The organism is Streptomyces sp. NPDC059668, assembly GCF_042734135.1.
Lineage (GTDB): Bacteria > Actinomycetota > Actinomycetes > Streptomycetales > Streptomycetaceae > Streptomyces.
The window spans coordinates 57,874-108,364 of the sequence record NZ_JBHWEL010000014.1 but is presented as its reverse complement, the minus strand read 5'-3'; the positions used below and the strand labels follow the sequence as shown (position 1 = coordinate 108,364).

Below are 50,491 nucleotides of genomic sequence, written 5' to 3'. Positions count from 1 at the left end.
GGGGGGGGGGGGGGGCGGGCCCCGGGGGGGGGCGGCCCCCCCCCCCCCCCGGCGGGCGCCGGGGGGGGGGGCGCCGCGACGGGGGGGGGGCCCGGGGGGGGGGCCGCCGGCCCCCCCGCACCAGGCCGGGTCGGATGCGCGGTCACCGTCACGCCGGGGTTGGACGCCCGACCATCGCCACGCCGCCACCGCTGCGCCGGGGTTGGACGTGCGGCCATCGTCACGCCGCCGTCACGCCGCGGTCGGACGCGCGGCTATCCCCACGCCGCCACCGCCACGCCGGGGTTGGACGCGCGGCAATCGCCACGCCGCCGTCGGACGCGCGACTATCCCCACGCCGCCATCGCCACGCCGGGGTCGGACACGCGGCTACCCCTACGCCGCCGCCGCCACGCCGGGGTCGGACACGCGGCTACCCCTACGCCGCCGCCGTCACGCCGCGGTCGGACGCGCGGCCATCCCCACGCCGCCGCCACGCCGGGGTCGGACACGCGGCTACCCCTACGCCGCCGCCACGCCGCGGTCGGACGCGCGGCCATCCCCACGCCGCCACCGCCACGCCGCGGTCGGACGCGCCGGCGTCGGACACGCCCGGCGCGGGCTCGCGCGGCGTCACGCGCACGGCGTCCGGGGGCAGCGGGCGGGGCGGAACCCGTCCGGGCGGGGCCGGCGGCATCCGGTGCTCCGCAGGCAGGGTGCTCGGTCCGGCCGGCCGCCGCGCACGCCGTGCTCAACGCTCCCCGTGCCATGAACGCCACAGGGCCGCGTACGCGCCGTCGGACGCCACCAGGTCGTCGTGTGTGCCGAGTTCGGTCAGCAGGCCGTCCTCCATCACGGCGACCCGGTCCGCGTCGTGCGCGGTGTGCAGCCGGTGCGCGATGGCGACGACCGTCCGCCCTTCGAGCACGGCGGCGAGCGCGCGCTCGGTGTGCCGGGCCGTCGCCGGGTCGAGCAGCGCCGTGGCCTCGTCGAGGATCAGCGTGTGGGGGTCGGCCAGCACCACGCGGGCCAGGGCCAGTTGCTGGGCCCGCGAACCGTCCGCGACGTGTCCCCCGGCGCCCAGCCCGGTGTCCAGTCCCTCCGGCAGCTCCCGCGCCCAGTCGTCGGCGCCGACGGCCGCGAGCGCCGCCCACAGGTCGGGGTCCTCGGCGGCCGGCGCGGCGATCAGCAGGTTGTCGCGGACCGTCCCGAGGAAGACATGGTGCTCCTGGGTGACCAGGACGACCTGGCGCCGCAGCCGCTCCGGGTCGAGTCCGGCGATCGGCACCCCGCCGACCGTCACGCTGCCCGAACCCGGTGCGTCGATGCCCGCGAGCAGCCGGCTCAGAGTGGTCTTCCCGGCACCGGAGGGGCCGACCACCGCCAGCCGCTCCCCGGGCCGCACGGTCAGGTCGACCCCGCGCAGCACCTCGCCGCCTCGGCCGTAGGAGTAGCGGACGCCGGTCACGTCGATCCGGTCGTCCACCGGGGCGGGGGAGCCGGCCGGGACGGCCCTGGGCGCCCGGCCGAGGCCCTCCACCCGGGCGAAGGACGCGCCACTGCTCTGCAACTGCTCCACCTGGATCAGGATCTGGTCGAGCGGTTCGCCGAGCTGGCGCAGATACAGCGCGGCGGCCACCACCGCGCCCAGGCTCATCGCACCGTGCGCGTGCAGGACACCGCCCAGCAGCAGCACGCCGGCCACGGGGACGACGTACGACACCTCGACCGCGGGGAAGAACACCGTGCGCAGGCCGAGGGTGTACAGCCGGGTGCGGCGGGAGGTCTCCAGCGCGTCGCGGCTCGCGGCGACCCGCCGGCCCTCCAGCCCGAAGGCCTCGACCGTGCGGGCCCCGTCGGCGGTGGCCGCGAGGACCTCGGCGACCTCCGAGGTGGCCGCCCCCTCCGCGAGATAGGCGGCGCGCGCCCGGCGCAGATACCAGCGGGTGGCGAACCAGATGCCGGCCAGGCCGAACACCCCGCAGCCGCCGAGCACCGGACTGATCACGAAGACCGCGCCGAGCATGAACAGCACCTGCGCCGAGGAGATGAGCAGTGCGGGTCCGGCGTCGCGCAGGGTGGTGCCGACCAGGGCGACATCGGCGGTCCCCCGGGCCGTCAGATCACCGGTGCCGGCCCGCTCCACGACCGAGGCGGGCAGCGCCAGGGCCCGCTCCACGAACTCCTCACGCACCCGCGCGAGGGCCCGCTCCCCGAAACGGTGCCCCCGCAGGCGGGCGGCGCGCGTCAGCAGCAACTGGGCGAGCGCGCACACCAGGATGACCAGCGCCAGGCGGTCCACCACCGCCACCCCCACACCACCGCCGGCCCGGGCGCCGGCGGCGACGTCGTCGATGATGCGGCCGAGCAGCCACGGCCCGACCAGTCCGGCCGCGGCGGCCAGCACATTGAGCGCGAGGACCCCGGCGAAGGCCCGGCCGTCCGCCCGCACCAGCCGGAGCGCGGCCCGTCGTACCTCGGCCGGCCCGGCGACGGGCAGTTGCGCACTCATCGCACGGCCTCCTGGGCGTCGTGGGTTCCCTGGGCGCCGGTCTCCGTGTCGCGGGCCACCAGCGCGCGGTATCCCGGCTCCCCGTCGAGGAGTTCGCGATGGGTGCCGCTCGCCGCGACGTGGCCGTCGACCAGGTAGTGCACGGTGTCGACATGGTCGAGCAGCAGCGGCGAGGTGCTGGTGACGACGGTCGTACGGCCCGAGCGCGCCGCGCGCAGCCGGCTCGCGACGGCCGCCTCGGTGTGGGCGTCGAGCGCCGAGGTGGGCTCGACCGCGAGCAGCACCTCGGGATCGGCGAGCAGCGCCCGCGCCAGCCGGACGCGCTGGCGCTGCCCGCCGGAGAGACTGCGGCCCTGTGCGTCGACGGCCGAGTCGAGCCCGTCCGGAAGCCCGAGGACGATGTCGTCCGCGACGGCCGCGTGCAGACAGCGGACGACGGCCGCGTCGTCGGGGTCCCCGCGGCCCGAGACCAGCTCGCGCAGGGTGCCCGCGAACAGGTCGGCCTCGTGGTCGGCGACCAGGATCCGGGCTCTGACCTGCGCGAGGTCGAAGGCGTCGAGGCGTACGCCGTCCCAGGTCGCCGCCGACCGGGTGTACCGGCCGAGCCGGTCGACGACGGCCGCCGAGTCCGCCGGGCGCCCGCCGACCAGCGCGGTCAGTCTCCCCGGCGTCACCTCGACACCGGACTCCGGGTCGCGCAGCACGGCCGGGGACAGGGGGCCGTCCAGGGCGTCGGGGTCGGGGGACGCCAAGGGCTCGAGGGCCAGGAACCGCACGACCCGGCGGGCGGCCACCAGGCCCCGGCTGAGCTGGTAGCCGCACTCGACGAAGGACGCCACCGGGATGATCAGCACCGCGACATAGCCGTACACGGACACCAGCTCGCCCACCGAGATCTCGCCCTGGACCGCCAGCCGGGCGGCGAGCCAGGTCACGACGGCCAGGAACACCGTCGGCAGCCCGGCACCGAGCGCCTGCACCCAGCTGGTCACCGCCGCGACCCGGTAGCCCTGCGCGCGCAGCTCCTGCGAGTCCCGGCGGAAGGCGTCCGCGTACAGTCCCTTGCCGCCCAGGCCGTTGAGGACGCGCAGGCCCCCCGCGAGGTCGCCGATCCGGGCGGTCAGCACGGCCTGCCGCTCCCGGTAACCGGCCTCCACTCCTTGCAGCCGTCCCAGCAGCGGACCGACCAGCACGGCGAGCACCGGTACTCCGAGCAGCACCACCGCGGCCAGCGACGCCGAGACCGACAGCAGCAGGCCGGCCACCACGGCGTACGCGACGACCGCGCCGACGCCGGGGCCGACGACGGTCAGGGACTGGCTGATCGTCTGGACGTCACCGACGCCGATCGTGACGACCTCACCGGCGCCGGTCTGCCGGGAGAGGGCGGCACCCAGCCGGGTCGCCTGCCCGACCACGACCTTCACCGTGCGGAAGTTGGCGTCCATCCGCAGCCGGGTCATCATGCGGTGCCGCATGATGCTCACCCACGCGTTGAACGCCCCGAGGGCCAGCAGGGCGGCGGACCAGCCCGCGAGCGCGGCCCGGTCGCCCGGCTCCAGCCCGTCGTCTGTCGCGCGGGAGAGCAGATACGGCGCGAGCGCCATGAGGACCATCCAGACGGTGCCCAGCACCGCCCCGGCGACGGCCCGCCCCGGCTGCCGGGTGACCAGCCACCACAGATACCGGCCGCCCCCTCGGGCGTCGGGCGTTCCCGGGTCCTCGTACGCGTCGATCATTCGCCCCCAGCGCTCCCCTGGTGTCGTGTCCGTCTCCCACCGGCTCACCGGCTCACCGGCTCACGGGCCGGCACGTCCGCCGGCCCGCACGTCTACCGGCCCGCACGTCCGCCGGTCCGCTCGTCCGCCGGTCCGCTCGTCCGTCGTGACCGTTAGACGAGGCTGTCCCGCCACGCCCGGTGCAGGTCCGCGAACCGGCCGGTGGACGCGACGAGTTCGGCCGGCGTGCCGTCCTCGACGATCCGCCCGTGCTCCATCACCAGCACCCGGTCGGCGATCTCCACCGTCGACAGGCGGTGCGCGATGACCACAGCCGTCCGTCCGCGCAGGACCGTCAGCATGGCGCGCTGCACGGCCCGCTCGCCGGGGACGTCCAGCGAGCTGGTCGCCTCGTCGAGGATGAGGACGGCCGGATCGGCGAGCAACGCTCTCGCGAAGGCGACGAGTTGGCGTTGACCGGCGGAGATGCGGCCGCCGCGCTTGCGGACGTCCGTGTCGTAGCCCTCGGGCAGCGCGCTGATGAAGTCGTGGGCGCCGATCGCCTTCGCGGCCCGCTCGATCTCCTCCCGGCTCGCGTCGGAGCGGCCGATGGCGATGTTCTCGGCGACCGTGCCGGAGAACAGGAAGGCCTCCTGGGTCACCATCACCACCCCGCGCCGCAGTTCCGGCACGGACAGCTCGCGCAGGTCGACGCCGTCGAGCAGCACCCGGCCGTCCGAGGGGTCGTAGAAACGGGCCAGCAGCTTGGCGAGCGTCGACTTGCCCGCGCCCGTCGAGCCGACGACGGCCACCGTCTGCCCCGCCGGGAGGGTGAGCGAGAAGGCGGGCAGCACCTCGCCGCCGGTGCGGTAGGCGAAGCGGACGGCCTCGAAGTCGACCGTACGGCCCGGTTGCCCGGAGACGGGGGCGGGCAGTCGCCGCGGGGCGGCGGGCTCCGGCACGGACGGCGTCTGGGCCAGCAGACCCGCGATCTTCTCCAGTGAGGCCGCCGCGGACTGATACGAGTTGAGGAACATGCCCAGCCGGTCGATCGGGTCGTAGAGGCGGCGCAGATACAGGACCGCCGCGGCCAGCACGCCCAGCGCCAGCGACCCCGAAGCCACCCGGTAGGCGCCCCACAGCACGATCGCCGCGACCGCCGTGTTGGCGACCAGGCGCGAGCCGACGACGTAGCGGGCCATCTCCAGCAGGGCGTCGCCGTTCGTGTGCTCGTGGCGCTCGTTCAGGACCCGGAACTCCGCGTCGTTGACGTCCTCGCGGCGGAACGCCCGTACCGGCCTGATGCCGTTCATCGTCTCCGCGAACTTCACGATGACGGCGGCGATCGCGGTCGAGCGGAGCCGGTAGATGCGGCCCGCCCGGCGCCGGTAGACGCGCACGAGGAGGTAGAGCGGCGCGAACGAGGCCACCGCGACCGCGCCGAGACCCAGGTCCAGCCAGAGCAGCATCGCCGAGATGTAGACGAAGGACAGGATGACCGTGATCAGTTCCTGTAGGCCCTCGCTGAGCAGTTCGCGCAGCGACTCGACGTCCGTGGTGGAGCGGGAGATCAGCCGGCCCGAGGTGTAGCGCTCGTGGAAGTCGATGCTGAGTGCCTGCGCGTGCCGGAAGATCCGGCCGCGCAGATCCAGCAGCACGTCCTGGTTGACGCGGGCGGACGCGCCGATGAAGGCGTACTGGAGGCCGCCGGCGATCAGCGCGCACAGCAGGTAGGCGACCCCCACCGCGACCAGCGGACCGTGGTCGCCCCGGCGCAGCGCCGGTACGGCCCGGTCGATGGCGTAGGCGACGAGCAGCGGTCCGGCCTGGACGGCGGCCTGCTGGAGCAGGAGCAGGACGGCCGTCACCACGACGCGGGCCCGCAGCGGGGCGAGCAGGGAGCGCAGCAGGGTGGCGGTGGCGCCCGGGGGAGTGGGCAGGGTGTCCCGGTCGAAGGGGTCCTGATGCCGCTCCGCCTTCGGCGCCGGGGCCCTCCGGCCGGGTTCCTCGCGGGAGTTCCCGTCGGGTTCCCGGTCCGGCGCGGTGGTCGTGGGCGCCGTCATCGCTCGGTCTCCTCGTCGCCGGACATCAGATGGGCGTACTCGGCGTTCGTACGCAGCAGTTCGTGGTGGGTGCCGACCGCGGTGATGCGGCCCCCGGAGAGCAGCGCGACACGGTCGGCGAGCAGGACCGTGGACGGGCGGTGCGCCACGATCAGCGCGGTCGTCTCGGCCAGGACGCGGCGCAGCGCGGCCTCCACCGCGGCCTCGGTGTGGACGTCCAGCGCCGACAGGGGGTCGTCGAGGACGAGGAACCGGGGGCGGCCGACCACCGCTCTCGCGAGGGCGAGGCGCTGGCGCTGTCCGCCGGACAGGCTCAGGCCCTGTTCGCCGACCTGTGTCGCCGTGCCCTGCGGGAGAGCGTGCGCGAAGTCGGCCTGTGCGACGGCCAGGGCCCGGTCCAGGTCGGTGTCGTCGGCGGTGTCGGCCGCGCCCATCAGCACGTTCTCCCCGACGCTGGCCGAGAAGAGGGTGGGCTCCTCGAAGGCCACCGCCACCCGTGCGCGGAGCTCCTCGCGCGGCATCGCGGTGATGTCCTCGCCGTCCAGCGTGATCCGGCCGGACGTCACCTCGTGCAGGCGGGGGACGAGGGCGGTGAGGGTGGTCTTGCCGGTACCGGTCGCGCCGACCAGGGCCATGGACTCGCCCGACCGGATGTGCAGGTCGATCCGTTCGAGTACGGGGGGCGTGTCGGCGGGGGCGTCCGGGTAGCGGAACCGGACGCCGTGGAACCGGAGCCCGTCGTCGCCCGTACCCTTGGCCGCGCCCGCGAGGGCATCCGCGTCCGCGCCGGCGGCCGGACCCGCGGTGGACACGGCGGTCCCCGGGGACTCCGGCCGCGCGTCCATCACCTCGAAGTAACGCTCCGTGGCCGTCGCCGCCTCCTGGCTCATCGCGAGGAGGAAGCCGATGGAGTCGACGGGCCAGCGCAGCGCGAGGGCCGTGGAGAGGAAGGCCACCAGGGTGCCCGCGGAGAGGCGGTCGTCGGCGACCTGCGTCGTGCCGAGGACGAGGGCGGCGCCGATGGCGAGTTCGGGCAGGGTGACGATGACGGCCCAGATGGAGGCCAGCAGCCGGGCCTTGGCCAACTCCGTGCCGCGCAGGGTGCGGGACAGCTCACGGAAGGCGTGGGCCTGGCTGCGGTGACGCCCGAACCCCTTGATGATGCGGATGCCGAGCACGCTCTCCTCGACGACCGTGGTCAGGTCGCCCACCTGGTCCTGGGCGCGTCGCGCGACCTGGGAGTACCGCCGCTCGAAGATCCAGCAGACGACCATGACGGGCAGCGCGGGAGCGAGCAGCACCAGCCCCAGCGTCCACTCCTGGTCGAGCATGATGAGGACGCCGAGCAGGATCGTCACGCCGTTGACCAGCAGGAACGTCAAGGGGAAGGCGAGGAACTGACGCAGCAGCATCAGATCGGTGGTGCCCCGGGACAACAGCTGACCGGAGGCCCAGCGGTCGTGGAAGGCGACCGGGAGACGCTGCAGATGCCGGTACAGATCGGCCCGCATGTCCGCCTCGACCCCCGCCAGCGGCCGCGCCACCAGCCACCGCCGCAGCCCGAACAGGACGGCCTCGGCGATCCCGAGCAGCAGCAGGTACAGCGCGCCGAGCCAGATTCCCGCAGTGTCGTGATCGGTCACGGGACCGTCCACCATCCACTTCAGGACGAGCGGGATCACCAGCCCCGTACAGGACGCCACGACCGCGACGGCGGCCGCGCCGAACAGCCGCGCCCGCACCGGCCGTACGTAGGGCCACAGGCGCAGCAGGCTGCCGACGGTCGAATGTTCCCTGGTGTCGGCACGGTCCGTGGTCACTGCATCTGAAGTCGACATCAGGAGGGAGCCTACGGACCGGCACTGACAGTGCCCACCGAGTTTTGGCCGGAGCCGGATCGTTCCACGGGGCGCGTGGGGTCGTAGCGCCGCATCGGCCGGTCGGCTGATGCCCCTTCGAGCGCGATGGGCGATGTGGCGGGCCCCCTCCCGCCGGGATGCTCGGGGCATGTCAGTCATCGAAGTCAGCGCACTGCGCAAGTCCTACGGCGGCAGGGACGTCGTCGACGGTGTCTCCTTCGCCGTCGAGGAGGGCGAGATCTTCGGGATCCTCGGCCCCAACGGTGCCGGCAAGACCACCACCGTCGAGTGCGTCGAGGGTCTGCGGATCCCCGACGCGGGCCGCGTCCGGGTCACCGGGCTCGACCCCGTCGCCGACCACGAGGCCGTCAGCCGTGTCCTGGGCGCCCAGCTCCAGGAGAGCGAACTGCAGGCCAAGCTCACCGTGCGCGAGGCGCTGGAGCTGTACGCCGCCTTCTACCCGCGCCCCGCCGACTGGCGTCCGCTCGCCGAACGTCTCGGCCTGTCCGAGCGGCTCGACACCCGGTTCGGGAAACTCAGCGGGGGCCAGAAGCAGCGCCTGTTCATCGCGCTCGCGCTGGTCGGCGACCCGAGGGTGGTGGTGCTCGACGAGCTGACCACCGGGCTGGACCCGCGGGCTCGTCGGGACACCTGGGAACTCATCGAGGACGTCCGCGCCCGCGGTGTCACGGTCCTGCTCGTCACCCACTTCATGGAGGAGGCGGAGCGGCTGTGCGACCGGATCGCGGTCGTCGACCGGGGGCGCGTGGCCGCGCTCGACACCCCCGCCGGACTGATCCGGCGCGCGAAGCGTTCCACCGTCATCGGATTCACCCCCTCGGCGCCGCTCGACGAGCGTGAGATCGCCGCCCTGCCCCACCTCGCCTCCGTCGTGCGCCAGGACGGCCGGATCACGCTCGGCGGCACCGACGAGACCGTCGACGCCGTCCTCACGCTGCTCGCCCGCCACCACATCACCGCCCATCAACTCCGCGTCACCGACGCCACGTTGGACGACGCCTTCCTCGATCTGACGGGAACGGAATCATGAACGCGACGGACGCGATGAAAACGACTGACGCGATGAACGCGACGAACGCGACGAACGCGACGTACGCGACGTACGCGACGGACACGGCGGGCGCGACGGCCTCCAGGCGTACGACGGCCGTGGCGGTGCTGCGGGCCGAGGCCCGCCTCTTCCGCCGCGAACCGGGCTCCCTCTTCTGGGTGATGGCCTTCCCCACCCTGCTCCTGGTGATCCTCGGCTCGATCCCCTCCTTCCGGACGGCGGACGACTCGCTGGGCGGCATCCGGCTGGTCGACGCGTACGTCCCGGTGACCGTGCTGATCGCGATGCTCATGGCGGGGGCGCAGGCCATGCCCCCGGTGATCACCGGCTATCGCGAACGCGGTGTCCTGCGGCGGATGTCGACCACCCCTGTCCGACCCGCCGCCCTCCTGTCGGCACAGATGGGCCTGCACGCGGCGGCGGCCCTGCTCTCCGCGCTGCTGTCGCTCGCGGTCGGCCGCCTCGCCTTCGACGTCACCCTGCCGCGCCAGGAACTCGGCTACGCCGTCGCCCTGCTGCTCGCCGTCGCGAGCTCCCTCGCCCTCGGCGCCGTCGTCTCGGCGTTCTCCGGCACCTCGAAGATCGCGAACGCCGTGGGCTCCGCGGTCTTCTTCCCGATGATGTTCTGCGCGGGGGTCTGGCTGCCGGTGCAGTCCATGCCCCACGCGCTCGCCCGGGTCGTCGAGGCCACCCCGTTCGGCGCCGCGGCACGGGCGCTGGGGCAGGCGGCGGCGGGTGACTGGCCGGGCTGGTCCCACCTCGGGGTCCTCGCGGCATGGACCGTGCTGCTGTCGGGCGCCGCCGCGCGCTGGTTCCGCTGGGAGTAGGGGAGGAGGGGCCGTGCAGACTGGGGACATGGACGCCGCGGACCGGCAGATCGAACGATGGCAGGACCAGTTCCACACCTGGGGTCCCTACGGGCTGCTCGTCGTGGGCACCCTCCTCGCGGTCACGACCAGCGACCTCACCGGGGGACCGGGCCCGTGGTGCGCGGCGGGGGCGCTGGTCGCCGCCGCGCTGGTGCTCCAGGTGTGGCACGGCCCGCGGCGCGGCCGCCGTACGCCGTCCCGCCGCGGGACCGTCTACTACGTCCTGCGCTGGGCGATCGCCTTCGGCCTCACCTGGCTGAACCCGTTCTTCGCCTTCTACGCCGTCGCCGGGTACTTCGACGCCGACGAGGTGCTCCCCGGAACGCGTCGGCAGCGGCTCGGCCTGTTCGCCACCTCCATCATGGTGGCGGGCTCGCAGTCCGGCGGCATGCCGATCCACGGCGTGACCCAGTGGGCGGTGTTCGCCGGACTCCTGGTCGCCAACAACGCGCTGCTGATGATCGGCACCCGGATCGCCCTCCAGGAGGAGCGGCGCTCCCGGGAACGCGCCGTCACCATCACCGAACTCGAGCACACCAACACCGCGTTGCAGCGGGCCCTCGACGAGAACGCCGCCCTGCACGCCCAACTCCTGGTGCAGGCGAGGGAGGCGGGCGTCGCCGACGAACGGCGCAGGCTGGCGGCCGAGATCCACGACACCATCGCCCAGGGCCTGACCGGCATCATCGCCCAGCTCCAGGTCGTCGCGAACACCCCCGACCCCGCGGCGGCGCGCGAACACCTCGGCCGCGCCTCGGACCTGGCCCGGCAGAGCCTCGGCGAGGCCCGCCGCTCCGTGCACAACCTCGCCCCGGTCGCCCTGGAGCACGACGGACTCCCGGAGGCGCTGGACAAGACCGTCGCGGAATGGGGCCGGCGCACCGGCGTCCGTTCGGAGTTCACGCTCACCGGCACGGCCGAGCACCTGCACGGGGAGGTGTCGGCGACGCTGCTGCGGATCGCCCAGGAGGCCCTGTCGAACGCGTCGCGCCACGCCCGTGCCGCCCGCCTCGGCGTCACCCTCTCCTTCATGGGCGACGAGGTGACCCTGGACGTACGCGACGACGGCCGCGGCTTCGACCCGGTGGCCGTCCCCGAGCGCACCGGCGGCGGCGGGTTCGGCCTCGACGGCATGCGGGCCCGCGCCGAGCGCATCGCCGGCTCGCTCACCGTCGAGTCGGAGCCCGGGCAGGGTACGGCGGTGTCGGCTCGCGTACCGTTGGTGCGCCATGAGCGATGACGCGATCACCCTTCTCATCGTCGACGACCATCCCGTCGTACGGGACGGGCTGCGCGGCATGTTCGAGTCCGCGCCGGGGTTCACGGTCCTCGGCGAGGCGGCCGACGGAGTGGCGGCGCTCGCCCTGGCGCAGGCCCTCGACCCGGACGTCGTCCTGATGGACCTGCGCATGCCGGGCGGCAACGGCGTCGCGGCCATCGCGGAGCTCACCCGCCGCGGCGCCCGTGCCCGGATCCTCGTGCTGACCACGTACGACACCGACTCCGACACGCTGCCCGCGATCGAGGCGGGCGCGACGGGCTATCTGCTCAAGGACGCCCCGCGGGACGAGCTCTTCACCGCTGTGCGCGCGGCGGCCGAGGGCCGCACGGTGCTCTCCCCGGCGGTGGCCTCCCGGCTGGTCTCGGCCGTACGCACCCCCACGGCCTCGCAGGACTCCCTCTCGGGCCGTGAGCGCGAGGTACTGGCCCTGGTCGCCAAGGGCACGTCGAACCGCGAGATCGCCCGTGCCCTGTTCATCAGCGAGGCCACGGTCAAGACCCACCTCACCCACCTGTACGCCAAACTGGGCGTCAACGACCGGGCGGCCGCGGTGGCGGTGGGCTACGAGCGGGGCATCCTCGGCTGACGGCCGCCCCGCGGTCCCCTTTGGCCCCCCGGGGTCCCCCGAGATCCCCTTTGGTCCCCCGAGGTCCCCGGCGGCACCCGGCCCGCTCACGCCGCCCGCCTGACACCACCGGCCCGCGTCACACCACCGGCCCGCGTCACTCGGCCACCCGCAGCAGCAGCACTGCCCGGGCCGGCACCGTGATCGTCACCCCCGCCCGGTGGACCACTCCCGGCGACGCGCTCTGGTCCTCCACCGAGGTGTCGACCACGACCTCGTAGCGCTGGGCCCACGGCGGCCCCGGCAGCACGAAGCCCGCCGGCCGGTCCCCGGCGTGCAGCACCGCGAGGAAGCTGTCGTCCACCACCGGCGCTCCCCGCGCGTCCCGCCCCGGTATGTCCCGCCCCGACAGATACATGCCCAGCGTCCCGGCCGGCGCGTACCAGTCGCGTTCGGTCATCTCCGCGCCGCGCGCGGTGAACCACGCCAGGTCCCGCAGCCCGTCCACGGAGTGCGCCCGGCCCGAGAAGAACGCCCGCCGCCGCAGCACCGGATGCCGGTGCCGCAGCGCGATCAGCCGGGACGTCAGGTCGAACAGGGCCCGCCAGCCCGGCTCCTCCAGCAGGCTCCAGTCGACCCAGCTGATCTCGTTGTCCTGGCAGTACGCGTTGTTGCTGCCGCGCTGCGTCCGCCCGAACTCGTCCCCGGCGACCAGCATCGGCACCCCGGTGGACAGCAGCAGCGTGGTCAGCAGGTTCCGCAACTGGCGTCGCCGCAGGGCCCGTACGCGCTCCTCGTCCGTCTCCCCCTCCACCCCGCAGTTCCAGGCCCGGTTGTCGTCCGTGCCGTCCCGGTTCCCCTCCCCGTTGGCCTCGTTGTGCTTGCGTTCGTAGGAGACGAGGTCCCGCAGGGTGAAACCGTCGTGCGCGGTCACGAAGTTCACGGACGCGTACGGCCGCCGTCCGCCCCACGCGTACAGGTCGCTGGACCCCGACAGCCGGTACCCCAGATCCCGTACGTCGGGCAGCGCGCCCCGCCAGAAGTCCCGCACCGCGTTGCGGTACCGGTCGTTCCACTCCGTCCACAGCGGCGGGAAGGCCCCCACCTGGTAGCCGCCCGATCCCACGTCCCACGGCTCCGCGATCAGCTTCACCCGCCGCAGCACCGGGTCCTGCGCGATGACGGCCAGGAACGGCGACAGCATGTCCACGTCGTGCATGGAGCGGGCCAGCGCCGCCGCCAGATCGAAACGGAAGCCGTCCACCCCCATCTCCGTCACCCAGTACCGCAGCGAGTCCGTGATCAGCCGCAGCACATGCGGCTGCACCACGTGCAGCGTGTTCCCGCACCCGGTGTAGTCCGCGTACCGCCGGGCGTCCGACTGGAGCCGGTAGTACCCCCGGTTGTCGATACCGCGCAGCGACAGCATCGGCCCCAGCTCGCCCGCCTCGGCGGTGTGGTTGTAGACCACGTCGAGGATCACCTCGATGCCGGCGGCGTGCAGCGCCCGCACCATCCGCTTGAACTCGCCCACCTGCCCGCCCGTCGTGCCGGAGGCGGCGTAGCCCGCGTGCGGGGCGAAGTAGCCGATCGAGTTGTAGCCCCAGTAGTTCTTCAGCCCCCGGCGCAGCAGATGGTCCTCGTGCGCGAACTGGTGCACCGGCAGCAGCTCCACGGCCGTGACCCCGAGCGCGACCAGGTGCTCGATCGCCGCGGGGTGCGCCAGCCCGGCGTACGTGCCGCGCAGCTCCTCGGGAATCCCCGGGTGCAGGCGGGTGAACCCCCGTACGTGCAGCTCGTAGATGACCGAGTCCGCCCACGGGGTCTTCGGGCGGTGGTCGTCCGACCAGTCGTCGTCGTCCTGGACGACGACGCCCTTCGGGACGTACGGCGCCGAGTCCCGGTCGTCCCGCACGGTGTCCGCGACCTGCTGCTGCGGCCAGTCGCGCACATGTCCGTAGACCTCCGGCGGCAGGCTGAAGTCGCCGTCCACGGCGCGGGCGTACGGGTCCAGGAGCAGCTTCGCCGGGTTCCAGCGGGCGCCGGTCCACGGGTCCCAGCGGCCGTGCACGCGATAGCCGTAGCGGCGGCCGGGCAGCACGCCGGGTACGAAGCCGTGCCAGATCTCGTGGGTCAGCTCGGTGAGCGGGACACGGGTCTCGTGGGCCGTGCCGTCCCGCTCGTCGAAGAGACAGAGCTCGACGGCCTCCGCCCCGCCCGCCCACAGCGCGAAGTTGGTACCGGCGACGCCGTCGGGACCGACCCGGAAGCGTGCCCCGAGCGGGGTCGGCGCACCGGGCCACACGGCCACCGCGGGAGCCGGGCGCCTGGACCCGTTCACCAGGGGCGCGGGCAGCACGCCGTCGGGCAGGCGTTTCTCGCGCACCCCGCTCTCGGGCGCGTGTCCTTCCCGCACACCGCCCTCGGGCGCGCGTCCTTCCCGCGCTTCGCCGTCGGGGGCGCGCCCCTCCTGCACTGCCTCCTGCTCGGCTGCGCTCGACACCGTTCAGCCTCCCGCGGCTCGGTGGGCGGCCCGAAGAGGAGCGCACGGCGTCCCGGCCGCGGCTCCTCGTCGCGTCGTCCTCCCCACTGTTCTGCCCAGAGCTTGGCTCGCACTCACGTTTCCCCGGAGGTGCGCGGTCGTTGGGCCCGCTGTACCGCACTTTCCGAGGGCGATCCCGTGCCCCCGGCCGGAAGGACACGAGGTTCGCGTGAGGCATACGACACTGGGCCCCCGGCGCGCGGGGGCCGCGCTGGCCGCCGCACTGACCTGGGCCGCACTGCTGGCCGGAGCCGCCGGCTGCACCTCGGGCACGATGGACGAGGTGCTCGGCAAGCCGCCCGCCGCCGAGGACGTCATCCAGGTGTCCCCGGCCGACGACAGCAAGGACGTACGACCGCGGGAGGAGCTGAAGGTACGGGTGCCGGACGGCCGGCTGGAGTCCGTGCGGGTCGTCAAGGACCAGGACGCCCAGGAGTCCGCGGTCCCCGGGCACCTCTCCGCCGACGGCCTGGCCTGGCAGCCCGACTCGCCCCGGCTCGCCCTGGGCGCCAGGTACACGGTGGACGCGGTGGCCCTCGACGGGCACGGACGGCGTACGGCGCGGCACACGACGTTCACCACGTTCGTACCCGAGGAACGGTTCATCGGCTACGTGACGCCGGAGAACCGGTCCACCGTCGGCACCGGCATGATCGTCTCACTGGAGTTCAACCGGGAGATCCGCAACCGGGCCGCCGTCGAGCGCGCGATCCACGTGGAGGCCAGCCCCGCCGTCGAGATCCGCCCGCACTGGTTCGGCAAGGACCGCCTCGACTTCCGGCCCGAGAAGTACTGGAAGGCGGGGACCGAGGTGACGGTCGACCTGCGTCTGCGCGACGTGGAGGGAGCGCCGGGCGTGTACGGACTCCAGTCCAGGGCCACCACCTTCACCGTGGGCCGCAGCCAGGTCTCCCTCGTCGACGCCGCCGACCACACCATGGAGGTCCGCCGGGACGGCGACCTCCTCACCACCGTGCCGATCACCGCGGGCTCCCCCGAGACCACGACCTACAACGGGAAGATGGTGGTCATGGAGATGCTGGAGGTGACCCGGATGAACAGCCGCACGGTCGGGTTCGGCGGCGAGTACGACATCCCCGACGTCCCGCACGCGATGCGCCTCACCGACTCCGGGACCTTCCTGCACGGCAACTACTGGTCGGGCGACGTCTTCGGCTCCACCAACGTCAGCCACGGCTGCGTCGGCCTGCGGGACGTGAAGGGCGGCGGCTCCGACACCCCCGCGGGCTGGTTCTTCGACCGCAGCCTCGTCGGCGACGTCGTCGAGGTCGTGCACAGCAAGGACAAGAAGGTCGCCCCCGACAACGGTCTCGGCGGATGGAACATGGACTGGGCGAAGTGGAAGGCCGGCGGCGCGGCGCGGTAGCCGCGGCGGGCGGGCACCGGGGCGCGAGCGGGCGGGGGGACGGACCGGAACCCAGCCCGCCCGCACACGGCCGAAGTTGGGACTGAACAGTGACAATCCCGGGGATCCATGGCTTGTGACCGTGTGATTAATTAGCGCGATACGCGCGGGGACGACGCGCTGGGGTGCGGGCCTGATCAGGCCGTGCGAGGGGAGAACGAACGTGAACGGGCGACCGATATCGGGGGCATCGGTTGGTGCGCGGACCCGGGGGAGCAAGGGAGTCCTGGCGCTGCTGCTGGGTGTGCTGCTGCTGGCCGTGACCGCCTGCGGCGGGGGAGGGAGTTCGGACTCCTCGGGCGAGGGCAAGGGCAAGAGCACCGGCAGCGCCGGGAAGGCGGACACCAAGGCCTCGCAGGCCGTGGTGACCATCGCGCCGAAGGACGGCAGCGACGGGGTGGCCACCAGCGGTGCCCTCAAGGTGACCGCGGCCAAGGGCAAGCTGACCGAGGTGAAGGTCGAGGACACCAAGGGCAAGGCGGTGGACGGGGCGATATCCGGCGCGGGCACCACCTGGACGCCCGCCACGCACCTCGCCGCAGCCACCAAGTACAAGGTCCACGCGGTGGCCAAGGACGCCGACGGCCGTGAGGCGGCCGAGGAGTCCGCGTTCACCACGCTGACCCCGAAGAACACCTTCGTGGGTCTCTTCACGCCCGAGGACGGTTCCACCGTCGGCGTCGGAATGCCCTTCTCGGTCCGCTTCACACGGGGCATCACGCACCCCGCGGACGTCGAGAAGGCGATCACGGTCAAGACCGTGCCGGCCGTGGACGTGCAGGGCCACTGGTTCGGCAACGACCGCCTCGACTTCCGTCCCGAGCAGTACTGGAAGGCCGGCACGAAGGTCACCGTCACGCTCAACCTGGACGGTGTCGAGGGCCGGCCCGGGGTCTACGGCAAGCAGGCCAAGACGGTGGCGTTCACCATCGGCCGCAGCCAGGTCTCCACCGTCGACGCGAAGACCCACAAGATGGTCGTCAAGCGCGACGGCAAGGTCATCAAGACCATCCCGATCACCACGGGCAAGCCGGGCTACGACACCTGGAACGGCCAGATGGTGATCAGCGAGCAGCTCCGGGTGACCCGGATGAACGGCGAGACGGTCGGCTACGGCGGCGAGTACGACATCAAGGACGTGCCGGACGCCCAGCGCCTGACCGACTCCGGCACCTTCATCCACGGCAACTACTGGGGCGGCGACGCCTTCGGCAACTACAACGCCAGCCACGGCTGCGTGGGCCTGCGCGACGTCCGCGGCGGCGGCGACCGCAGCGCGCCCGCCGCCTGGTTCTTCGACCACTCGATCACCGGTGACGTGGTGGTCGTCAAGCGCTCCAACGACCGTACGGTCGCCCCGGACAACGGCCTCAACGGCTGGAACATGTCCTGGGAGAAGTGGACCGCCTGACCGTCCCTCCCGTCCTCGGCACGGGCCCGGTGCGCTGTGACCCAGCACACCGGGCCCGTTGTCGTTAGCGCGCGTTAACCTGCCTGCATGACTGTGCATCTCGAAGTGGCCGAAGGCGTCGGCACCATCCGCCTGGACCGCCCTCCCATGAACGCGCTGGACGTCGCCACGCAGGACCGGCTCAAGGAGCTCGCCGAGGAGGTCACACGGCGTACGGACGTACGCGCGGTGGTCATCCACGGCGGGGAGAAGGTGTTCGCGGCGGGCGCGGACATCAAGGAGATGCAGGCCATGGACCACGCGGCGATGATCGTCAGGTCCCGGGCCCTGCAAGACTCCTTCAGCGCCGTGGCCCGCATCCCCAAGCCCGTCGTCGCGGCCGTCACCGGGTACGCGCTCGGCGGCGGCTGCGAGTTGGCGCTCTGCGCGGACTTCCGCATCGCCGCGGACGACGCCAAGCTCGGGCAGCCGGAGATCCTGCTCGGCCTGATCCCCGGCGCCGGCGGCACACAGCGCCTCTCCCGTCTGATCGGCCCCTCCAAGGCGAAGGACCTCATCTTCACGGGCCGGATGGTGAAGGCCGAAGAGGCGCTCTCGCTCGGGCTGGTTGACCGGATCGTCCCCGCCGCCGACGTGTACACCGAGGCGCACACCTGGGCCGCGAAGCTGGCGCAGGGACCCGCCATCGCGCTCCGCGCGGCCAAGGAGTCGATCGACACGGGCCTGGAGACGGACCTGGAGACCGGACTCGCGGTGGAACGGAACTGGTTCGCGGGCCTGTTCGCGACGGAGGACCGTGAGCGCGGGATGCGCAGCTTCGTCGAGGAGGGTCCGGGCAAGGCGAAGTTCCTCTGACCGAACGCGTCCGGCCGCGCGGAAAATCACCCGTCAAGTTCGGCTGATCCACTTGCAGTTGACTCGGTGTCTTACCCGGTGTCCCCCGAAGGGCTGGATTATGCGGTCCTTAAGGCAGCCTTAAGGCTGCCTTGCGGGGGACCCCCGGCGATTGCCCCCCGCGGCGCGGTCGTAGCAGGTGGGACGGGCTGTGATGTGCTCCGAACTGCCCCTGGCATATGCCGATCGGCTGGTGTGGAACGAGGGCTTCCGGGGGGCGTATTCCTCCGGAACGGCCCCCGGACGTGGCCTGGGCGGCCATGATGGGGGCATGGCGGGGCTGGAGGGTATGGAACAGCCGCGGCGGCACGTGAGTGCGACCGCGGCGCGCTGGTCGCCTGCGGTCGAGGACGAACGGGCGCTGAAGGCGCTCGAGTTGTTCGGCAACCCGACGGAGGCGGAGGTGCCGCTGCCGTCCCGCCCCGAATCCGCGGCCACCGCGCGCCGGCTCACCCAGGTCGTCGTCCTCCGCCAGTGGGGGCTCTCCCCGAAGATGACCGAGGACGCCGTCTTACTCGTCTCCGAACTCGTCGGCAATGCCGTACGGCACACCGGCGCCCGCGTCTTCGGGCTGCGGTTGCGGCGGCGCCGGGGCTGGATCCGGGTCGAGGTGCGCGACCCCTCCCGGGGACTGCCCTGTCTCATGCCGGTCCAGGAGATGGACCTGAGCGGCCGTGGCCTCTTCCTCGTCGACAAGCTCTCCGACCGCTGGGGCGTCGACCTCCTGCCCCGCGGCAAGACGACCTGGTTCGAGATGCGCGTCGCCGACCGCTGACCGTCGCGGAGTTCCGGGCGCCGCGGGCACGGACGCGAGCCCGGTGCCGGTGCCGCGACCCGCACCCCGCCCACCGGTCCAATCGCCCGTTTTCTTACCCTTACGCCCTTAAATGGTGCGGGTGACCACGCCCGCCCGTCCCCCTCAGCACCCCACCGAAGAGAGCGACACGCGTGCCGCGCCGGACCGGCGTGCGGCGCTGCGTTCGGGTGTCGCACTCGCGGCCGGGACCCTCGCCGCCGGGACGCTCAGCGCCGGCTGCGCCACGCCCGGCGCCGCCGCCCACCCGGCCGCCGCGTCCCGCACACCGCCGGCCACGTCCCCGGCCGCGCTCCCCGCCGCACCCGCGCCCCGGCGGTTCCCGCGACAGCCGGCCGAGATCACCCACGGCCCCCGCGACCGGCCCAGGGTCGCCCTCACCTTCCACGGTCAGGGCGACCCGGCCGTCGCGAGGACCCTGCTCGGCGAGGCCGAGAAGAGCGGCGCCCGGGTCACGGTGCTCGCGGTGGGGACCTGGCTGGACGAACACCCGGACCTGGCGAGGCGCATCCTCGACGGCGGCCACGACCTCGGCAACCACACCCTGCGCCACCTCGACATCAACGCGATGTCCGAGGCGGACGCCGACGCGGAGATCCGGGGCTGCGCGGAGCGGCTGCGCCGGCTCACCGGATCCATCGGCACCTGGTTCCGGCCCTCCCGCACCCCCCGCGCCTCCCCGGCCGTCGAACGGCTCGCCCGCGGCGCGGGCTACCCGCACGTCCTCTCCTACGACCTCGACTCGCTCGACTACACCTCGCCGGGCGCCCCCGCCGTCACCCGCCAGGTTCTCGGCGGGATCCGCAACGGATCCGTGGTGAGCCTGCACTTCGGGTACGCGGACACGGTCGCCGCGCTTCCCGCCGTCCTGGAAGAACTCGGCCGTCGCGGTCTGCGCGCGGTCACCACCACGGAGCTGCTGAGCTGATGCACCGCAACCGCAACCACCTCCGGCGCGCCCTGATCGCGGGCGCCGTGCTCGCCGCCCTCGCGGGCTGCAGCGGCGAGCCGAAGGACCACGCGAACCACGCCGCCGGTACCCAGGCCGCCGTCCGTCCGGCCCAGCCGAGGATGCCGGACGGCCTGCCCGGCATGCCTCCCGTGCTGGACCCGAAGGACGTCTACGCCGCGGACCGCGCGAACCAGCTGTCCCCGGTGGTCAAGGACTTCCCGTCCCGCGTCTACGTGCCCAACACCAACTCCAACACGGTCTCCGTCATCGACCCGGCGACGTACAAGGTCATCAAGACGATCCGGGTCGGGGTCCAGCCCCAGCACGTCGTGCCCTCCTGGGACATGAAGACCCTCTGGGTCAACAACGACCGGGGCAACTCCCTCACCCCCATCGACCCGAGGACCGGCAAGGCCGGCAAGTCCGTCGCCGTGCACGACCCCTACAACCTGTACTTCACGCCGAACGGCAAGTACGCGATCGTCATGGCCTCCCTCGACCGCGAGCTGGTCTTCCGCGACGCGCACACCATGGAACGCAGGAAGACCGAACCGGTCAGCTGCTACGGCGTCAACCACGCCGACTTCTCGCCCGACGGCCGCTCCTTCGTCGTGTCGTGCGAGTTCAGCGGTGAGCTGCTCAAGGTCGACACCGAGAAGATGAAGGTCGTCGCACAGCAGAAGCTCCCCTTCCGCGGCGCCATGCCGCAGGACGTGAAGATCTCCCCGGACGGAAAGAAGTACTACGTCGCGGACATGGTGGCCGACGGGGTGTGGGTCCTGGACGCGGCCGGCTTCGGCAAGCCGACGCTGCTGCACACCGGCAAGGGCTGCCACGGTCTGTACGTCAGCCGCGACTCCCGGGAGATGTACATCTCCAACCGGGGCGAGGGGACGATCTCCGTCTTCGACTTCGCCCGGAACAAGCTGACCAAGAAGTGGCGGCTGCCGGGCGGCGGCAGCCCCGACATGGGCGGTGTCTCGGCCGACGGCAAGGTGCTGTGGCTGTCGGGGCGCTACAACTCCGAGGTGTACGCCATCGACACGGGCTCCGGGAAGCAGCTGGCCCGCATCCCGGTCGGCAGCGGCCCGCACGGCCTGGCCGTCTACCCGCAGCCGGGCCGCTACTCGCTCGGCCACACCGGCATCTTCCGCTGACCCGAACCCACCCGAGGGCTGTCCCGTGATCCCCGGCGGGCGCACGACGACAGCTACGGCACCTCGCCGCGTTGTCGGATCGCCCGAGTACACCCAGTACGAGGACGACCCTCCGCCTTGCGATGCGCCGCATCCGACGCCGCGCGCTGATCCGCCGGGGATCACGGGACAGCCCTCAGGCCCCTCGTGAGCAGCGCATCGTCGCCCGCCGGGCGGTAGCCCGCCTCCGCCGCGAACGACCGGGGCGCCCGCCACCGGGAGTTGCTCCTGCCGGCGCGGGGCCCGGGAACCCTGCCCGCGCCCGGCGAGGAGTTCGCGTGGGTGGTCGCCGCACCGCGCGGCCTGCCCGCCCGTTAATCTGACCTCCGTACACACGGCAGTAATGCACTACGAAGGGGCGGATCGGTGGCGGACATCGAGGAAGCACGCAAGCAGTTCGAGCGGATCGATACGGATGGTGACGGTTTCATCACCGCGGCCGAGTTCAAGAGCGCCCTCGCCCAGGGCGGCGACTGGAACGTCACCGAGTCGGTGGCGGAGGCCGTCATCGCCACCCGCGACCTCAACGGCGACAAGGTCCTCTCGTTCGACGAGTTCTGGACCCACCTGAACAAGTGACGTACGCGCGGGGGCGTCCACCGGTGATCCGGCGGGCGCCCCTGTGTCATGCCCCGGGACGATGGATTCAGGCCACCGGTCACCGTGCCGACGAAGCCAGGAGGGTGAAACCACGGGGACGCTCACCCGAGTGCCGTACGTCTCCGGAATACCCTTCCCCGCTCCCGGGTTGATGCTCGCCATCAGGAGCATCAACCTCTGAAGGGCCTGGCACTCATGAAGATCGGCATCATCGGCGCAGGCAACATCGGCGGCAACCTCACCCGGCGGCTGACGGCCCTCGGGCACGACGTCTCCGTCGCGAACTCCCGCGGTCCCGAGACCCTGACCGCGCTCGCCGAGGAGACCGGGGCGACGCCCGTCACGGTCGGGGAGGCGGCGCGCGGTGCCGAGGTGGTCGTGGTCACGGTCCCGCTGAAGTCCGTCCCCGACCTGCCGTCCGGTGTGCTGGACGGGGCGGCGGACGGGGTCGCCGTCATCGACACCGGCAACTACTACCCGCAGCAGCGGGACGGCAGGATCGCCGGGATCGAGGACGGCGGCCTGACGGAGAGCCGCTGGACGTCCCAGCAGATCGGCCACCCCGTCGTGAAGGCGTTCAACGGCACGTTCGCGCAGGACATCCTGGACCGGCACCGCCCGGCGGGCGACCCCGACCGCATGGCCCTGCCGGTGGCCGGCGACGACGAGACCGCCAAGCGGGTCGTACGTGACCTCATCGACGAACTCGGCTTCGACACGGTCGACGCGGGCGGCATCGACGAATCCTGGCGCCAGCAGCCCGGCACCCCGGTGTACGGCCTCCAGAAGGGCCTCGACGCGGTGACCAAGGCACTGGCCGAGGCGTCCGCGGAGCGCCCGGCGGACTTCCGCGGCTGACGTTCCTCGCGTCCTCGGCGCCGGCCGTCCGGCGCCGGGCCGGCCGCGCCCCCCCCCCGCGCGGGCTCGGCCGTGCGACGGACGCGGGGCCGAACCGGCCTTCGCCGCCGGCGACGAGGAGCTCGTGCGCGGACGCGCTCCTCGGACGCGGCGTAGCTCAGCCGGTCTTCGGTCCGCGCGATCCGCGCGACCGGCTGAACCGGCGCATGAGCGGGGCCTCGACCGTGGAGTAGAGGACCCACGACAGCAGGACCGTGACGGCGGCGGTGCCCAGCAGCATCGCGAAGCCGGCCGTGTCGGAGTACATGTGCTGCATGCCCAGCTCCTTGCGCAGCGTGGACAGCGCCGTGTAGTGCAACAGGTAGAAGGCGAAGGAGATCTCGCCCAGCCAGACCATCGTGCGATTGCGGAACAGGGTGAAGCGGCCCTCGATGTCCGCGGTCGCCGTGGCCGCGATCAGCAGCACGATCGGCAGGATCATCGCGGCGCGCTGGCCGTAGAGGTAGGGCACGTGGAAGGTCAGCACATAGCCGCCGGCCAGCAGCAGGCTCGACCAGATCATGCCGATGTTGCGCCAGCGGCCGTGCCGCACCGCGAGCGCCACCAGGATGCCGAGGGCGAAGTCGACCATCCGGACCGGGGGCAGCACGTAGGCGAACCAGTACTGCGAGACCGAGAGGACCTGGCCGCTGGGCACCCGAGGGGTCTTGGGGAACAGGGCGTACGCCAGGGCGGGGGTGGCCACCACCGCGGCGATCGCCCCGGCGATCCAGTACTTCAGGTGACGGGGGTCGATGCGCCGGAAGAAGTGCAGCAGCAGCGGGAAGCACAGGTAGAAGACCGCCTCCACCGCCAGCGACCAACTCGGTGAGTCCACACTGAAGTTGGTGAAGTAGCTGGGCACCCACACCTGGACCATGAAGAGGTTGCCGACGGCGACGCGGGTGGAGGTGTAGGAACCGGCGAAGAGCAGCATGGCGAGGGCCCAGGCGACCACGTAGACCGGGTAGATCTTGACGAACCGGCGCCGCCAGAACGCCGTCGTGGTGTCGCTGTCCCGCGCCGACCAGGTCAGGACGAACCCGCTGAGTACGAAGAAGAACGCCACGCCGAGGCCGCCGGCCTGCCCGAACCAGTCGGCGAGACGGTACTCGGTGCGGTCGTCGGCGAGCAGTCGCAGCGGGGGGATGGGGAGGAAGGCGTGGTGGGCGAAGACGGCGAGCGCGGCGGGGAACCGCAGGCCGGTGAGGGACGGCAGCCGGGCGGGGCGGGGGCGTTCCGGTTCCGCGGCTGCGCCGCCCTCAGCGGCCGGCGCGGAGCCGGTCAGAACTTGATCAGTGGCCATGGGATCTCCGTTGTCGGGCCGTTCTCGGGGAGTCCTGCGGTGTCCGGTCCCGCACGAGGGGGAGGAGACCGGGTCGGTACGGCGCACGGTGGAGGGGCTTGGCCGGCCCGGTCGTGCGCGTCGACGCGCAGCGGCCGAGACCGTCCGTCACCCTGCTCTCCTGCGCTTCTCCGGTGGGGAGTTACACCGCTTTTTGTACAGTCGCGTGCTAGTGGCGCACTCAAGAGCCAGGAGTGGACCGAGCGGACCGTGGTGGCGTCGCGCTCGGCTCGGCCGGTGGGCCGGCCCCACGTCGGATACGCGTGCCGGTGACCCGGCCGATGGCCCGTGCCGCCGTGGTCGCCCCGGCCGGTGTGCGGGGCGGCGGGGACGCACGGGGGCGGGAACCGTCCCCGGGGCGGGGGGGGGGGGGCGGGGCGCGGGGCCGGGCGGGGGGCCCCCCCCCCCGCGCGCGCCGGGGGCCCGCCCCCCCCCCCCCGGGGGCCCGGGGGGGGGCCCCCCCCGGGGCCCGGTGACCTGCGCGTCGGTGACGCACGGGTGCGTGAACCGTCCGCTGTCCGCTGTGCGGGTGCGCTCCCGCGGGAAGTCGTGCGCCGGTGGCCTCCCCGGCCTGCCGACGTGACCGCCCCATGGCCCGACGCGGGAGCGCGGAGGCTCAGTAGCGGACGTCGCTCTGGACGAGCGGCGGATACACGGTGGACGGGTGACCGTCGACGGTGGTGCCCGCGAACTGCAGCATCGTCCGCAGGGCGCCGTGCATCGGCGCCGGGTAGTCCAGCTCCGGAGCCGACACCTCGTCCAGCCGTCGTAGTTGTCCGGCGGTGAGCGTCACCTCCAGGCCGGCGAGGTTGTTCTCCAGATGGTCGACGCGCCGGGCGCCCAGAATGGGGACGACGGTCCCCTCGCGGGCCCGCAGCCAGGCCAGCGACACCGCCGCCGAGGTGGTGCCGAGTTCGTCGGCGACCGCGGCCACCCCGTCGATGACGAGGTACTCGTCCTCGCCGGGGCCGCCGACGAAGGCCGTACGCGCGGAGTCGGTGACCTGGGTGTCCCGCCGGTACTTGCCGGAGAGGAAGCCGTTCCTGAGCGGGCTCCACGGCACCAGCGCCATGCCCTGGTCCCGTGCGAGCGGGGCGAGTTCACCCTCGACGGTGCGGGCCAGCAGCGAGTACTCGACCTGCAACGCGATCAGCGGACTCCAGCCCTTCAGCAACGCCGTCGTCTGGGCCTGGGCGGTCACCCAGGCAGGGGTGTTGGAGAAGCCGATGTAGCGGATCTTGCCGGCGGTCACCAGGTCGTCGAGGACGCGCAGCGTCTCCTCGATCGGGGTGTGCCGGTCCCAGTTGTGCAGCCAGTACAGGTCGAGATGGTCGGTGCGCAGACGGCGGAGGCTCTCGTCGAGCTGGGCGATCACCGACCTGCGGCCCGCTCCGCCCCCGTTGGGATCGCCGGGGAAGAGGTTGGTGAAGAACTTCGACGCCAGCACGACGCGCTCGCGCAGTCCGGGACGCGCGGCGAAGAAGTCGCCGAGGATCTTTTCGGAATGGCCGTTGGTGTAGAAGTTCGCGGTGTCGACGAAGTTCCCGCCCTGGTCGAGGTAGGTCGCCAGGATCTTCTCGGACTCCTCGACGCTGCATCCGGCGCCCCCGGGGTCCTCTCCGAAGGTCATCGCGCCGAGGGCGAACGGGCTGACCCGCAGCCCCGACCGGCCGAGGGTGACGTAGTGGTCGAGCGGCATGGCTGTGCTCCTGTGGGTGTCGCGAAGGGGATCCGTATCTGCTCACCACCATCGAAACGCGAACGGCAGGGGCCGGGGTAGGCCGATCCGCGCGGGTGCTTGCACGATCCTCTTCGCCGCGCCCCGACCGGGCCTGCCCGGCGGTGTCCGGGAGGCTTCCGTGGCGGGTGCGCCCTCCACCGGGCCGCCGGGCGGGGTCCGTCTCGTCAGCTGCCGCTGAGTATCGTGCGTGGCAGTGACGCGCCGCGGTGTTCGTTGCAGTCGGCCGGTGGCTGGTCGCCGGCGACGGGCCACGCCTGGTGGGACTGGAGGGCGACGCTCACCAGGGTCAGGAGCAGATGGATGTCGGCGTCGACTTCGAGCCGTAGGGTCACCCAGCGTGAACCGGGGACCATCCGGACCGCGGTGGCGCCCTTGAGGTGATCCTCGTAGCGGCGGATGGCACGGGCCGTCAGGTGCAGGTCGACCTCGTGATCGGAGTGGAAGTGCACGATCTCGGCCCGGGCCGAGCGCAGTGCCCGCCCCGTGCCGCAGCTCGGCCGGTCCTCCGAGAGGTCCGGCCAGGCCGCCAGTTGCGTCAAGGCACGCAAGGCCAACGTCATGCCTCCATCATGACCAGATCATCGCCCGGCCACCAGGACTTGGGGATGCCGTAACTGAGTTGTGGTCTGCGCGGATCGGGGCATATCGGGGCAGAAGCAAGGGGGATTCGTGGCTGACGGGAAGGGCGGCTCCCCGCTCCGGGCGAAGGAACGGTGACGCCGCCGGCGGCGGAGTGTCAGGCCATCCAGAAGAAGACCGCGGTCATCCGCTTGTCCTCGATGGTGGTGCCCGCGTAGCCGGTCGCGCTGTGCATCAGGTTGGCGTTGTACAGCAGCAGCCGGTTGTAGCGATGCGGCACCCGGACGTCCTCGACGAACGAGTCCGGCGGTACGAAGCGTGTCCCCAGCGCCTCGACGAGATTGTTGTGCGGCGCCGCCACCACGTTGCCGCCGAGGCGGCCGCCGGGCAGGTTCTGCCGGTAGAAGCTCGTCCCGCAGTCCTTGGGCGCGGCCGGGTTGAGATACAGCACCGCGGCGTACCGGCACAGCGCCCGGGAGTCGGTGTGCGGGCGCGGCTCGCCCTCGTCCTTGCCGACCACCTGGATGCAGTTGTGGTTGAGGGTGGCCCCGGAGGCCGTCGCCTGCTGCCACAGCTCCCGAGCTCCGGTGGCCTTCTTCACCAGCCGCTCCACGCGGGCGAGTTCGTCCGGTTCGAGCCCCGGCATCGTGCGCAGGCCCGGCCAGCTCTCCGAGGTGTACGGGTGACCCTTGACCCAGTCGTCCTTCGCGAGACAACGGGCCCGGACGGCTTCCACGTCGGGGAGGACGTCGTCGAGAACCCAGTAGTCCCGGTCGCGGGTCGGTTTCCGGTAGGGGAGTACGGGCAGAGCGGCAGGCCGTGGGGGGTGTGGGGACATGCGGCAGACCCTAGTGGCGGCGCCGGTCACCACTGGCCAAGGAATTGGTCAACAGTCTGTCAACTTCCCTTGGTCGCAAGGGGGTCGAGCGGCCGGCCGGTGTGACGGGCGCGGCGGCGCGCGCCCGTCACACCGGTGGCTCCGTCAGGGACTGCTCAGCCCAGATGATCTTGCCTTCGGGGGTGTACCGGGTGCCCCAGCGCTGGGTGAACTGGGAGATCAGGAACAGCCCGCGGCCGCCCTCGTCGGTCGTCTTCGGATGACGCAGATGCGGAGCGGTGGCACCTCCGTCGGAGACCTCGCAGATCAGGGCGCGCTCGGTGATCAGACGCAGCCGGACCGGGCCCGGGGCGTGCCGGATGGCGTTGGTGACCAGCTCGCTCACCACCAGCTCGGTGGTGAAGGCCAGCTCGTCCAGGCCCCAGGCCCTGAGCTGCCCGGTGGCGGCCTTGCGGGCCTGGGCGACCATCGCCGGATCGTCGGGCAGGTCCCAGGTCGCGACCTGCCCGGTCCCCAGCCGGCGGGTGCGCGCCATCAGCAGGGCCACGTCGTCGTACGGACGGGTCGGGACGAGGTCGTCCACGATGGTCCGGCACAGCCCGTCCAGCGATCCCCGGTATCCCTCCAGCGCGCGGCGCAGACGCTCCCGGCCCGCTTCCGGATCCCGCCCGGTGCGGGGCGTGGCGATGAGCCCGTCCGTGTGGAGGCCGAGCAGGCTGCCCTCCGCGAGGGTGAACTCGGCGGATTCGAAGGGCAGTCCGCCCATGCCCAGCGCGGGACCGCGGGGCAGGTCGGCGAACGAGACCGTGCCGTCGGGGGCGACGATCGCGGGAACCGGATGTCCCGCGCCCGCCATGGTGCACCGGCCGCTCACCGGGTCGTACACGGCGTAGAGGCAACTGGCACCGACGGCCTGCATGCCGCTGGTGAGGGTGTCGGCCCCCGTGCCCTCCTCCCGTGCCGCCCGGCTGACCAGGTCGTCCAGATGCGCGAGCACCTCCTCGGGCGGCAGGTCCAGGTCGGCGAGCGTCTGCACGGCGGCCCGCAGCCGCCCCATGGCGGCGGCACCGTCGATGCCGTGACCGGTGACCTCGCCCACGACCAGCGCCACCCGCGCCCCGGACAGCGGGATCACGTCGAACCAGTCGCCGGCGAGCCCCGTCAGCTCGTCCGCGGGCCGGTAGCAGGCGGACACCTCCACGGCGTTCTGCTCGGGGAAGCGGTGCGGAAGCAGATTGCGCTGCAGGACGAGTGCCGCGTCGCGTTCGCGGGTGTAGCGGCGGGCGTTGTCGAGGCACAGCGCGGCCCGGCCGACGAACTCCTCCGCGAGGCTCAGATCCTCCTCGTCGAAGGGGTCCTGGCGCTGGCGCCGGAAGAACGTGGTGATGCCGAGGGTGACGCCCCGTGCGCGGATGGGCACGATCATCACACTGCTCAGCCCGAGGTCGAGGAAGCGGGCGGCCCGGCGCCCCTCGCCCGCCGTCGCCCACTCCTCGGCCGACGGCACCAGCCGCTGCTCGCGCCACGACCGTCCCTCGGCCAGGCACCGGATCGGGGGAGAGCCCGCCTGGTACGTCGCCACGGCTCCGACGGGCACGGTGGTCTCGGGCACCCCGGCCCGGGTCGACTGCTGACCGGCGCGCCGCAGCGGTACCGCGTCCGTGCCGCCCGGCGGACCGGCGGCCGGTTCGGCTCCCTTGAGGACGGAGTCCAGCAGGTCCACGGTGGCGAAGTCGGCCAGGCCCGGCACGGCCACGTCGGCCAGTTCCTGCGCGGTCTGAAGGACGTCGAGACCGCGGCCGATGTGCTCCCCGGCCCGGTCCAGCAGCGCCAGCCGCCGCCGGGCACGGTAGCGCTCGGTCACGTCGACGACCGTGTAGTACACACCGATCGGATGGCCGTGGTCGTCGTCGAGCCGGACGAACGACAGGGAGTGCGCGGTCTCGCGATGCGGCGCGGACCGCACGCGGCCCACGTGCTCGAACCCGACCACCGGTTCACCGCTCCGCAGCACCTGGCGCATCCTGGCCTCCAGGGCCTCGGCGTCGAGCCCGGGCTGCACGTCGGCGAGTCTGCGACCCAGCCGGCGCTGCGGCGAGCCGCCCCCGAACTGCTCCAGCGCGGTGTTCGACCAGACGAACCGCAGCTCGGTGTCCACGATCGCGATGCCCACCGGGGAACCCGCGTTCATCCGCTCCAGCACGGAGCGGCTCATGTCCCAGCCGGGACCGTCGGCGAGGTCGGCCAGCAATACCACCCACCGCGTCGGCGTACCGTCGTCCCGCACCGGGACGGCCCGCACCATCATCCGGACCGCGTGCCCGTCCCGGTGCCGGGCGGACAGCAGTCCGGCCCAGCCGCGCGCGCCACGGCAGCGCTCGGCGCGCTCCGAGATCCGCGCCGCGTCGTCCGGGAGCAGCAGATCCGCGACGGGACGGCCCACCACCTCGGCGGCGCGGTGTCCCAGCAACCGCTCGGCGTCCGCGGTCCAGCCGGTCACCGTCAAATGGGCGTCGAGCAGAAGTGGCGCGGCGTCCGCCACGTCGAAGCGCCGACGGGGCGGCACTTGTCGTTCCTCGCTCACGGTCACGGTGGCCCTCTCCGCTCCCCGAAGGTGGTCCTACCCCGTATGTGCCCATTCTTCACGTTGTCCGACCGTGCCACGGGGAGCGGCCGGCGGCCGCGGGTCCGGGGGCGGTGCGCCGGGCGCCCGGCAGTGGCCCGGGGCCGGGCTCCGGTGAGCCCGTCGCCGGCCCGGCACAGGCGCCCTTCGCTGAACTCCCGGGCCGACCGTCGCGTATCTCTACACGGGGATGGTGTGAGCTCGCGCGCGGAAGGAGAGCAGTGTGTCGACACCGCCCGAACCGGGGCAGCCTGCCAGGCGACGGGCGATCGAGCCCACCCATGTGCAGCGGCGCCGCCGGACCGAGGCACTGGCGCAACTCCTGAGGGAGGTGCGGGAACAGCAGTACGGGGCCGATCCTGACGGCGACTACGAGGTGGTCGCCGTGGCCGCCACCCCGGCGAAGTCCGTTCCGCCGGCCGCCGGGGAGGAGACGGAGGAACTGCCGCCCGTACCGGGGGGCGAGGACTACGCCCATGACGGTGGACCCGCGGGCGTCGGGTCCGGATCGACGGGCGTCGCGTCCGGATCGGCGGGCGTCGCGCCAGGACCCGCGCGGCGGACCGGGCGCGTACCCGCCGGTGCGCGGGGGAACGGACCCCGGCCCGCGCGGGGACGGCAACCAGGGCCGGGACGACGGCCCACGCGGGGACAGGCACACGAACCCGGACGCAGGCATGCCGACGGTGCCGGTCACCGCCGGGCCGCCATCGCCCTGGGGGTGACGGCGGCGGCCCTGGCCGGCTTCTCCCTCGCGCTCCTGCTGCCCGGCGACCAGGACGGCCGTGCCCGGGCCGGACAGCCCGGAACCAGTCCCTCCGCGACAGTGGCCGCCCCGGCGCCGCCCGGATTCGCCGACCCGGACGGCGCGGGCACCCTCCGCGAGGGGGACAGCGGCCCCGAGGTGGCCGCACTCCAGAAGCGGCTGCTCCGCGTCCCGGACGTGTACACGGGCGGCTCCACCGACGGCAGCTACGACGTCACGCTGACCGCGGCCGTCGCCCGCTTCCAGCTCTGGTACGGCATCCGGGGTGACGAGACCGGCGTCTACGGCGACGACACCCGCACCGCCCTGGAATCGCGTACGAGGCTGTAGACCGTCGGGGCGCCGCGCGAATCCCCCCGCCGGCCGACCGGGGCGCGCGGCGCATCGCGGGCGGGTCGCAGGTGGAGGCGGTCGGCCTGCGAGCCCCGCGTCAGGAGGGCAGGGCGGCGAGCCAGTCGATCAGGATGCGGTTGACGTCCTCGGGCCGTTCCTGCTGGATCCAGTGGCCGCAGTCGTCGAGGAGGTGGGACGAGACCAGACCCGGCAGGGTGGTGGGGAACGCCGCGATCGCGCCGGCCAGCCAGGTCGTGGACGCGTCGAGGGCGCCGCCGATGAACAGCGAGGGCTGGGTGACGGGCGCGCCGTCGTGGTCGGCCAGGTCCTCCCAGTCGCGGTCCATGTTGCGGTAGCGGTTGAGCGCCCCGGTCGTCCCGGTCCGCTCGAACTCCTCCGCGTAGACGTCGAGGGTGGACTCGTCGAGCCAGTGGGGGAGACGTCCGGCGGGAAACCGGTCGCGCAGGGTTCCACCGGGGCTCACGAAGTGCGGGTCCGGGGTACCGGGACCGGGCATGGTGTCGCCGGACAGCGCCGCGTAGAAGCCCGCCAGCCAGCCGCGGACGTCCGGCTCGATCTCGGCCTCGGCCCGGCCGGGCCGCTGGAAGTAGGAGACGTAGAACTCCTCGGGGCCGCCCATCCGAGCGAAGACGTCGCTGGGCCGCGGCCCGCCGCGCGGGGCGTAGGGCACGCTGAGCAGCCCGACCGCGTGGAACACGTCGGGGCGTACCAGCGCGGAGGTGGCGGCGATGGTGGAACCCCAGTCGTGACCGACGACGGTCGCGGACCGCTCACCGAGGGCGTGCACGACGGCGGCGCAGTCCTCCACCAGCTCCAGGACCCGGTACGCGGCCACGCCGTCGGGCCGGGAGGAGCGACCGTAGCCGCGGACGTCGAGGGCGACCGCCCGGTAGCCGGCCGCGGCGAGCGCGGTCAGCTGGTGACGCCAGGAGTACCAGGACTCCGGGAACCCGTGCACCAGCAGGACCAACGGGCCGTCTCCCTGCTCGACCAGATGGATCCGGCCGGCCGGCGAGGACACCAGACGGTGGGTTCGGTCTTCTGCGGACGACTTCGGCACGGATCCTCCCAGGACACTTCGCTTACGGGGGCGACGACCGGGTCCCCGAGGGTCCCGTCCTCCCCGTCTCGGCACTACGGGTGATCATGCGGCGGTCGGCTGGGCGCGGCCCAGCCTTGTTGCCGATCCGGCAAAGCGGGCCCGGCGCCGCAGGCTTCGGGCACCCTGGTGCCGTCAGCCGTCAGCCGTCAGCCGTCAGCCGTCAGCCGTCAGCCGTCAGCCGTCAGCCGTCAGCCGCGGACGGGGCGACCTCCGGGGTCGCCCCGTGGTGCCGCGGACCCTGGTCCTCCGCGCAGGTCGCCGTGCCGAGCGGACGGGTGCGGGGCACGTGGATCACGTGGCCCGCCGGGCGTTCTCCAGGTCCAGCAGCCGCTGCTTGCGTTCCAGACCCGCGGCGTACCCGGCGAGTGCGCCGCCGGCGCCGATCACGCGATGGCAGGGGCGCACGACGAGCAGGGGGTTCGCGCCGATGGCGGTGCCCACGGCACGCACCGCCGCGCGGGACGCCCCGATCCGCGAGGCGATCTCGCCGTAGCTGACCGTCGTGCCGTACGGGACGCTCTCGACGGCCTTCCACACCCGCCGCTGGAAGTCCGTGCCCGCCCCGCCGGCGTACTCGACGGCGAAATCGGTCAGCCTGCCTTCGAAGTAGGCGTTCAACTGCGCGACGATGTCCGTGAACGCGCCGTCGTCCCGCGTCCAGCCTTCCCGCACGGCGGCGCCGGACTTCTGGCCGGGCATGGAGAGCGACACGAGCGCCGTGCCGCCCCTGGCGGTGGCCGACTCCTCGCCCACGAGAAGCAGCTCGCCCAAGGGGCTGTCGATGGTCGTCCAGACCGTCATCGGAGGTGTCCTTTCTACGTGTGGTCCAAGCGGTGCGAGCACCGCTTCACCTGCCATGTTGCCGTGTTCCCGGCACGGCGTCCGGCGGGATTCGGACACCGAGTGCCGCGACGGGACGAACGCCGCCTCCCGCGGGACCGGCCCCGCGGCACGGGCCCCGTGGCACCGGCCCGCCCCGCGTCCCCGCCGCGATGTTCGCCCCGTCGACACCCGTCCTGCCGTCCGCGCTCATCCGCCTCCCCAGGTTCGGGAACAGACTGACGCAGGATCTGGCGACCTCCGGAACGAAGGGCCGATGACATGCATCTCCCCTACCAGCGCGGCCGGTTGCACGACCTCCCCGACGATCCCGCCGCGTACGACACCGTCCTCGCCGCCGTCACCGAGGAGGCGCTGGCCCGCCTCACCCCGGACGGCAGCCTCGAACACCCCGCAGCCGTGAACGACATCGGTGACACCTCGCTCGGCGTCACCTCACTGCTGGCGCTCGCCTGGCGGCGCACCGGGGACCCGCGCCTGCCGGAGGCCGTCCGCCGCAGCCTCGCCTTCCATCTGCGCGAGCGCGTCTTCACGCGGGACAATCCCGGCTACCCCAACCTGAAGGTCCGCGACTCCGGTCTGCCGTACGCCCGTTACGTACTGGAGGCGGGCGCCCACCCCATCGGCGACTGGCCGAGCACGGTGTGGGCGCTGCTCCAGGCGGTCAACACACTGGAACTGGCCGAAGGACTCGTCGACGACGCCCGCCACGGCGAACTGCGGGACGTGGCACACGGATACTGGCGCCGGCTGACCGAGGCGACCTTCTTCAACCCGCAGGAGGCCGGCAACCAGGCCATCGGCTGCGTCGTCGGCGGACTGATGCTCGCCCGCCATCTCCCGGCGGGGGAAGGGGAGTCGGTCCGCTCGCACGCGATGCGTCTGTACACCGACGAGATCCGGGCCCGCCGTGTCCGCGACCGGGGAGCCCTGCTGCCGCCCGAGCACGGCGGAGCGTACGACAACAACTACGGACCGATCTCCCTGTCCTTCCTCGCCCAGGCCCACCGGGTCAGCGGAGAGCCGGTCTTCGCCGAGGACGGCGACGCGCTCGCCCGCTACCTGGACGCACGGCTGACGGTGGGCGGCTTCGACATCGGCGGTCCGCGCTACAGCGAACAGCACTGCGGCTTCGAGGCCGTTCTCGGCCTGCGCCGCTTCAGCGGCCGGATCGGCGCCGACCTCGGCCGCTACCGGGGCGACACCCGCTGGGGACGGCACGCGACCGGACCGGACGGCGCCGTCGACGGCCACTTCGCCTTCATGCTCGTCTGGCAGATCCAGGACACGGCCCGCTGGCACCGCACACCCAGGACGGCACCGGTGCGCCACCAACTGCGCGCCGGCACCGCCTCGGTGGCGTTCGACGACCGGATGACGCCGTCCCTGGTCGAGGCGGCGGGCACCTATCTGCTGCCCGCCGCCGTGAACCGGCAGCACGGCTTCGGCCCGGTCGCCGACGGCTTCCTGCTGAGCCGCCCGACGGGCGAGGTGCGGGTGCGCGACCTGGAGAGCGACGGACTGACGGCCAAGCTCGTCAGCAAGCCCGTCGTCACCCGCGACCACGTCCTGCGCCATGTCAGGTCGCTGTACGTCACGGACGGCACCGGCCTGTGGATGACGGTCGCCGTCGAGCGCCTGGACGGGAACGCGTACCTGCTCGCCGGGATGCCGTACGCCGCCGACGACGGCGACCGGGTCCGCCGGATCGCGGCGGCGGAGGTGGTGTCCGCCGGCCCCCTCCGGCTGACGCACCCGCGGACCGGGGGCGCCGACCGCTTCGACGTCCGCGCCCGGACCACCCAGGAGGAGGCGGCCTTCGCCCTCGCCGCCGATCCGCGGGTCTACGGCAATCCAGACGAGGGCTGGCGCCACCTGGTCGCCTCCAGCGCGTTCGAGGCCGGTCCGGCCCCCGGCGCCCCGGCGGACCTGCACGTCTTCGCCGTGCGCTACGGCTCCCCCGGTCCCTTCGACCCCGTCGTGGAGCACACGCCCGAGGGTCTGACGGTCCGTACCGAGGTGTTCACCGCGCTGATCGGTGATCCGGCGGGCGATGCGCGAGGGGAGCCCGCGGCGCGGATCCGGAGGCGGTGACCCCGGCACCCACGACGAGATCGGCACGGTCCCGCGTCGCGGCGACCAGATCGGCGTTGCGCTGGTCCGTGCCGAGCACCCAGGCGACCGCCGCGTCGTGGTCCTTGCCGAACTCCTCGTGACGGGCGACGAGACGGCGTACGCGTTCGCCCTCGTCGAGCTCGCAGAACCAGACCTCGTCCAGCTGCGCCCGTACGCGCTCCCACACCGCGTCGCGCAGGAGGAGGTAGTTGCCCTCGGTGATGATCAGTCGGGCGGTGCGGAAGACTGGGACGGCACCCGCGATCGGCTGCTCCAGGGTCCTTTCGAAGCCCGGCGCGTAGACGATGCCGTCGTTGCCCTCGTCCTCGGCTCCGTCCTCGCCTTCGTCCCCGTCGCGCAGCCGGCGCAGCAGTGCCGCGTACCCCGCCGCGTCGAAGGTGTCGGGAGCGCCCTTGCGGTCCCGGCGGCCCAGGCGCTCCAGCTCGACGTCCGCGAGATGGAACCCGTCCATGGGCACCTGCGCGACCCAGTGGGAGCCGTCGCCGTTCAGCTCGCGGACCAGACGCTCGGCCAGCGTCGTCTTGCCCGCCCCGGGACTTCCGGTGACGCCGAGGATCGCGCGCCGGTCCGGGCGGACGAGGGCCGCGGCCCGCTCCAGAAGGTCGTCGAAGGTCATGAGCGGCGCCGAGGGCGTACGACCGCCGTGCCGGCGGTCAGATCGACGGTCGTACGGTGCGGAGGCGCCCCGTCCTCCTCGTCGTCCCGCATCACCAGGGCCGACCGCCGTTCCCTGAGCTCGTGCTGCTTGCCCGGCGAGAGGCTCGCGTGCAGTTGCTCGAAGCCGGTGGCGGATATCTGGCCCTGCCGCGCGCCGTTGCGCCACGGCAGGAGGCCGGCCCGTCCCGCGCGCAGCAGCGCCTGGTCGGCGAAGGCCGTGAGGGTCAGGACGAGGACGAGTCCCGGCAAGGTCATGAAGACGGCGAATCCCATGCGACCAGTATCGGGCGCGGAGCCGGAGACGGGCCGACCCGGGCCCACCGGACCTGTGCCGACCCGCGCCGGCCCGGGCGGCGGGTGCGGTCGGCCCGGGTCCGGCCGCACCCCCCGGTACGTCAGTCGCGGGCGACGCCCGGCGCGATGTCCTCGTACCGCTCGGCGGGAGCGGCCGGCGCCGTGGCGCTCCGGGTCGCCTTCGTCGCCCTGGCCGTCTTGGACGACTTGCCGCAGAACGCGGATTCCAGGGTGCCCGCCATGGTGGTCAGCACGGCGGCGTTGTTCGAGGTGTTGGCGAGCGAGGTGACGCTGCGCTTGCCGTCCTTCGAGGTGAAGGCGTACGTGTAGTAGCCCTGCACGGTGCCGGTGTGCCCGTACACGGAGACACCGCACGACAGGTCGCGGCGGCGCAGCCCGAGACCGTAGCCCTGGGTGCTGCTGACGGTGGTCCACTGCTGCATCTGGGCGAGTTGCGCGGCGGACATGAGCCTTCCGGCCATCAGGGCGGAGAAGAACGTGTTGAGGTCCCGCGTGCTGGAGATGACCGCGCCCGCGCTCTGCGCCCAGGACACCGTCTGCTCGGTGGAGTCGACGAGGGCCGCACCGGCCGCGTCCGGGGTGAGATAGCCGTTGGCGTGCGTACCGGGGATGGCGGTGTCGGGGTGCACGTAGAAGGTGTCGGTCAGGCCGAGCGGCCCGAAGATGCGGTTGCGGTACTCCGTGGCCACCGCGTGCCCGGTGAGCTTCTCGATGAGCATGCCCGCGACGACGAAGTTGGTGTTCGAGTACGAGTAGGCGGCCCCAGGCGCGTTGGTGAGCGCGTGCTTCAGGGACAGGCGCACCAGGTCCTGGTAGCTGAAGACCTTGTTGCGGACGGACTCGAAGCCCGGGACCGTCTGCGCGAACATGTCGTTGGTGTAGTCGTAGAGCCCGCTGCGGTGGCTCATCACATGGCGCACCGTGATCCTGTTGTCGGGCAGCAGCCCGGGCAGATACGTGTTCACCGGGGTGTCCAGGTTCAGCCTGCCCTCGTCGACCAGCTGGAGCAGGACCACGGCGGAGAAGCTCTTGGTGACGCTGCCGACGCGGAACCGGTCGGCCGTGGTGATGGGCCGCCCGGTGGCCCGGTCGGCGACCCCCTCGGACAACTCGTGGACGGTGCCCGCGTCGTCGACCCGCACCATCGCACCCGGCGCTCCCTGGGCCAGCGCGGTGTGCAGCACGCTCTGCAGCCCGGCGTCGTCGGGCGCGCCCGACCCCGCCGCCGCGACGCTCGTGACACGTCCGGTGCCCGGGCCGCCCGGCGCCGCGGAGGCCGCCTGCGCGGGGACCGCGACGAGGGACAGCAGTACCGCGCCCAGCGCCGTACCCGTGCCCACCGATCCTGAGACCATCTGATTCTTCTCCCGACTCTCTGCACCGGGTTCGCCCGCCCGTGCGGACGTCCGGCGCGAACCGTGCCGCGGACGCGGCGTCGACACCTTCTTTACGCGCCGGAGGGCCTCCGGGTTGCACGGCACGGAAGGGAATCGGAAGGTACGTCAGAAAGGGTCCGGTCAGGCGCCGAAGAGCTGGGTCCAGTACGTGCCCGCCTCGCCGCCGCCCGCGAACCCGATGCCTATGTGGGTGAAGTCGGGCTTGAGGATGTTGGCGCGGTGTCCCGGGCTGTTCATCCAGCCGCGGACGACCTCGGCGGGGGAGCGCTGGCCACAGGCGATGTTCTCGCCGATGGTCCGGCGCGCGGAGCCCGCCGCGGCGGATCTGTCCCAGGGCCGGCTGCCGTCGGGTGAGGTGTGGGAGTAGAAGGCGCGGGCCACCATGTCGTCGCTGTGCGCCTGGGCCGCCGCGGTGAGCGGCGCGTCGGCGAGGAGCGGTGCCAGGCCCGCGCCGGCCCGCTCGGCATTGGTCAGCGCGACGACCTCGCGCGCCGTCCGTGCCAGGCCGTCGGTGCTGAACGGACGCGCCCACAGCGCCGTCCAGTACAGGTCGCCGGAACGGGGGTCGGCGACGTACGCGAGACCGGCCTGGGTGTACGCGCGGTCGTACAGCGTGGCGCGGGACCGCTCGGAGGTGAGGCAGTACTCGACGAACTCGCCGGGGGTGCGCGGGCCGGAGACGAGGTGCTCTCCTACGGTGAGGTACGCGTATCCCGCGGCCATGACCCGCTGGTAGACCGAGGTCCCGTCGGCGCTCTGGGAACCGAGGAGCCCGCGCGCCGCCATGTCGGAGGCGTGCGCCCGCGCCGCGCCCGCGAGCCGCGCGTCGAGCGACACGGGTGGGGAACCGGCCGCGGCGCGCACGGAGTTCACCAGCTCCAGGAAACCGTCCGGATCGGGCGTGGCGCCCGGCGGGGCGTCGTCCTCGGTGACGTCGACCCCGAAGTCCCGGGCGATTCCGGCCAGTCCCTCCGCGTACCCCTGGCCCAGCGCCCGCAGCTTCCAGTCCGCGCCGCGCCGGTAGATCTCCGCGAGCAACAGCACCGTCTCCCGCTGCGGGCGCGGGGGAGTGAAGCGCGCCAGGGTGCGCCCGCCGGGGCCGGTGACGACCAGGGTGGGGGCGGGCAGCCGGCCCAGCGGTGTGCCGGGATCGGCCGGAGTGACGAGCACGGTCACCCGGCTCGCCCCGGAGCGCAGTCCCGGCGGGTCGACCGTCAGGCTCTCAGCGGTGAGCCGGGCACCCGGCACCGCGGGCTGGTTGTAGAACACGAAGTCGGCGTCGCCGCGCACCTTGCCGGAGTCGTCGGTGATGAGCGCCGAGACGTCGAAGGGGCCCGGCACCCGGATCGTCAGGGTGCCGCCCGGCAGGGGCACGTTGCCCCCGGGAACCAGCTCGCTCATCGTGCCGCCCGTCGACGTGGTGATCCCTGCGGACCTCCGACGCGGGCGTCCACGCCCTGGGCCCGCTCAGTCCTTCAGCCAACGTCCGGTGCGCGCGGGAGGGTTCCCGGGTTCGTCGGCGTCGAGCAGCTCCGGGCGGCGCAACGAGCGCAGGGCCAGCAGGAGTACGCCGATGTCGTCCAGGTAGATCGGGTCGGGCAGCAGGTCGGTGGGGAGCAGCAGATAGGCGACGGCGCCCCAGAAGACCCAGCGGGAGCCGGTCGGGAGCCCGGCGCGCCGCAGATCGCGTCGCGCCCGTACGAGCCGGGCCAGGAGCGCGATCGCGACCGCGAGCGCGACGGCACCCAGGATCGCGACGACGACGACCACTGTCCATGCCGTGGAATCCATGAGTCCGTCCAGAGGTGTCGGCGGGAGGTTCTGTTTCTCTCTGCCGTCTTCCCGTCCACGGCGTTCGTACCGCCCCCGGTTCGGCCAGGTGCCGGGCGAGGACCGCTACGCGCCTTCGGAGGCGCCCTCGGGCAGGTCGCGTCGGCAGAGGACGAAGTCGTCGAAGACGTGCCGGCCCGGCCGGTCGCCCACGGTGTCGACGGCCGCGCGGATGTCGCGCAGCTGGGCCGTCGTCATCTGCAGGGGCGGCTCGTCGGGCTGGTAGGTGGTCCGCACGGGATAGTCCTGGCCCGGTTGCCGGGTCATCTCGATGTGACAGCCCAGCACATGGGTGACCGGCCGGTCGGCGCAGAACTCGATGAGACGGTCGAGGGTGCGGGTGAAGGCCTGCCAGTCCTCGATGTACAGCCGGCCGGGGTAGACGGTGTCACCGGTGAGGAGGAGACCGGTCCAGGGGTCGAAGTACGTCACCGAGGCCGCGTGATGCCCGGGGGTGGCCAGGCACTCCAGGACCCGGCCGCCGAGGTCGACACGGGCGACGCCGTCCGGGTCCCGGTCGAATCCGAAGAACGTCCACGCCTCGTCGAGGGCCGCGTCCACCACGCGGGTGCCGGGGCGGTCGGTGAACTGGCCGTCCCCCGCGACGTGATCGCCGTGCGGGTGGGTGTGCAGCACCAGCAGCTCGTAGTCGTCCCGGGGGTGCGCGGCCTGCCGGTCCCGTATCAGGTCGTCCACCACCCGCCGCAGGGGGAAGTGCGCGGGCGAGGCCGTGGCACCCGTGTCGACGAGCACCGCCCGCGCCTCTCCGAAGAGCAGGAACAGGAAGGGCGCCTCGTAGTCGACGGCCATGTTCTGGCGCAGGATCACCGTGTCCGCGTCGTAGGCGTGCACCTGGAGCTCCGGATCGGTGTTGTGCCTGGCCGACGGCGATCCGTGGATCCACCGCACGTCGAGACCCCGTACCGCCGCGGTCGGCTCCGCCGCGCCGGAGTCCACGGCCCTGGGCCTCTGTGCGTCCACGACGTCTCCCGGTGGTCGTCGCATCCGGGCCGTCGCCCGGACCGGGTGCCTCAATTGCGTGTGGCGCCGCTGTCCATGAGCGCGAGGGTGACCACGCGGACGCTGCGGGCGATATGGCTGAGCTGCAGAACCTCGGCAGCGTACATCTTGATGGTGTGCTCGATCACCGACTCGTGCAGGCCGAGGGCGGGCAGCTCGGAGCGGGCGGTCTGAAGGGCCGTACGGGCGACGCGTATCTCGTGCTGCACCTGGATCTGCGCGTGGCGGGCGAGCAGCACGGGGTGCTTCCTCAGGGTCGGATAGCTCGCGTAGCGGGCCGGCACCAGTTCGCGCAGCCATTTCGTGGCCGATCGCTCCCAGTCGAAGCTGCCGGGGGTCTTGACCTGGCACGGCCAGTCCGAGGTGATCGGTGAATACGTCAGGGCCATGTTCATCGCTTCCGGGTTACGTCGGCGGCAAGGGTGGTCAACGGTTCTGGGGCGGCCCCGGCCAGGGGAGGACCGGGGCCGCCACCGAGGGCTCCCCGTTCGTACGGAGCCCGTCCGATCACCCGGAACCCGTTGCGGGTAGGAGCGGACGGCCCCGGGTGGTCGTAGGACGCGACCTGGAGGCCTCCTGGTCGCGATCCGCGAGCAGTATTTATATATACCGGCAGTTACGCAAGGACATGAAAAAATTCATGCGCGATATGGAGCGATACGTCCGGTGATGCCGCGGTGGGGGGCGGTACGGGAGGGGAGGCGGCCGTGGGGAACGAGGGTGGACGGGCCTCGGGTCCTCCGTGAGCTGCCGTGAGCTGCCGTGAGCTGCCGTGAGCAGCCGTGAGCAGCGATGAGCAGCCGTGAGCAGCGATGAGTCGCCGTGAGGGAACGGCGAAAGGCGGCGAGAAGCCGTGGGTGAGGTCGCGAGAAGTTCAGTCCTTCAGGAAGAACTGGTGCTGCTCGGCGATCTGCTCGTACTCCTCCAGGCGCGCCTGGGTCCGCTCCGGATCGGCGTCGGTCATGGCCTGGAGCAGCGCCGCCGACATCACCGCGGGCGCGGCGTACGAGTCGAAGACGAGCCGGGAGCCGGTGCCGACGGCGAAGGTGATGTCGGCCTCGTCGGCCAGCGGTCCGAGCGCCAGGTCCGTGATCAGGGCGACCTTCAGTCCGGCGCTGCGCGCGACCCGTACCGCGGTGAGCGTCTCCTGCGCGTGCCGGGGCATGCCGAAGGCCAGCAGCCAGGTGCCGCCCGCCTCGCGCGACTGGAGCAGCGCGTCGTACGCGACGCTTCCGCCCCGGGTCACCACCCGTACGTCGGGGTGGATGCGGCGCGCCGCGTAGGCGAAGTACTCGGCCAGTGATCCCGAGATGCGCAGCCCGAGAACCGTCAGCGGTGTCGACCGGGAGAGCGCGCGACCGAGTTCGATCACCTGGTCCGGGTCGGCGAAGTCGCGCCGCAGGTTCTCCAGGTTCTCCATCTCCACGTCCACGGCGGCTTGCAGCTCGTTGCCGCGGTCCTCGGCGGGCGCGCTCGGTGTGCTGCCCAGTGTGGCGAGCGCGATGGCCTGGAGCTTCTCCCGCAACGCGGGGTAACCGCTGAAGCCGACCGCCGTGGCGAAGCGGGTCACGGACGGCTGGCTCACCCCGACGCGTTCCGCGAGATCGGTGATCGACAGGAAGGCGGCCTCGGTGATGTGCTCGATCAGGTACTGGGCGATACGGCGCTGCCCCGGCGAGAGCCGTGGCCCGTCGAACAGTTCCCGGAGCTGGGACGTGGGCGCCGCGCCCGTCTCCGGAGCGGTCTTTCCCGACGTGATCGCGGACGCCTGCGCGCGCGCCTGCTGCGGCGATGGCACCGATGTGCCTCCTTCTTGTCCCACGAGAACTCAACATAGCTCACGGACCGTGCTCGCCAGGGCATGGATGACCACACGCAGTAGCTCACCGCGCGCGGGGAGGGGCGAGGACGCGGCCGGGACCGGGGGTGACCGGCACCGTTCGACGGGGCGGCGGACCGCACCGCGGCGGTATCGCCTTGTGACGAGCGTACGCGGACGTGAACTCGGTCCGGTTCACGCCAAGTTGATGACGGGCCATGGACAGTGCGCGGGGCGGGAGTTGAGGATGAGAATCCCCATCCGTAGGAGTTGTTCATATGCGTAGACGACGCCTGCTGGCCGGCGGTACCGCTCTCGCGGCCGCCGCTTCGCTCCGGTCCGCACTGACGACGCCCGCGCGGGCCGCCGAACCCGTAGGTCCGCCGCGGCCGGGAGCCGCGACGCCGCTGCCTTCGAGGAGCGAGGTCGTCGCCGTCCTGCGACGCGTGGCCGACCACTGGATCGCCGCGCACCCGGACTTCGGCGACAACGGCTGGGCCAACGCCACTTTTTACAGCGGACTGCTCGCCCTCCACCGCCTGACCGGCGACGCCCGCCACCTCACGTACGCCCGCTCCTGGGCCGAGCGGCATGCCTACGGGCTCAACGGCGGTGTGACCACCCGGCACGCCGACAACCACTGCGCCGGGCAGGCCTACCTCGACCTGTACGAGATCGAGCCCGAGGAGCGGAAACTCACCGCGATCGAGACCTCCCTGCACCGCATGGTCCACACCGACCAGCCGGACAAGAACGACGACTGGTGGTGGGACGACGCCCTCCACATGGCGATGCCGCCCTTCGCCCGGCTCGGCGCCCTCCGCCGGGACCCGCAGTACTGGCAGAAGCTGTACTCCCTCTACGACCACACCAAGCGCGCCGAGGGCGGCCCCGGCCTGTACGACGCCGCGACGGGCCTGTGGTACCGCGACGCGCGCTTCCTCCCGGGGGGAATCCTCTCGCCCTCGGGCCGGCCCGTCGTCTGGTCGCGCGGCAACGGATGGGTGGCGGGCGGTCATGTGAAGACACTCAAGGCGCTGCCGTCCACGGAGCGCCACACCGCCGAGTACCGGGACGCCTTGACGCGCCTGGTGCGGGCCGCCGCGAGGGTGCAGCGCGGCGACGGCTTCTGGAACGTCAACCTCGCCGACGCGACCCATCTGCCCGGCCCGGAGACCAGCGGCACGTCCTTCCTCCTGTACGGCACCGCGTACGCGGTCGGCGCCCGACTGGTAGACCGGGACACCTTCCTCCCGGTGGCGGCCCGCGCCTGGAACGGCCTCGTGGCCACGGCCGTGCACCCCGACGGTTTCCTCGGGTACGTCCAGAACGTCGGCGACCGTCCGGAATCCAGCCAGCCGGTCACCTACGACAGCACCGCCGACTTCGGCGTGGGCGCCTTCCTGCTCGCCGGCACCGAACTGGCCCGGCTGACCACGAGCTGACCACCGGCGGAGCGGCACCCCGGAGCGGCATCGCAGGACGGCGCCTTCGGGACGGCACGTTCGGGACGGACGAGCGCACGGGCGACAGCCGAGCGCACCGCCGACGGCCGTCCCGGGGCCGGGGTGCCGCCGCCGCCGTCGGGGGATGACAGACTGATCACATGGACGAGCGTGAATTCGGCAGGTCAGGTCAGAAGGCATCGGTCATCGGTCTCGGTACGTGGCAGCTCGGCGCCGACTGGGGCGACGTGAGCGAAGCGGACGCCAAGGCGGTGCTGGAGACGGCGGCGGAGTCCGGGGTGACCTTCTTCGACACCGCGGACGTGTACGGCGACGGACGCAGCGAGCAGACGATCGCGTCCTTCATGAGCGGCCGCCCCGACCTGCACGTGATGGTCGCGACGAAGATGGGCCGCCGGGTCGAGCAGATCCCGCAGAACTACGTCCTCGACAACTTCCGCGCCTGGAACGACCGCTCCCGGCGCAATCTCGGCGTCGACCGCATCGACCTGGTGCAGCTGCACTGTCCGCCGACCCCCGTCTACTCGTCGGACGAGGTGTTCGACGCGCTGGACACCCTGGTCGAGGAGGAGCGGATCGCCGCGTACGGCGTGAGCGTCGAGACCTGCGACGAGGCGCTCACGGCGATCGCCCGGCCGAACGTGGCGAGCGTTCAGATCATCCTCAACGCGTTCCGGATGAAGCCCCTGCGGCAGGTTCTCCCCGCTGCCCGGGAAGCGGGCGTCGGCATCATCGTCCGTGTTCCGCTGGCCTCCGGCCTGCTCTCCGGCAAGTACACGAAGGACACGGTGTTCGCGGCCGACGACCACCGTACGTACAACCGCCACGGTGAGGCCTTCGACCAGGGCGAGACCTTCTCCGGTGTCGACTTCGTGACCGGCGTCGAGGCCGCGGCCGAGTTCTCCGCCCTCGCTCCGGAAGGCAGCACCCCGGCCCAGCTGGCGCTGCGCTGGATCATCGAGCAGCCCGGCGTCACCACGGTGATCCCGGGCGCGCGTTCACCCGAACAGGCCCACGCCAACGCGGAGGCCGCGAAGCTCCCGCCGCTGTCGCGGCAGACGCTGGACGCGATCGACGAGCTCTACGACCGCCGGATCAAGGAGCAGGTCGAGGGCCGCTGGTAGTAGGCCGCGCGAGCCCCGGCCCCGGACGCCGGCCACCGCCCCGTGGAACGAGGGGCGGAGGCCGGCGTCCGGCATGTCCGGGACCCGGACAGGGCGGGACCGCCTGCGGGCACCTCACCGGACGTCCCTCCCGGGCCTCCCGTTTCCCAGCGCGTCGAGCTGACGGTCGTGCGCCCGGCCGAGCAGCAGGACGGACAGCGTGGCTCCGATCAGCGCGCAGAACATGTCCCACTGGGTGTCCCACACGTCGCCCTGGGTGGCCAGGAAGGCGTCCGCCGAGTGTCCGCCGATCACCGCGGCCGCCCACTCGAACATCTCGAAGAGCGCGCTGAAGGCCAGGCACGCGCACACGGTCAGCGGCGCGAGCCAGCGACTGCCGCGCAGCGGCGAGGTCCGGCTCAGCACCTCCCGCACCAGGATCGCGGGCACGAATCCCTGCATGAGATGACCGAACCGGTCGTACGGATTCCGGGAGAGCCCGAGCCCGTCCCGTACCCAGTCGCCCACCGGTACCTCCGCGTACGTGTAGTGGCCCCCGACCGCGAGGACCAGCGCGTGCGCCGCCAGCAGGCAGCACAGCAGGTTCGTGAGCGGGAAGCGGTGCCGGAGGAACACGGCGAGAGGCAGCCCGAGCAGCACCCACACGGTCTCCAGCAGCCAGGTCGTCCGGTCGTGCGGGTTCCAGGCGGAGACGGCCAGGCCCGCGACGACGAGCGCGACGAGCGCGGCCGGCAGGACCCGTGGCCCGACGCCGTGCTCCGGCAGACCCCCGGACGCCGGGCGGCGGGTGAGCGAGGAGAGGTGAAGTCCGTTCATGGGTGGGCTCCTTGCTCCTGGTCCTGGTCCTTGTCCGCGGTCCGGGTCGCCCCATCGTGCGGGAGCGGGGGAGCGAGGACATGAGTACGCCTACTCACGCGGGACGGCGGAATGTGACGAACATGTTCGTCACGTACTTGTTCGCAACGAACATGTTCGTTACCTTGAGGAGGTGACAGCACACCCCACTCCCCGCCCGAGCCGTCGTGAGCGACCGGCGAAACCCGCCCTGACCAGGGAAGGCATCATCGAGACGGCCGTCGCGCTGATGCGTGCCGAAGGCCTCCGGCGGGTCACCATGCGCCGCCTGGCGCAGGAGCTCGACACCGGCCCGGCCTCGCTCTACGTCTACGTCCGCGACACGGCGGAACTGCACGCGGCCGTTCTCGACGATCTCCTCGGCGCCGTCGACCTCGGCCCGGCCCGCGCGGACGGTGACTGGCGCGACCGGCTCGTCCAGGTGCTGACCTCCTACACGGCCGTGCTGTTCGCGCACCCGGGCCTGGCCCGCTCGGCCCTGGTGTCCCGCCCGTTCGGCGACCGCTATCTGGACCTGCTGGACGCGTTGCTCTCCCTGATGGGCGAGGGCGGCATCCCCCGGGCGCGAGCGGCCTGGGCGGTGGACCTGCTGCTGCAGTACGCCACCGCGACCGCCGCCGAACACGCCCCCGGGGAGAAGGACCCCACCGACGCCGAGGGGGAATGGGCAGCGCTCGCCGCGGCACTTCAGGGCGCCTCGGGCGAACGGCATCCGCACGTCACCGCCGCGGGCCCGGAACTGCTCTCGGGGCCCGGCGAGGCCCGTATGCACTGGGGCTTCCAGGTGCTGATCAGCGGAATCCTGCACACCCCCAGGCACGGGACGTCCGACACGCCCCGGCCGTCCCTCCCGAAGGAGTAGCGACATGTCGATCCATCACCCCATCGCCGTGGTCGGCGCCGGTCTCGGCGGCCTCACACTCGCCCGCGTGCTGCACCGGAGCGGCATCGAGGCCGCGGTCTTCGACCTCGACGCCTCGCCCACCGCCCGGGCACAGGGCGGCATGCTGGACATGCACGAGGAGTCCGGGCAGGCCGCGCTGCGCGCCGCGGGTCTCTACGAAGCGTTCCGGGAGCTCATCCACGCCGGCGGCGAGGCCATGCGCATCCTCGACAAGGCGGCAGGCGTCCACATGGAGACCGACGGCGAGGGCGGCGGGCGGCCGGAGGTCGAACGAGGGGCGCTGCGTGACCTCCTGCTCGGCTCGCTGCCCCCGGGCACCGTCCGCTGGGGCGCCAAGGTCACCGGCGTACGGACCCTCGACGACGGTCGGCACGAGGTGACGCTCGCGGACGGGGAGAAGTTCACCGCCGATGTGCTGATAGGCGCCGACGGGGCCTGGTCGAAGGTCCGCCCGCTGGTCTCGGACGCCACCCCGGTCTACGCCGGTCTCTCCTTCGTCGAGGTCCACCTCCTCGACGCCGACCGCCGGCACCCGGCGGGCGCCGCGCTCGTCGGACACGGCATGATGTTCGCCCTCGGCGACGGCAAGGGCTTCCTCGCGCACCGCGCTCCGGACGGCTCGCTGCACGTCTACGTCGCGCTGCGGACGCCCGCCGACTGGGCCGCCTCCGGCCCGGTCGACTTCACCGAGGCCGAGACCGCGAAGGCGGCCCTGCTGGAGCACTTCCCCGACTGGGACGAGCGGCTGCGCGCGCTGGTCGCCGACGCGGACGGCGAGCTCGTGCCCAGGCCCGTCCACGCGCTGCCGGTCGGCCACCGCTGGGACCGCGTCCCGGGCGTCACCCTGCTCGGTGACGCCGCGCACCTGATGTCCCCCTTCGCGGGCGAGGGCGCGAACCTCGCCATGCTCGACGGTGCCGAACTCGCGACCGCCGTCGCCGCCCACCGGGACGACGTCGAGAAGGCGCTGACGGTGTACGAGGAGGCGCTCTTCGTCCGCAGCGAGGCGGCGGCGGCCGAGTCCGCGGACAACCTCGACCTCTGCTTCCGGCCGGACGCGCCACGCCCCCTGGTCGACCGCATGAACCACTACCTCGGCGAGGACCGGCCCGGGCCCGGGTCCGCGTCCTGACCCGAGTCCGTGCCCGTGCCCGTGCCCGTGCCCGAGACACTGTGACCGGCACCGGCACCGGCACCGGCACCGGCACCGGCACCGGCTCGGCTCACTCGCGCGGTGCCGCGCTCCGCAGTGCCGTGATGCAGGAGCCGATCGCCTGCTGGAGCTCCTCCAGCCGCTGCACCATGTCGTCCTCGTAGATGTCGTCGGCGTCGTCGAAGGTCAGCTCCTCGAAGACCTTCGTGGCCCGCTGCAGGCTGTTGTAGAACTTCGTGCGGCGTTCCTGGACCCGCAGTTCGGGGTCTGCCTCGACGGTCTCGACGACCAGGCCCTTCATCGTGTCGTAGGCCTCGGACGCCCACTCGCCGGTGTCCTCGCCCTCGTCCAGCTCGTCGAGGAGCGACAGATGGCGCTCGGCCTCCGAGCGGAGCTCCGCCGGGGCGTCGAGGGTCTGTCCTGCCGGGGTCCTGATCTGTCCCTTCTCGGCGATCTGGCGGACGTAGCCGATCCGGTCGGCCGCCCGCGTCTCGGTGGCCACCGCCTTCTTCAGTTCGTCGGTACGCGCGATGTCGCGCGCCAACTCGGCCTGTAGCGCCGGGTCTTCCTTCACCCGGTCCAGGAGGGCGGTGCGGGCCGCCTGCGCCGTGGAGGGGTCGGCGAGGATGGCGGCCCGCAGCGCGGTGGGATTCTCGGCGACCTCCAGTGCCTTGGTGGGGCGGATGCCCTCGGCCTGCGCCGCCTCGGCGATGGCGGTCCCCCGTTCGGAGGACGCGCTGGAGCGGGAGACGTAGTACGTCGACCACGCGTCCGCGTCCGGCAGTTCGATCTCCTCGCCCGGGACGAGAACCTCGAAGTGCGGGACGAGACCGTCGTCGGCCGCCCTGTCCCACGCCTTGTAGAAACGCATCACCCGTTCGGGTGAGCAGGCGGCCCGTTCGGCGAACTCCTTCGCGGACACCTTGGGCGTCTCGTCGGCGGACTGCCCGCCGGGACGCACACTGCGCGCCACCTTCAGGGCGAACGCCCAGCCGCCGGTCCGCGCGTAGGCCCCGAAGTCGCGCGCGTCACGCGAGACGGCGTCGTCCGCGTCACGCGACAGGCCGTCCCGCGCGTCACGCGACACGGGTACGTGCGCGTCGGGTCGTACGGCGGATTCTGCGGTCGGGACGAAGGTTGCGGTCACCGGGAACTCTCCAAGGTAAGTGCGGAGTTAAGATCACAGAGAATGAAGCTTTGGCCGTAGGTTGGGCCGGATCAAGCAGACACACAAGCAACAACGGAATCAAGTAAGCCTGAAACGACGCGATGTGACGCTGTTCACCCCGATGTGGCGCAAAGTGATGAATTCCTTACAGTCATCACACGTAGGGGAGGGGGCAGTACATCGTGAGACCGGCGGGAGGATCCACCGTGCGACCGTTCACCCTCAACTACGCCTTGCCCACAGGGCATTCGGCCGCTGTACCCCCGTACCACTTCGACGTGTCCCTCCAACTGAACGTGCTGCCGGACGGCAGGCCCGCCGTCAGCGACCGCGCACTTCTCATGGCGACCGGTACGACGACGTCGACCGCCGGTTCCCAGACGCACTTCGACGACTGACGGCCACTCAGCCCGATGACGGTACTGATTCTCACGGCGGAGCAGGACGTCACCGCCGACATGGTCGTGGCCAGGCTGCACGAACTGGGCGTGCCCATGGTGCGCCTGGACCCCGCCGACGTGCCGGGCAGGGCGGTCCTGTCCGCGGACTACGCGCACGGCGACTTCGACGGCTACCTCTCGGTCAACGGCCATGTGCTCAGCATGGGCGGCCTGCGGTCCGTGTGGGTGCGCCGCCCGGGTGAGCCCGCGGCGCACGCGCCGGAGCCCTCGCCCTGGCTGACCGCGGAGACCCGGCAGGCGTTGTTCGGGATGCTCTACTCCGCCTCGACCCGCTGGATGAACCACCCGCGCCGGGCCGAGCAGGCCCGGCACAAGCCCTGGCAGCTGAGGGTGGCGCACAGCAGCGGGTTCGCGGTGCCGCCGACCGTCATCACGACCGCGCCGCGGGTGGCCAAGCAGTTCGTCGAGGAGTACCGGCAGGTGGTGGTCAAGTCCGCCTCCGGACCGCCGCCCGGCGAACCTCCGGTGGCGCTGCCCACCACCCTGATCGGCCCCGACGCGGACTTCTCCGGTGTCGCGGCCGGACCCGCGCTGCTCCAGCAGTACATTCCCAAGCGCGCCGACATCCGGCTCACCTGCATCGGCGACCGTCTCTTCGGCGCGCGCAAGACCGCGGTGGCGGGGCAGGTCGACGGGCGCTTCGGCGAGACCGGGCACGTGTGGGAGCCCGTCGCGGTGCCGGGGCGCATCGCCCGTTCGGTCCAGGAGTACACGGCCTACACCGAACTCGCCTACGCGGCCTTCGACTTCGCGGAGGACGAGGAAGGGGTGTGGTGGTTCCTGGAGGGCAACCAGGGCGGCCAGTTCGGCTTCATCGAGCTGGAGACCGGCCAGCCCATCTCCGAGGCGGTGGCCCTCTGGCTCTCCCAGCGAAGACCGGCCGACCGGCGCTGACCGCGTCGGCCTCGACCCGCGCGCCGACACGGGGGCGCGGGACCGGGGACCGGGCCGGGGACAGAAGCCGGTTCGGAACCGGCGGCGGGGCTGTCCCGATTCCGGATCACCCGGACGTGTAGGTGAACGTCCGCAGGAACGTGTCCAGCGCCTGCCGGTTGGCGGCCGAGTCCCAGTCGTCCGCCGGGGTCGTCCACCGCAGGGAGAACCCGCGCCGGTCGCCCACGAGGAAGCCGCGCCCGAACGTGCGCTCACGGACCCCGTCCGACGTGGAGAGCCACTCCATGTCCGCGCCCTGGTAGCCGCGATAGTCGACCGGGCGGATGCTCCCCACCCGCTGGTAGCCGATGGAGTCGTCGGGGGCGGGGGGGGGCCGCCCCCGCCGCACGCCCCCCCCGGGGCCGCGGCCCCCGGGGGGGGGGCGGTGGGGCGCGGGGGGGGGGTTGTTAAATA

42 protein-coding genes and 1 pseudogene are annotated in these 50,491 nt (G+C 72.7%); 20 read left to right on the top strand and 23 right to left on the bottom strand.

Annotated features, from left to right (window positions below):
• Positions 1–730: 730 nt before the first annotated feature.
• From ACFV2J_RS13775 to ACFV2J_RS13760, 4 genes are all read right to left on the bottom strand, one after another.
• Positions 731–2,491, bottom strand: a complete 1,761-nt coding sequence (locus ACFV2J_RS13775; protein WP_385085690.1) for an ABC transporter ATP-binding protein — start codon at positions 2,489–2,491, stop codon at positions 731–733.
• Positions 2,488–4,230, bottom strand: coding sequence for an ABC transporter ATP-binding protein (locus ACFV2J_RS13770; protein ID WP_385085688.1), 1,743 nt, complete (start codon positions 4,228–4,230; stop codon positions 2,488–2,490). The genes ACFV2J_RS13775 and ACFV2J_RS13770 overlap by 4 nt, the downstream gene beginning before the upstream one ends.
• Positions 4,231–4,382: 152 nt before the next feature.
• Complete coding sequence (locus tag ACFV2J_RS13765; protein WP_385085686.1) at positions 4,383–6,272, bottom strand: ABC transporter ATP-binding protein; 1,890 nt, start codon at positions 6,270–6,272, stop codon at positions 4,383–4,385.
• Entirely contained in the window at positions 6,269–8,110 is a 1,842-nt protein-coding gene (locus tag ACFV2J_RS13760; RefSeq protein ID WP_385438655.1) for an ABC transporter ATP-binding protein, read from the bottom strand. Before ACFV2J_RS13760 ends, ACFV2J_RS13765 begins: the two co-directional genes overlap by 4 nt.
• A gap of 169 nt (positions 8,111–8,279) precedes the next feature.
• Between ACFV2J_RS13760 and ACFV2J_RS13755 the strand changes: the two genes are divergently transcribed.
• From ACFV2J_RS13755 to ACFV2J_RS13740, 4 genes are read left to right on the top strand one after another with little or no spacing between them, the layout of a single operon-like run.
• Positions 8,280–9,182 carry an ABC transporter ATP-binding protein gene (locus ACFV2J_RS13755; RefSeq protein WP_385085678.1) on the top strand — a complete coding sequence of 301 codons (903 nt, stop codon included), beginning with the start codon at positions 8,280–8,282 and terminating at the stop codon, positions 9,180–9,182.
• 32 nt (positions 9,183–9,214) lie between these two features.
• Positions 9,215–10,030, top strand: coding sequence for an ABC transporter permease (locus ACFV2J_RS13750; protein ID WP_385085694.1), 816 nt, complete (start codon positions 9,215–9,217; stop codon positions 10,028–10,030).
• 28 nt (positions 10,031–10,058) lie between these two features.
• Complete coding sequence (locus tag ACFV2J_RS13745) at positions 10,059–11,312, top strand: sensor histidine kinase (protein ID WP_385438706.1); 1,254 nt, start codon at positions 10,059–10,061, stop codon at positions 11,310–11,312.
• Positions 11,302–11,940 (top strand): response regulator, encoded by a 639-nt coding sequence (locus ACFV2J_RS13740; protein WP_385085676.1) that lies wholly within the window; start codon positions 11,302–11,304, stop codon positions 11,938–11,940. Before ACFV2J_RS13745 ends, ACFV2J_RS13740 begins: the two co-directional genes overlap by 11 nt.
• A 136-nt stretch (positions 11,941–12,076) precedes the next feature.
• On the opposite strand, the gene glgX is transcribed toward ACFV2J_RS13740, so the two are convergent.
• Complete coding sequence (gene glgX, locus ACFV2J_RS13735; protein ID WP_385438651.1) at positions 12,077–14,422, bottom strand: glycogen debranching protein GlgX; 2,346 nt, start codon at positions 14,420–14,422, stop codon at positions 12,077–12,079.
• Positions 14,423–14,630: 208 nt separating this feature from the next.
• Here glgX and ACFV2J_RS13730 point away from each other — a divergent pair, with 208 nt between their 5' ends.
• From ACFV2J_RS13730 to ACFV2J_RS13695, 8 genes and pseudogenes are all read left to right on the top strand, one after another.
• Positions 14,631–15,848 carry an Ig-like domain-containing protein gene (locus ACFV2J_RS13730; RefSeq protein ID WP_385085672.1) on the top strand — a complete coding sequence of 406 codons (1,218 nt, stop codon included), beginning with the start codon at positions 14,631–14,633 and terminating at the stop codon, positions 15,846–15,848.
• A gap of 202 nt (positions 15,849–16,050) precedes the next feature.
• Positions 16,051–17,298, top strand: a complete 1,248-nt coding sequence (locus ACFV2J_RS13725) for an Ig-like domain-containing protein (protein WP_385085670.1) — start codon at positions 16,051–16,053, stop codon at positions 17,296–17,298.
• Positions 17,299–17,385: 87 nt separating this feature from the next.
• On the top strand, positions 17,386–18,153 hold the full coding sequence (locus ACFV2J_RS13720) for an enoyl-CoA hydratase/isomerase family protein (RefSeq protein WP_385085668.1): 768 nt from the start codon (positions 17,386–17,388) through the stop codon (positions 18,151–18,153).
• A 310-nt stretch (positions 18,154–18,463) separates the two neighbouring features.
• Positions 18,464–18,967, top strand: a complete 504-nt coding sequence (locus ACFV2J_RS13715) for an ATP-binding protein (protein WP_385085666.1) — start codon at positions 18,464–18,466, stop codon at positions 18,965–18,967.
• Between the two features lie 112 nt (positions 18,968–19,079).
• The gene (locus ACFV2J_RS13710; protein WP_385085664.1) at positions 19,080–19,934 is read left to right on the top strand and encodes a polysaccharide deacetylase family protein; all 855 of its coding nucleotides are present in this window, start codon (positions 19,080–19,082) and stop codon (positions 19,932–19,934) included.
• On the top strand, positions 19,934–21,115 hold the full coding sequence (locus ACFV2J_RS13705; protein ID WP_385085662.1) for a YncE family protein: 1,182 nt from the start codon (positions 19,934–19,936) through the stop codon (positions 21,113–21,115). The genes ACFV2J_RS13710 and ACFV2J_RS13705 overlap by 1 nt, the downstream gene beginning before the upstream one ends.
• Positions 21,116–21,520: 405 nt before the next feature.
• Positions 21,521–21,733, top strand: coding sequence for an EF-hand domain-containing protein (locus ACFV2J_RS13700; protein ID WP_148010556.1), 213 nt, complete (start codon positions 21,521–21,523; stop codon positions 21,731–21,733).
• Positions 21,734–21,922: 189 nt separating this feature from the next.
• Positions 21,923–22,612: pseudogene (locus ACFV2J_RS13695) on the top strand (NADPH-dependent F420 reductase); the annotation flags it as partial.
• 157 nt (positions 22,613–22,769) lie between these two features.
• Here the strand turns inward: ACFV2J_RS13695 and ACFV2J_RS13690 are convergent.
• From ACFV2J_RS13690 to ACFV2J_RS13670, 5 genes are all read right to left on the bottom strand, one after another.
• Complete coding sequence (locus tag ACFV2J_RS13690) at positions 22,770–23,957, bottom strand: acyltransferase family protein (RefSeq protein WP_385090702.1); 1,188 nt, start codon at positions 23,955–23,957, stop codon at positions 22,770–22,772.
• Between the two features lie 655 nt (positions 23,958–24,612).
• A complete protein-coding gene (locus ACFV2J_RS13685) occupies positions 24,613–25,695 on the bottom strand; it encodes an aldo/keto reductase (protein WP_385090705.1) in 1,083 nt (360 codons plus the stop codon).
• 206 nt (positions 25,696–25,901) lie between these two features.
• Complete coding sequence (locus ACFV2J_RS13680; RefSeq protein ID WP_385090708.1) at positions 25,902–26,297, bottom strand: luciferase family protein; 396 nt, start codon at positions 26,295–26,297, stop codon at positions 25,902–25,904.
• A gap of 176 nt (positions 26,298–26,473) precedes the next feature.
• Positions 26,474–27,154 carry a DUF6445 family protein gene (locus tag ACFV2J_RS13675; protein WP_385090711.1) on the bottom strand — a complete coding sequence of 227 codons (681 nt, stop codon included), beginning with the start codon at positions 27,152–27,154 and terminating at the stop codon, positions 26,474–26,476.
• A gap of 127 nt (positions 27,155–27,281) precedes the next feature.
• Positions 27,282–29,738, bottom strand: coding sequence for a SpoIIE family protein phosphatase (locus ACFV2J_RS13670; protein WP_385090714.1), 2,457 nt, complete (start codon positions 29,736–29,738; stop codon positions 27,282–27,284).
• 262 nt (positions 29,739–30,000) lie between these two features.
• On the opposite strand from ACFV2J_RS13670, the gene ACFV2J_RS13665 reads away from it, so the two are divergent.
• Entirely contained in the window at positions 30,001–30,873 is an 873-nt protein-coding gene (locus tag ACFV2J_RS13665; RefSeq protein ID WP_385438639.1) for a peptidoglycan-binding protein, read from the top strand.
• Positions 30,874–30,973: 100 nt separating this feature from the next.
• Here ACFV2J_RS13665 and ACFV2J_RS13660 read toward each other — a convergent pair whose 3' ends face one another.
• Both ACFV2J_RS13660 and ACFV2J_RS13655 read right to left on the bottom strand, forming a co-directional pair.
• A complete protein-coding gene (locus ACFV2J_RS13660; protein WP_385090719.1) occupies positions 30,974–31,957 on the bottom strand; it encodes an alpha/beta fold hydrolase in 984 nt (327 codons plus the stop codon).
• A 333-nt stretch (positions 31,958–32,290) separates the two neighbouring features.
• Positions 32,291–32,800, bottom strand: coding sequence for a methylated-DNA--[protein]-cysteine S-methyltransferase (locus ACFV2J_RS13655; protein WP_385090722.1), 510 nt, complete (start codon positions 32,798–32,800; stop codon positions 32,291–32,293).
• A 300-nt stretch (positions 32,801–33,100) separates the two neighbouring features.
• Between ACFV2J_RS13655 and ACFV2J_RS13650 the strand changes: the two genes are divergently transcribed.
• Positions 33,101–34,933 (top strand): hypothetical protein, encoded by a 1,833-nt coding sequence (locus ACFV2J_RS13650; RefSeq protein ID WP_385438634.1) that lies wholly within the window; start codon positions 33,101–33,103, stop codon positions 34,931–34,933.
• Here ACFV2J_RS13650 and ACFV2J_RS13645 read toward each other — a convergent pair.
• From ACFV2J_RS13645 to ACFV2J_RS13610, 8 genes are all read right to left on the bottom strand, one after another.
• Positions 34,863–35,591 carry a nucleoside/nucleotide kinase family protein gene (locus ACFV2J_RS13645; RefSeq protein WP_385098440.1) on the bottom strand — a complete coding sequence of 243 codons (729 nt, stop codon included), beginning with the start codon at positions 35,589–35,591 and terminating at the stop codon, positions 34,863–34,865. The two genes, ACFV2J_RS13650 and ACFV2J_RS13645, sit on opposite strands and share 71 nt — an antisense overlap.
• Positions 35,588–35,905: a DUF6191 domain-containing protein gene (locus ACFV2J_RS13640; RefSeq protein WP_385098443.1), complete on the bottom strand. Its 318-nt coding sequence runs from the start codon at positions 35,903–35,905 to the stop codon at positions 35,588–35,590. The genes ACFV2J_RS13645 and ACFV2J_RS13640 overlap by 4 nt, the downstream gene beginning before the upstream one ends.
• Positions 35,906–36,027: 122 nt before the next feature.
• On the bottom strand, positions 36,028–37,302 hold the full coding sequence (locus tag ACFV2J_RS13635) for a serine hydrolase domain-containing protein (protein WP_385093879.1): 1,275 nt from the start codon (positions 37,300–37,302) through the stop codon (positions 36,028–36,030).
• Positions 37,303–37,464: 162 nt separating this feature from the next.
• A complete protein-coding gene (locus tag ACFV2J_RS13630; RefSeq protein WP_385093875.1) occupies positions 37,465–38,745 on the bottom strand; it encodes a CAP domain-containing protein in 1,281 nt (426 codons plus the stop codon).
• A gap of 66 nt (positions 38,746–38,811) precedes the next feature.
• Positions 38,812–39,135, bottom strand: coding sequence for a DUF1232 domain-containing protein (locus ACFV2J_RS13625; RefSeq protein WP_385093873.1), 324 nt, complete (start codon positions 39,133–39,135; stop codon positions 38,812–38,814).
• Positions 39,136–39,240: 105 nt separating this feature from the next.
• Entirely contained in the window at positions 39,241–40,155 is a 915-nt protein-coding gene (locus ACFV2J_RS13620; protein ID WP_385093870.1) for an MBL fold metallo-hydrolase, read from the bottom strand.
• Between the two features lie 50 nt (positions 40,156–40,205).
• Positions 40,206–40,583, bottom strand: coding sequence for a hypothetical protein (locus ACFV2J_RS13615; protein ID WP_385093882.1), 378 nt, complete (start codon positions 40,581–40,583; stop codon positions 40,206–40,208).
• A gap of 485 nt (positions 40,584–41,068) precedes the next feature.
• The gene (locus ACFV2J_RS13610; protein WP_385093868.1) at positions 41,069–41,992 is read right to left on the bottom strand and encodes a MurR/RpiR family transcriptional regulator; all 924 of its coding nucleotides are present in this window, start codon (positions 41,990–41,992) and stop codon (positions 41,069–41,071) included.
• A 299-nt stretch (positions 41,993–42,291) separates the two neighbouring features.
• On the opposite strand from ACFV2J_RS13610, the gene ACFV2J_RS13605 reads away from it, so the two are divergent.
• Together ACFV2J_RS13605 and ACFV2J_RS13600 are read left to right on the top strand one after the other, a co-directional pair.
• Entirely contained in the window at positions 42,292–43,458 is a 1,167-nt protein-coding gene (locus ACFV2J_RS13605) for a glycoside hydrolase family 88 protein (protein WP_385093865.1), read from the top strand.
• Between the two features lie 161 nt (positions 43,459–43,619).
• Positions 43,620–44,603, top strand: a complete 984-nt coding sequence (locus ACFV2J_RS13600) for an aldo/keto reductase (RefSeq protein ID WP_385438626.1) — start codon at positions 43,620–43,622, stop codon at positions 44,601–44,603.
• A 114-nt stretch (positions 44,604–44,717) separates the two neighbouring features.
• Here ACFV2J_RS13600 and ACFV2J_RS13595 read toward each other — a convergent pair whose 3' ends face one another.
• Positions 44,718–45,419: a DUF2238 domain-containing protein gene (locus tag ACFV2J_RS13595; protein WP_385095478.1), complete on the bottom strand. Its 702-nt coding sequence runs from the start codon at positions 45,417–45,419 to the stop codon at positions 44,718–44,720.
• A 172-nt stretch (positions 45,420–45,591) separates the two neighbouring features.
• Here ACFV2J_RS13595 and ACFV2J_RS13590 point away from each other — a divergent pair, with 172 nt between their 5' ends.
• Positions 45,592–46,320, top strand: coding sequence for a TetR/AcrR family transcriptional regulator (locus ACFV2J_RS13590; RefSeq protein ID WP_385095482.1), 729 nt, complete (start codon positions 45,592–45,594; stop codon positions 46,318–46,320).
• 4 nt (positions 46,321–46,324) lie between these two features.
• A complete protein-coding gene (locus ACFV2J_RS13585) occupies positions 46,325–47,494 on the top strand; it encodes an FAD-dependent oxidoreductase (RefSeq protein WP_385095485.1) in 1,170 nt (389 codons plus the stop codon).
• Positions 47,495–47,585: 91 nt separating this feature from the next.
• On the opposite strand, the gene ACFV2J_RS13580 is transcribed toward ACFV2J_RS13585, so the two are convergent.
• On the bottom strand, positions 47,586–48,602 hold the full coding sequence (locus tag ACFV2J_RS13580; protein ID WP_385095495.1) for a hypothetical protein: 1,017 nt from the start codon (positions 48,600–48,602) through the stop codon (positions 47,586–47,588).
• A 287-nt stretch (positions 48,603–48,889) separates the two neighbouring features.
• On the opposite strand from ACFV2J_RS13580, the gene tgmA reads away from it, so the two are divergent.
• Together tgmA and tgmB are read left to right on the top strand one after the other, a co-directional pair.
• A complete protein-coding gene (tgmA, locus tag ACFV2J_RS13575) occupies positions 48,890–49,081 on the top strand; it encodes a putative ATP-grasp-modified RiPP (protein WP_148008417.1) in 192 nt (63 codons plus the stop codon).
• A 15-nt stretch (positions 49,082–49,096) separates the two neighbouring features.
• Positions 49,097–50,038 (top strand): ATP-grasp ribosomal peptide maturase, encoded by a 942-nt coding sequence (tgmB, locus tag ACFV2J_RS13570; protein WP_385095489.1) that lies wholly within the window; start codon positions 49,097–49,099, stop codon positions 50,036–50,038.
• A gap of 106 nt (positions 50,039–50,144) precedes the next feature.
• On the opposite strand, the gene ACFV2J_RS13565 is transcribed toward tgmB, so the two are convergent.
• The gene (locus tag ACFV2J_RS13565; RefSeq protein ID WP_385438620.1) at positions 50,145–50,372 is read right to left on the bottom strand and encodes a hypothetical protein; all 228 of its coding nucleotides are present in this window, start codon (positions 50,370–50,372) and stop codon (positions 50,145–50,147) included.
• Positions 50,373–50,491: the final 119 nt, after the last annotated feature.

What these genes read in the sequence shown, in the direction of transcription:
- ACFV2J_RS13715 (WP_385085666.1), top strand. Translation starts at nt 18,464, where the DNA reads ATGGCGGGGCTGGAGGGTATGGAACAGCCGCGGCGGCACGTGAGTGCG.
- ACFV2J_RS13595 (WP_385095478.1), bottom strand. Translation starts at nt 45,419, where the DNA reads ATGAACGGACTTCACCTCTCCTCGCTCACCCGCCGCCCGGCGTCCGGG.
- ACFV2J_RS13600 (WP_385438626.1), top strand. Translation starts at nt 43,620, where the DNA reads ATGGACGAGCGTGAATTCGGCAGGTCAGGTCAGAAGGCATCGGTCATC.
- ACFV2J_RS13625 (WP_385093873.1), bottom strand. Translation starts at nt 39,135, where the DNA reads ATGGATTCCACGGCATGGACAGTGGTCGTCGTCGTCGCGATCCTGGGT.
- ACFV2J_RS13645 (WP_385098440.1), bottom strand. Translation starts at nt 35,591, where the DNA reads ATGACCTTCGACGACCTTCTGGAGCGGGCCGCGGCCCTCGTCCGCCCG.
- ACFV2J_RS13635 (WP_385093879.1), bottom strand. Translation starts at nt 37,302, where the DNA reads ATGGTCTCAGGATCGGTGGGCACGGGTACGGCGCTGGGCGCGGTACTG.
- ACFV2J_RS13705 (WP_385085662.1), top strand. Translation starts at nt 19,934, where the DNA reads ATGCACCGCAACCGCAACCACCTCCGGCGCGCCCTGATCGCGGGCGCC.
- ACFV2J_RS13770 (WP_385085688.1), bottom strand. Translation starts at nt 4,230, where the DNA reads ATGATCGACGCGTACGAGGACCCGGGAACGCCCGACGCCCGAGGGGGC.
- ACFV2J_RS13720 (WP_385085668.1), top strand. Translation starts at nt 17,386, where the DNA reads ATGACTGTGCATCTCGAAGTGGCCGAAGGCGTCGGCACCATCCGCCTG.
- ACFV2J_RS13690 (WP_385090702.1), bottom strand. Translation starts at nt 23,957, where the DNA reads ATGGCCACTGATCAAGTTCTGACCGGCTCCGCGCCGGCCGCTGAGGGC.
- ACFV2J_RS13755 (WP_385085678.1), top strand. Translation starts at nt 8,280, where the DNA reads ATGTCAGTCATCGAAGTCAGCGCACTGCGCAAGTCCTACGGCGGCAGG.
- tgmB (WP_385095489.1), top strand. Translation starts at nt 49,097, where the DNA reads ATGACGGTACTGATTCTCACGGCGGAGCAGGACGTCACCGCCGACATG.
- ACFV2J_RS13640 (WP_385098443.1), bottom strand. Translation starts at nt 35,905, where the DNA reads ATGGGATTCGCCGTCTTCATGACCTTGCCGGGACTCGTCCTCGTCCTG.
- ACFV2J_RS13585 (WP_385095485.1), top strand. Translation starts at nt 46,325, where the DNA reads ATGTCGATCCATCACCCCATCGCCGTGGTCGGCGCCGGTCTCGGCGGC.
- ACFV2J_RS13740 (WP_385085676.1), top strand. Translation starts at nt 11,302, where the DNA reads ATGAGCGATGACGCGATCACCCTTCTCATCGTCGACGACCATCCCGTC.
- ACFV2J_RS13615 (WP_385093882.1), bottom strand. Translation starts at nt 40,583, where the DNA reads ATGGCCCTGACGTATTCACCGATCACCTCGGACTGGCCGTGCCAGGTC.
- ACFV2J_RS13605 (WP_385093865.1), top strand. Translation starts at nt 42,292, where the DNA reads ATGCGTAGACGACGCCTGCTGGCCGGCGGTACCGCTCTCGCGGCCGCC.
- ACFV2J_RS13650 (WP_385438634.1), top strand. Translation starts at nt 33,101, where the DNA reads ATGCATCTCCCCTACCAGCGCGGCCGGTTGCACGACCTCCCCGACGAT.
- ACFV2J_RS13680 (WP_385090708.1), bottom strand. Translation starts at nt 26,297, where the DNA reads ATGACGTTGGCCTTGCGTGCCTTGACGCAACTGGCGGCCTGGCCGGAC.
- ACFV2J_RS13760 (WP_385438655.1), bottom strand. Translation starts at nt 8,110, where the DNA reads ATGTCGACTTCAGATGCAGTGACCACGGACCGTGCCGACACCAGGGAA.
- ACFV2J_RS13630 (WP_385093875.1), bottom strand. Translation starts at nt 38,745, where the DNA reads ATGAGCGAGCTGGTTCCCGGGGGCAACGTGCCCCTGCCGGGCGGCACC.
- ACFV2J_RS13655 (WP_385090722.1), bottom strand. Translation starts at nt 32,800, where the DNA reads ATGACGGTCTGGACGACCATCGACAGCCCCTTGGGCGAGCTGCTTCTC.
- ACFV2J_RS13685 (WP_385090705.1), bottom strand. Translation starts at nt 25,695, where the DNA reads ATGCCGCTCGACCACTACGTCACCCTCGGCCGGTCGGGGCTGCGGGTC.
- ACFV2J_RS13675 (WP_385090711.1), bottom strand. Translation starts at nt 27,154, where the DNA reads ATGTCCCCACACCCCCCACGGCCTGCCGCTCTGCCCGTACTCCCCTAC.
- ACFV2J_RS13745 (WP_385438706.1), top strand. Translation starts at nt 10,059, where the DNA reads ATGGACGCCGCGGACCGGCAGATCGAACGATGGCAGGACCAGTTCCAC.
- ACFV2J_RS13775 (WP_385085690.1), bottom strand. Translation starts at nt 2,491, where the DNA reads ATGAGTGCGCAACTGCCCGTCGCCGGGCCGGCCGAGGTACGACGGGCC.
- ACFV2J_RS13750 (WP_385085694.1), top strand. Translation starts at nt 9,215, where the DNA reads ATGAACGCGACGAACGCGACGAACGCGACGTACGCGACGTACGCGACG.
- ACFV2J_RS13765 (WP_385085686.1), bottom strand. Translation starts at nt 6,272, where the DNA reads ATGACGGCGCCCACGACCACCGCGCCGGACCGGGAACCCGACGGGAAC.
- ACFV2J_RS13710 (WP_385085664.1), top strand. Translation starts at nt 19,080, where the DNA reads ATGGTGCGGGTGACCACGCCCGCCCGTCCCCCTCAGCACCCCACCGAA.